This is a genomic window from Streptomyces sp. NPDC004126 (assembly GCF_050275515.1).
In the GTDB taxonomy this organism is placed as follows: Bacteria; Actinomycetota; Actinomycetes; order Streptomycetales; family Streptomycetaceae; genus Streptomyces.
Genome location: NZ_JBNNPF010000001.1, coordinates 111,640 through 153,736 on the forward strand (window position 1 = coordinate 111,640; position 42,097 = coordinate 153,736).

Sequence of the window (42,097 nt, forward strand, 5' to 3'; positions counted from 1 at the left end):
GAGGGCGCGGGCGGCGGCCTCGCGGACCAGGCCGGCGAGGGAGACGTCGTGGCGGGCGGCGACGTGCTTGGTCTGGCCGATCCCGACGACGGCCACGGGCTCCTTGCCCGGCGTCCCCGGTGTGCCGGTGGTGCTCATGAGGGGTCCCCTTCCAGGACGGCGACCAGGTTCTGCTGGAGGCAGGGGCCGGAGGTGGCGTGCGCGACGGCCCTGCGGGACTCGCCGCGGTGGATGCGGGCGGCCGCCTCGCCGATCCGGATCAGGCCGGCGGCCATCATCGGGTTGGCGGCGAGCGCCCCGCCCGAGGGGTTGACGGCCACCGCGTCGCCGAGTCCGAGGGCCTTGCGGAGCACGACCTCCTGGGAGGTGAACGGCGCGTGCAGCTCCGCCGTGTCGACGGGGGCGTCGAAGAGTCCGGCGTGCTCGGCGGCGGTCCGGGTGGACGGGGAGTCGGTGAGGTCGCGCAGGCCCAGGCCGTGCGCCTCGATGCGGTGGTCGATGCCGGTGATCCAGGCGGGCCGTTCGCACAGCCGCCGCGCGGTGTCGCCGGCGGCCAGGACGACGGCGGCCGCGCCGTCGCCGATGGGCGGGCAGTCTCCCGTGCGCAGCGGCCGGACCTGGTAGCCGCCGTGTGGGACGGGGCCGCGGAGCTGGGCGTGCGGGTTGGCCGCGGCGGAGGCCCGGCTGCGGGCGCCGATGGCGGCGAGCGCCTGCTCGTCGGTCTCCCCCGCGTCGATCAGCGCCTGCGCCTGGAGGGCGGCCAGGGCCACCGAGTCGGGCCACAGGGGGGCGAGGTAGTAGGGGTCGAGCTGCCGGGTGAGGACGTCGCGCACCGACCCGGGCGAGGACTTGCCGTACGAGTAGACGAGCGCGGTGTCGGCCTCGCCGGTCTGGATCTTGACCCAGGCCTCGTAGAGCGCCCAGGCGCCGTCCATCTCGACGTGCGACTCGGAGATCGGCGGCCAGGCGCCGACCCCGTCGAGGGTCATGGTGAAGGAGAAGGCCCGGCCGGCGAGGTAGTCGCTGGAGCCGGAGCAGGTGAAGCCGATCTCGCCCGCCTTGAGGCCGGTGGCGGCCAGCACCTGGTGCAGGACGGGCATCACCATCTCGACTTCGCTGAGTTCGTCGGTGCGGCGCAGGTGGTCGCTCTGCGCGAAGGCGACGACGGCCACCTCGCGGGCGTATCGGGTCGTCACAGCAGCTCCTTGTACGCGTCGTAGTCCGCGTCCGGCTCGCCGGTGGGGCGGTAGTGGTCGGGGTAGCGGCCGCCGTCGGTCCACACCGGTTCGACGCGCAGGCCCATGCGGACCTGGTCGTAGGGGATGCCGCCGATCCGGCCGTGGAGGGCGAGGCCGGCGCCGTCGAGGGCGATGTGGGCGTAGACGTAGGGGACTTCGATGTCCAGGTTCCTGGCCTTGATGTTGACGATGCAGTAGGTGGTGACGGTCCCGGCCGGGCCGACCTCGACGCGGTCGGTGGTGGCCACCCCGCAGGTGGGGCAGGCGCCGCGCGGGGGGACGTACACCTTCTGGCAGGAGGGGCAGCGTTCGCCGACGGTGCGCCGTTCGGAGAGGGCGTTGATGTAGGCGGTCTGGGCGCGGCCGGGGCTGTAGGTGTAGTCGAGGCGGGCCTCGGCGATGATGCCGGTGACGGGCTCGGCGAACACCCCGTCGTGCGGGGCGGCTGCGCCGTTCGGCTCCCCCTCGTGGGGCTCGAAGCAGGCGATGTCGGTGATGGCCCCGGTGCGCTCGGCGGCCCAGCGGACGCGTACCCGCATCCCGGTGGACACGGCCTCCGGGCCGGGGGCGTCGAGGGCGTGCAGGATCGCGGTGTCGGCGCCGTCGAGCCGTACGAGCACCCAGGCGAAGGGGGTGCCGAGGGGCTGCTGGGGGCGGGGTTCGCCGTTCCAGGCCCAGGTGGTGACGGTCCCGGTGGGGGCGACCTCGACGAGCTCCCGGATCTCCTCGGCGGTGACCGGGTCGTACTCGGCGGGCGGCACCATGACCCGCCCGTCGGAGGTCCTGACGCCGAGGACGACGCCCTCCCGGAGCCCGGTCAGGAAGGCGCTCTGCACGGGCCCGAGGGACCGGGTGAAGGGGAACTCGACGACGAGGGGCGCACGCAGCACCTCGGGCGGGGACGCGGCTGTCATGGCTGTCTCTCCGATTCTCGGAAGGGGTGTGGACGCAGTACGAAACCTCTGCCGCCGACGGCCCGCCCCCGCGCAGGGCCGGTGGGGGCTCGGGGGTGGCCCGAGGGGGTTCGGTGCATGCGCGGCCGGCGCCTAGGCTCGGCGGTAGACCGGCGGCCGCTTCTCCGCGAAGGCCCGAGCCCCCTCCTTCGCGTCGGCCGTGTCGAAGACCGGCCAGCCGCGGACCAGTTCGGCCGCCAGCCCCTCCGTCTCCGTCAGCTCGGCGGCCTCGTACACCGAGGCCTTCACCGCCTCGACCGCCAGCGGCCCGCACGCGTTGATCAGCTCCGCCGTCTCCAGCGCGGCCTCCAGCGCCGTCCCGTCCGGCACCACCCTCCCGACGAGCCCGATCCGCGCCGCCTCCTCCGCCGAGTACGGACGCCCCGTCAGCAGCATCTCCAGCGCGTGCGTGCGCGGGACCTGCCGGGGCAGGCGGACCGTGGAGCCGCCGATCGGGAACAGCCCCCGCCTGACCTCGAACAGCCCGAACGTGGCCCCCGCCCCCGCGACCCGGATGTCCGTGCCCTGGAGGATCTCGGTGCCGCCCGCCACGCAGTAGCCCTCGACCGCCGCGATCACCGGCTTGCGCGGCCGGTGGTGACGGAGCATCGCCTTCCAGTGCAGGTCGGGGTCGGCCTTGAGGCGGTCCCGGTACTGGTCGCCCGCCATGCCCCGGCCGGCCAGCGCCTTGAGGTCCATGCCGGCGCAGAAGTCGCCGCCCGCGCCCGTCAGGACCACCGAGCGGACGGTGTCGTCCGCGTCCGCCTCCAGCCAGCCGTCGTACAGGCCCACCAGCAGGGGAAGCGAGAGCGCGTTCTTCGCCTCCGGCCTGTTCATGGTGAGCACCAGCGTCGCGCCCCGGCGCTCCACGGTCAGGTGTTCCGTCCCACCCATTGCCGTCCTCCCGTCTCAAGACCTAGAACAGGTTGCAGGAGGGCCGGGTGCAGTTCAATAGTTTTCTGACACCCAGTCAGATTTCTTGGCGTGCACCCTTCCCACTTGGACCGGGCGGTGCTCTGATGACCGCCGAGCAGCCCAGCCGTGAGCACTTTCGGGTCAGGAGGAACGGTGGAGTACAACCTTGCCGACCTGTTCGAATCGGTCGTGGACGTGGTCCCGGACCGCGAGGCGCTGGTGTACGTCGACCACCCCGGGACCGGCGCCGAGCGCCGCCTGACGTACGCGGAACTGGACGCGGCGGCGAACCGCGTCGGGCACCACCTGCTGGACAGCGGGCTGCGGCCCGGCGAGCACGTGGGGCTGCACCTCTACAACGGGATCGAGTACCTGCAGACCGTACTGGCCTGCCTCAAGGCCCGCCTGGTGCCGGTGAACGTCAACTACCGGTACGTGGAGGAGGAGCTGGTCTACCTCTACAACGACGCCGACCTCGCGGCGCTCGTCTTCGAGGGCGAGTTCACGGAGCGGGTGGCCGCCGCGCTGCCCCAGACGACGAAGCTGCGCCACCTCGTCCGGGTCGGGCGGGCGCCCGCCGGCGCGCCGGAGCCGGCGGTGGCGCCGGTCGCGTACGAGGACGCCGAGGCGGCCGGGTCCCCGGAGCGCGGCTTCCCGGAGCGCAGCCCCGACGACCTGTTCATCATCTACACCGGCGGCACGACCGGGATGCCCAAGGGCGTCATGTGGCGGGCCGAGGACCTGTTCTTCGCCGGGCTGTTCGGCGGGGAGCCCTCGGGCGAGCCGGTGAAGCGGCCGGAGGAGCTGGCCGAGCGGGTCGCGGCGCGCGGCGCCGGGCTCACCTTCTTCCCCGCTCCCCCGCTGATGCACGGCACGTCGACGCTCACCTCGTTCATCGCCTTCAACTACGGCCAGCGGGTGGTCATCCACCGCAAGTACGCGCCCGAGGAGGTGCTGCGCACCATAGAGAAGGAGAAGGTGTCGAGCGTCTCGCTCGTCGGCGACGCGATGCTGCGTCCGCTGATCGACGCCCTGAACGGACCGCTCAAGGGGACGGACCTGTCCTCGCTGTTCAGCGTCTCCTCCTCGGGGGCGATCATGTCGGAGACCGTCCGCGCCGAGTTCCAGCGCCTGGTGCCGAACGTCGTGCTGCTGAACAACTTCGGCTCGTCCGAGTCCGGTTCCAACGGGCGGGCGACGGACGACTCGGGCCCGGAGAAGGGCTTCCGGCTCCAGGTCAACGACCGTACGCAGGTGGTGGACCCGGTCACGCACGAGCCGGTGGCGGTCGGCGTCCCGGGCCGTCTGGCGCAGCGCGGGCACGTGCCGCTCGGCTACTACAACGACCCCGCGAAGACCGCGGAGACCTTCTTCCGGAAGGGCGCCGAGCGCTGGGTGCTGCTCGGCGACATGGCGACGGTCGACGAGGAGGGCATCGTCACCGTGCTGGGGCGCGGCTCGCAGTGCATCAACACCGGCGGGGAGAAGGTCTACCCGGAGGAGGTCGAGCAGGCGCTGAAGTCGCACCCGGACGTGTACGACGCCCTGGTGGCCGGCGTCCCGGACGCGACGTGGGGCAACCACGTGGCCGCGGTGGTGCAGCTGCGGGAGGGCGCGCCGGAGCCGACGCTGGAGGAGATCCAGCGCCACTGCCGGACCCGGCTGGCCGGCTACAAGATCCCGCGCCAGCTGGTGGTCACACCGGCGGTGCAGCGCTCCCCGAGCGGGAAGGCGGACTACCGCTGGGCGAAGGCGGTGGCGACGGAGGCCGACGCGGGGGCGTGACCGCCCCCTGGGTCCGCGGACCGGTACCGGGGCCGCGGACTCAGGCCGCCCTCCAGCGCGGAGCCTCGTCGTCCGGAGTGTCGGGACTCGCGAAGTGGAACGGTACGCCGAGGCGGGCCGCCAGGGCCCCTCCGGCGCGTTCGGCGGCCACCGCCGACGGGTGCCTCGGACCCGGGTCCGTCCCTTCCCCCAGGAACCGTTCGGCCGCACCCCAGGGGATGGTGGCCAGCGAACGCTCGGAGTCGGGGTCCTCGGTGATGGCCAGCAGGACGACGAACCAGTCGTGGACGGTGTCCCCGTCCCAGACCGCCTCGATCGCCACGACGCGGCCGCCGATGCCCTCGGCACGGAGGGCCAGCGACTCCGGATCGAGGGGGCTGTCCGGCTCGCGGGCGACCCTGTCGCCGTAGTGGGCGTACCGGTCGCCGACGATGAGCTGGGCCGTGCCCACCCCGACACCGTCGCGGACGAAGCCGACGTCCACGAGGACACGGACCGCCCCGAGCAGGGAGTCCTGGAGGACGTAGCCGTCGACCTGATCGCGGATCCCGGCCGGCAGCGACTCCCACCAGGCCGTGCGGGCTTCCTTGCGCTTCCCTACCGGCTCGCTCGTCATACGGCCCCCGCCCACGTCCCGCGCGGCCCGCACCTCGGGCCCCGCGGGTCACTGTACGACCCACGCGTCCGCGGCCGCACGGGGATCGGGCGGGCCCCCGGTCCGCGGCGCGTCGTCAGGCCCCGGTGGCCAGGAAGCGTTCCACGCGGGCCGCGAACCAGTCGGCGTCGTCCAGCCAGGGGAAGTGCGCGGCGCCGCGCTGGACGTCGGAGGTTCCGCGCGGCAGGAGGCCGGCGAGTGCGGCGGCGACGGCGACGGTGGGGTAGCCGTCCAGTTCCCCCGCCAGGACCAGCGCCCCGCCGTCGAAGCGGCGGAGCGCCGCGCGCGTGGCGGGCGGGTCGAACGCCCCGGGGCCGGCGAAGGCGAGGGCGGCGGCCTGGTTGCGCTCCCGGTCGCCCGCGGCGACGTGGGCGCGCGCCCGGTCGTCCCAGCGGCCGTAGGCGAGGACCATCGCCCGGCGCCGGTCCTCCGGGGAGGGGTCGGCGCCGGCCGCCCACAGCCGTTCGTAGGCGGCGATGGCCGCGTCGTAGGGCTCCCGGCCGGCCCGGGACCGGACCACTTCCAGGCTCTGCTCGGGGGTCGGCCCGAGGTCCACGGCCCAGGCGGTCGGGGTCACGAGGACCAGGCGGCGGACCCGCTCGGGGTGCGCGGCGGCGTACAGCAGGGCGAGGTTGCCGGCGGCGGAGTGGGCCAGGACGTCCATGCGTTCCAGGCCCAGGTGCAGGCGGAGCGCCTCGACGTCGGCGACCTGGTGGTCGACGCGGTACGTGGACTCGTCGGCCGGTGCCGCGGAGTCGCCGGTGCCGCGCAGGTCGAGGAGGATGAGCCGGCGGCCGGCGGAGAGCCCGCCGAGGTCTCCCAGGTAGCGGGAGGCCCGCATGGCGCCGCCGGGGAGGCAGACGAGCGGTTCGCCCTCGCCCTGTACGTGGTAGGCGAGTTCGGTTCCGTCATAGGTGGTGAATACAGGCATGCGGGCCATCAGATCAGACGATCACTCGTTCGAGTCATTGATTTACCCGGCAGGGTCCGGCAATCTACCGAATGAACGTTCGGTTGGCCTGTGGCGGTACGACTCTCGACGGCGATGACGACGGCGATGACGACGATGGCGATGAGGTGACGGCAATGACGGCGCGTACAGGTCTCGACGACCTCGACGATCTCCAGGACGAAGGCGAGCGGCTCAGCCCCGACGAGCTGGCGGCGCTCCAGCTGAAGCGGCTGCGGGCGACCCTGCACCGGGCCTACGACCGCGTGGCCTTCTACCGGCAGGCGTTCGACAAGGCGGGGGTCCATCCCGACGACTGCCGTTCCCTGGCCGACCTGTCCCTCTTCCCGCTCACCACCAAGGCGGACCTGCGGGACCAGTACCCCTTCGGGATGTTCGCCGTGCCGCGCGCGGACGTGCGCCGCATCCACGCCTCCAGCGGCACCACGGGCCGCCCCACGGTGGTGGGCTACACCGACGGGGACCTGGCCACCTGGGCCGACGTCGTGGCCCGGTCGCTGCGCGCGGCCGGCGCCCGGCCGGGGCAGATCGTGCACGTCGCGTACGGGTACGGCCTGTTCACCGGGGGCCTGGGCGCCCACTACGGGGCGGAGCGGCTGGGGTGCACGGTGGTCCCCGCCTCGGGCGGGATGACGGACCGGCAGGTGCGGCTGATCCAGGACTTCCGCCCCGAGGTCATCATGGTGACCCCCTCCTACATGCTCACCCTGCTGGACGAGATGGAGCGCCAGGGCATCGCCCCGCGCCGGACCTCGCTGCGCACCGGGATCTTCGGCGCCGAGCCCTGGACCGAGGAGATGCGCCGCGAGATCGAGGACCGGCTGGGCATCGACGCCGTGGACATATACGGCCTGTCCGAGGTGATCGGACCGGGCGTGGCGCAGGAGTTCGCCTCCCACAAGGACGGCCTGCACATCTGGGAGGACCACTTCTACCCGGAGGTCGTCGATCCGCTGACCGGGGCGGTGCTGCCGGACGGGGAGCCCGGGGAGCTGGTGTTCACCTCCCTCACCAAGGAGGCCATGCCGGTGATCCGCTACCGCACCCGGGACCTGACGCGGCTGCTGCCGGGGACGGCCCGGCCGGCCTTCCGCCGGATGGAGAAGGTGACCGGCCGCAGCGACGACATGATCATCCTGCGCGGGGTGAACCTCTACCCGACCCAGATCGAGGAGATACTCCTGCGCATCGAGGGCCTCGCCCCGCACTTCCAGCTGCGGCTGACCCGGGAGGGCCGCCTCGACGCGCTCACCGTGCGGGTGGAGGCGCGCCGGGAGGCCGGCGGCGAGAGGCGGCGGGCGGCGGCAGCGGAGCTGGTGCGGGCGGTCAAGGAGTCCGTGGGGGTGTCCGTCGCCGTCGAGGTGGTGGAGCCGGAGAGCCTGGAGCGCTCGGTCGGCAAGATCAAGCGGGTTCGGGACCTCCGGGAGCCGCACTCCTCCTGAGCCGGCCGGTCCACACCGGCGGGCGGTCCAAACCCCCCGTTCGGGCCCATTCAGGGGCCGCTTCCGGGAGCGTCCGGGCCCGTCCGGGTAGGGGATCAGGTGTGACCTCGACCCTCCGGCGCCTCCGCGCCCGGCTCCTGGGCTCCCCGGCCGGCCTGGCCTGGAGCCGCGGCCGGGAGATCGAGCTGATGCACCGGGCGATGGGCTTCGCCGCCCTGGGCTTCCTCACCCTGGTGCCGTTGCTGGTGGTCGTGGCGGCGGCCGCGCCGGGCAGCGGTTCCAACTTCGGCCGCTGGCTGGGCCAGGCCCTCGGGGTGTCGGCGTCCTCGCGGGCCCGGGTCGAGATGCTGTTCGGGGCGGCGGACCTGGCGCTGGAGCGGACCACCGCCTTCGGCCTGGCGGCCCTCGCGGTGTTCGGTCTGACCTTCGGCTCCGCCGTGCAGACCGGCTACGAGAAGGTGTGGGACCTGCCCACCGCCCGCTGGCACACCATGTGGCGGCACGTCGTGTGGCTGGCGCTGCTGGTCTGCTACCTCGGGCTGCTGGTGGGGATCCCCGCCCCGTCCGACAGCGTGGCGGGCACCGTGGTGGGGACCTTCAGCGACACCGTCGGGACCTGCCTGTTCTTCTGGAGCTCCGGGCGGCTCCTGCTGGGCGGCCGGGTCCGCTGGCGGGCGCTGCTGCCCGGCGCGGTGGCGACGAGCCTCGGACTGCTGGGCCTGCGCGTCTTCTCCCAGCTGGTGTTCTCCCCGCTGATCGCCTCGAACGCCGTCACCTACGGCCCGTTCGGGACGCTGCTGGTGGTGCAGTCCTGGCTCGTCGGCGTCGGCTTCGTGGTCTACGGCGGGGCCATGGTCGGCCGCCTCGTGCACGAGCACCTGACCCTGCGCCGGCTGCGCGCCGACGGGGTCCTGCCGCCCCCGGACGGGCACGGGCACGGTCCTGGACACGACTGACCGGGCGGGAGTGCCTCAGCCGGTGCCGAAGCGGTCGCGGAGTTCGCGCTTGAGGATCTTCCCGCTGGCGTTGCGCGGGAGGGCGTCCACGAACAGCACCCGCTTGGGCGCCTTGAAGTGCGCCAGCCGCTCCCGGGCGTAGGCCACCAGCTCCGCCTCGGTGACCTCCCCCCGGGGCACGACCACCGCCGTGACGGCCTCGATCCACCTCTCGTCGGGCAGCCCGACCACCGCCGCCTCGGCCACCCCGGGGTGGGTGTAGAGCACGTCCTCCACCTGCCGGGACGCCACCAGCACCCCGCCCGAGTTGATGACGTCCTTCACCCGGTCGACGACGGTGAAGTACCCGTCGGCGTCCCGTACCGCCAGGTCGCCGGAGCGGAACCAGCCGTCGCGGAAGGCCTTCCGGGTGGCCCCGGGGTCGTTCCAGTAGCCCAGGCAGAGCTGCGGGGACCGGTAGACGACCTCCCCCGCCGTGCCGTCGGGGACGTCCGCGCCCTCCTCGTCCACGACCCGGGCCTCCACGTGCCGCACGGGGCGCCCGCACGACTCCATCCGCCCCTCGTGCTCCCCGGGCCCCAGGACGGTGGCCAGCGGCCCTATCTCTCCCCCAGACTCCGTCCGGGAGGTGCCCCCAGCCCGAAGCAGTTGTAGAAGCCCAGCCCGGGCAGCCGGGCCCGGAGCCGTTCCAGGACCGGGACCGGCATGACCGAGGCCCCGTAGTAGGCCTTGCGCAGGGCGCCGAGCTCCCGCTGCCCGAACTGCGGGTGGTTGGCCAGCGCGATCCACACCGTCGGCGGCGCGAAGAGGCTGTCCGCCCGGCCGGCCTCCACCAGGTCGAAGACCTCCTCGGCGACCGGCGCGTCCAGGATCGTGTTCCGCGCGCCGACCGCCAGGTAGGGCAGCAGGAAGACGTGCATCTGCGCCGAGTGGTACAGCGGCAGCGAGTGGACGGGCCGGTCGGCCTCCCCCAGGTCCAGGGCCTCGATCGCGCTCTCGTACTCGTGGGCCAGCGCCCGGTGGGTCATCATCGCGCCCTTGGGCAGGGCCGTGGTGCCCGAGGTGTAGAGGAGCTGCACGACGGCGTCCGGTCCGCCGGCGCTCTCGTACGCAGGCGGCCCGGCCGGCGCGGACAGCTCGGACAGGAAGGACCCCGGCGCGTCGCGCAGCGCCCGTACGGGGTGCCCGGCGGGGACCCGCGCCGTCAGGTCCGGGTCGGCGAGGACCAGGGCGCTCGCGCAGTCGCCGAGGATGTGCGCGAGGTCCTCGCCGGTGAGGTTCTGGTTGACGGGCACGTGGGTGAGACCGGCCCGGGCGCAGGCGAGGAACGCGATCAGGTAGGCGTCGGAGTTGTGGGCGAAGGCCGCGACCCGGTCCCCCGCGGCCAGCCCGTACCGCTGCCTCAGCACGGCCGCGCCGGTGGAGACGGCCGCGTCGAGTTCCGCGTACGTCCAGCTCCGCTCCCGGTAGCGGATGGCGACCCGGTCGGGGACGCGCCGGGCGCTGTCCCGTACGAGCCCGTCGACCGTCTGGTGCCGCACTGCCGTCATGAGCGCGATCCTCGCCCCGCCGCGCTCCGCGGTCAATATCACCGCACCCGCTACGGGCTGACGGCGAGGAAGAGGTAGGCGGCGAGCAGGACGAGGTGGACGCCGCCCTGCAGCAGGGTGGCGCGGCCCGGGACGATCGTCAGGGCGCCGACCACCACGGTCAGGGCGAGCAGCACCATGTGGAGCGGCGCGAGGCCCAGCACCAGCGGCCCGGTCAGCCAGACGGAGGCGAGGGCGATGGCGGGGATGGTCAGGCCGATGCTGGCGATGGCGGAGCCGTAGGCCAGGTTGAGGCTGGTCTGGACGCGGTTGCGGCGGGCGGCCCGGACGGCGGCGAGGGTCTCGGGGAGCAGCACGAGCAGGGCGATGATCACGCCGACGACGGCCTGGGGCAGTCCGGCGTCGGAGACGGCCTTCTCGATGGTCGGGGAGACGGCCTTGGCGTTGCCGACGACCGCGACGAGGGCGACGAAGAGCAGGCCGAGGCTGATGAGGGCGGCTCGGGCGGTGGGCGGCTCGGCGTGGTCGTCGTCGCCGTTGCCGGAGCCGGGGCCGGTGCTCCCGGTGTCCACGGGCAGGAAGTAGTCGCGGTGGCGGACCGTCTGGACGGCGATGAACAGCCCGTAGAGGGCGAGGGAGGCGACGGCGGCGAAGGTCAGCTGGGGGGAGGAGAACTCGGGGCCGGGCTTGCTGGTGGTGAAGGTCGGCAGCACCAGGCTCAGCACGGCGAGGGTCGCGACGGTCGCCAGGGCGGCTCCGGAGCCCTCGGCGTTGAAGACGGCCACCCGGTTGCGCAGGGCGCCCACGAGCAGGGACAGGCCGACGATGCCGTTGCAGGTGATCATCACGGCGGCGAAGACGGTGTCCCGGGCGAGGGAGGAGGTCTTGTCGCCGCCATCGGCCATCAGGGTGACGATCAGGGCCACTTCGATGACGGTGACGGCGACGGCGAGGACCAGCGAGCCGAAGGGTTCGCCGACCCGGTGGGCGACGACCTCGGCGTGGTGCACGGCCGCGAGGACCGCCCCCGCGAGGCAGAGGGCGACCAGGCCCACGGCGAGGCCGGGCAGGTCTCGCCCCCAGCTGAACACGAGCGCGACGAGCGCCGCCACGGGGACCAGGAGGGTCCAGTCGGTCAGGGGGGATCTGCGCGTTGCCGTACTCATGCCAGCCAAGTTGCCAGAACCGGCGCCGGGGTGCGCCGTGAGGCGCCCATCCGGAGCCGTGGAGTGGTACTTCTCACGAAATATGGGCGTGTTGCGGACGAGGAGGGCGCGGCGGCGGCCGGCCGTCCGGCCCCGGTGGCGGCGGGCCGCCGGGGCCGGACCGGGCCGTCACACGGCGCGCTCGCGGCCCTCCCAGTAGGGGTCGCGCAGCCTGCGCTTGTAGAGCTTGCCGTTGGGGTCGCGGGGCATGGTCTCGATGAAGTCGACGGACTTGGGCCGCTTGTAGCCGGCGAGCCGCCGTTCGCAGTGGTGCAGGATCTCGGCGGCCAGCGCGTCGCCCGCCTCGAAGCCGTCGGCGGGTTCGATGACGGCCTTGACCTCCTCGCCCCAGGAGTCGTGGGGGATGCCGAAGGCGGCGGCGTCGGCGACGGCCGGGTGGGTGAGCAGGGCGGACTCGATCTCGGCCGGGTAGATGTTCACCCCGCCCGAGATGATCATGTCGATCTTGCGGTCGCGGAGGAAGAGGTACCCCTCCTCGTCGAGCAGGCCGAGGTCGCCGACGGTGAAGAAGTCCCCGATGCGGTTCCCCCGGGTCTTGCCCTCGTCCTTGTGGTAGCTGAAGCCGCCGGTGTTCATCTTGATGTAGACGGTGCCCAGTTCCCCGGCGGCCAGCCGGTTGCCGTCGTCGTCGAAGACCGCGAGCTCGCTGATGGGCCAGGCCCTGCCGACCGTGCCGGGCTTCTTCAGCCAGTCCTCGGCGGTGGCGAAGGCCCCGCCGCCCTCGCTGGCCGCGTAGTACTCCTCCACGCACCGGCCCCACCAGTCGATCATCGCCCGTTTGACGTGGTCGGGGCAGGGGGCGGCGCCGTGGATGGCGTGCCGCATCGAGGAGACGTCGTAGGCGTCCTTCGTCTCCTGCGGGAGCGCGAGGAGGCGGTGGAACTGGGTGGGGACCATGTGCGTGTGGGTGCAGGCGTGGCGGTCGATCAGGCGCAGCATCTCCTCCGGGCCCCACTTGTCCATCAGCACCAGCGGGTGCCCGATGTGCAGGGACGCGCCGGCGAACTGGAGCACGGCCGTGTGGTAGAGCGGCGAGCAGACGAGGTGGACGTTGCCGTCGGCGGGGCGGATGCCGAAGATGCCGAGGAAGCCGCCGAGGTACGTCTCCTCCGGGAGCTTGCCGGGCAGCGGGCGGCGGATGCCGCGGGGGCGTCCGGTGGTGCCGGAGGTGTAGTTCATGACCCAGCCGAGGGTGCGGCCGGCGGGCGGTTCGCCGCTCTGCCCGGCGAGGAGTTCGGCGTACGGGCGGAAGCCGGGGACCGCTCCGACGGCGTAGCGGCGGCCGGGGTCGAGCCCGGCCTCCTCGGCGGCGGCGGTGGCGGCGTCGGCGAAGCGCTCGTGGGCGATGAGGACCTTGGCGCCGGAGTCGGAGACGATCCAGGCGATCTCGGGGCCGACGAGGTGGTGGTTGACGGGGACCAGGTAGAAGCCGGCCTGGGAGGCGGCGAGGTAGGCGGTGAAGAACTCGACGCCGTTGGGCAGGACGACGGCGAAGGCGTCCCCCTCCTCCAGTCCGGCGGCGCGCAGGCCGTGGACGAGGCGGTTGACGTCGGCGTGCAGCCGGCCGGCGGACCACTCCTCGCCCTCGGGGGTGACGAGGACGGTGCGGGCGGGGTCGGCGGCGGCCTGGGCCCAAAAGCCGTTGGGGAGCTGGTCACTCATGCGGGTCACACCTCTCGGGACCGGCCGGCGATACGGGTGATGCGGTCGATGGCGCGCTCGAAGCCGGCGGTGAGCTCGTCGAACACGGCCTGGACGCTGCGCTCGGTGTTCATCCGGCCGACGATCTGGCCCACGGGGGTGCCGAGCAGCGGCTGGACCTCGTACTTCTGGATCCGGGAGACGGCCTCGGCGACGAGCAGGCCCTGGAGCGGCATGGGGAGGGCGCCGGGCCCCTCCGGGTCGTCCCAGGCGTCGGTCCACTCGGTGCGCAGCTGGCGGGCGGGTTTGCCGGTGAGGGCGCGGGAGCGGACGGTGTCGCCGGAGCCGGCGGCGAGGAGCTTCTCGGTGAGGGCGCGGGAGTGCAGGTCGGCCTCGGTGGTGGTGAGCCAGAGGGAGCCGAGCCAGACGCCCTGGGCGCCGAGGGCGAGTCCGGCGGCGATCTGCTCGCCGCTGCCGATGCCTCCGGCGGCGAGGACGGGGAGCGGGGCGACGGCCTCGGCGATCTCGGGGACCAGGACCATGGTGGCGATGTCGCCGGTGTGGCCGCCGGCCTCGTAGCCCTGGGCGACGACGACGTCGATGCCGGCTTCGGCGTGGCGGCGGGCGTGTTTGGCGCTGCCTGCGAGGGCGGCGACGAGGACCCCGTGGTCGTGGGCGCGGGCGATGACGTCGGCGGGCGGGGAACCGAGGGCGTTCGCCAGGAGTTTGACGGGGTAGTCGAAGGCGACGTCGAGCTGGTCGCGGGCGACCTGCTCCATCCAGCCGGTGATCCGCCAGCCGGAGGCCTCGCCCTCCGGGAGTTCGGGTACGTGGTGCTTGGCGAGGGTGTCGCGGACGAAGTCCCGGTGTGCGGCGGGGATCATCGCCTCGATGTCGGCCTCGCTGACGCCGTCGACGGCCTTCTTGGCGGGCATGACGACGTCGAGGCCGTAGGGCTTGCCGCCGGTGTGCTCCTGGATCCAGTCGAGGTCGCGCCGGAGGTCGTCGGGAGCGGTGTAGCGGACGGCGCCGAGCACGCCGAATCCGCCCGCGCGGGTGATGGCCGCGGCGACCGCCGGGAAGGGCGTGAAGCCGAAGATGGCGTGCTCGACTCCCAGTTTCTTGCTCAGCTCCGTCTCCATGGGCGTGAGGATGCCGCAGGGCGGCGGCCGAGGGAAGAGATTTTCTGATGCAGTGTCAGATTCTTGCGGGCGGGCCGGTGCGGAGGGTCCCCGGCGGGCGGGCAGATACCCAGTAGCGTTCGGGTCGGACAGGAGGGCCGGTCATGGTGGGAGCGACGGGGGCGGAGACAGGGGCGGACGGGCACGGGCCGCGGACAGGGGGCCTGGCCGGTGACGCGGACCGGGCCGGGGGCGGGGGGCCCAGTCGGCGGCGGGTCGGGGCGCGGCTGCTGGCGTTGGGCGGGGTGCTCGTGCTGCACGCGGCGCTGCCGGGGCCGGGCGCCGGGGCGGCCGAGCGGCGGGCGCTGCAGGGACTGCGGCTGCGGTACGGGTCGGCGCGCCAGGCCGGGCTGCTGGAACGGCACCTGGAGGGGGTCGCGGAGGAGGCCCGGCGCTTCCTCGGGCCCTCCCCCGAACACCCTTACTACGCCGGGGCCGTGGTGCTGGCGGGGCGCGGCCGGACCGTCGCCCTGCACCGGGCGATGGGGGACGCGGTGCGGTACGCGGACTACGACGGCCGCGCCGACCGTCCGGCGGAGTTCCCGGCGGCCGAGCGGATCGCGATGGCCGAGGACACCGTCTTCGACCTGGCCTCCCTCAGCAAGCTGTTCACGTCCATCCTGGCGGTGCAGCAGATGGAGCGGGGCCGGCTGGAGCTGGAGGCGCCGGTGGACCGGTACCTGCCGGAGTTCACCGGGGGCGGCAAGGAACACGTGACGGTCCGCCAGCTGCTCACGCACACCTCGGGGCTGCGCTCGTGGGCGCCGTTCTACCAGGAGTCCACCCGGGAGGGGCAGCTGCGGCTGCTGTGGTCGGTGCGACCGCAGGACACGCCCGGGACGGTGTACCGCTACTCGGACCTGAACCTGATCGCGCTCCAGCTGCTCCTGGAACGGATCACCGGCCGCACTCTGGACGTCCTGCTCCGCGACGAGATCACCGCTCCGCTCGGGATGCACCGCACCCGCTACAACCCCCCGCTCTCCTGGCGCCGGATCACCGCCGCCACCGAGGTGCAGCGCCCGCCCTGGTCGGGCCTGGACCGGGGGCTGGTGTGGGGCGCGGTCCACGACGAGAACGCGTACGCCCTCGGCGGGGTCGCGGGCCACGCGGGCGTGTTCGGCACCGCCTGGGACCTCGCGGTCCTCTCCCGCGCCCTGCTCGACGGCGGGGCCTACGCGGGCCGGCGCATCCTGCGCCCCGCCTCCGTCGAGCTGCTCTTCACCGACTACAACACCGCCTTCCCCGGCGACGACCACGGCCTCGGCTTCGAGCTCTACCAGCACTGGTACATGGGCGCCATGGCCACCCCGCACTCCGCCGGGCACACCGGCTTCACCGGCACCTCCCTGGTGCTGGACCCCTCCACCGACTCGTTCCTGGTCCTGCTCGGCAACTCCGTCCACCCCGTGCGGACCTGGCGGGCCGGCAGCGCGCCCCGGGTCGCGACCGGCAACCGCTTCGCCCGGGCCGTGCCGGTGCGCACGAAGCACGGCGGCGCGGCCTGGTTCTCCGGCATGGAGACCGGCGGTTCGGGCACCCTCGCCCTGCCCCCGCTGACCCCCGCGACGGCCCGCGCCCGGCTGCGCTGCGCGGTGTGGTGGGACACGGTGCCCGGCGCGGGGGCCTTCCACCTGGAGGCCTCCGCGGACGGGACCGCCTGGGAGCCCGTCCCGTTCAGCACGGTGCGCAGCACCGGCGGCGCCCCGGAGGAGTGGCCGGCGGGCTCGGCCGGCGGCTGGTCGGGCCGCACGTGGCACCTGCTCGAAGCCCCGTTGCCCGCCTGGTCGCAGGGGCGCGAGGTCCGGCTCCGCTTCCGCCACGCCTCGACCGGCCGCTACGTGGGGCGCGGGGTGTACGTGGACGTGCTGCGGGTCGCCGAGCCGGCCCGGCTGCTGTTCTCGGAGGACCGTCCGGCGGACGCGTCCCGGATCGAGGCGGCGGGCTGGACCCGCTCGGCTGACTGACCGGCCCCGGGGTCAGGCGGCGCGCCCCTCCAGCCGGTCCCGCAGCTCGTCCGGGCCGGTGAGGAACCAGGTCTGGCGGCCGCGGTTGCACTCGCGGACGAAGTCCCGCAGGGCCTCGCTGCCGTCGGTGTGGCGGGAGATGTCGCCGAGGACGACGAGGCCCACGCGGTAGGTGACGAACTTCTGGACGATGTCCCCGGCGATCCGGGTGCGCAGCCGGAAGAAGTCCTCGGTGAAGCGTCCGGCCGGCACGACCACCCACTGGGCGCCCTGCCAGGCGGCGTTGCCCACCAGGTCCAGGACGTCCCGTTCGCCCCCGATCGGTTCGCCGTCGGGGTCGCACATCAGAACGGGTACGTCGTGGATGGTCTGCAGGATGCTCATGCGGACCGACGTTAGGTCCTGACGCGGCCCGGGACGACCCGTTTTCGGACGACCCGGTGCCTACGCCCCGGCGCGGCGGTCCCGGTAGAGGTCCCGGTCCCGGTAGAGGTCCCGGTCCCGGTAGAGGTCGCGGAGCAGGGCGATCTCGGCGCCGTGGTGGAGGACCTCCTGGTTGACCCACCAGGCGATCTCGACGAACGGCTCCTCCGCGTCGCTGCCGTGCGGGTAGGTGCAGTACCCCACGGTGTCGAGTGCGGCCTCGTCGACGCCCAGCAGCGCGCCCCTCCAGGCGTCGGCGGCCTTCGCGAAGGCCGCCACGGCTCCGTCGGCGTCGCCGGTGACGGGGTGGTCGTCGCGGGTGAGGCTGCGGGTGCCGGCCGTGTGGTCGGCACGCAGGTTCAGCATTTCGGTGAGGTGGCTCAGGCGCCAGGCGAGGGTGGTGAAGGGCGGCGGCCAGGGGTGCGGGTAGGAGGCGGCGTCGCGGCCCCACGCGCCGTCGCGGGCCCCGGCCAGGAGCGTCGCGCGGGCCCCCGGGCCTCGGGTGCGGAGCCGGACCGACCAGCAGTCCGCCACCGGCTCCCAGAGGTACTCCTCGTCGGTCAGGGGCACCACCCGGGTGTCCGTGCCGTCGCCGCTGTCCATCACGGGACCCGCCAGCCGGCCGGACAGCCGGGCGGCCGCGAAGTCGAACTGCCGTATCAGCGGGTCGAGTCGGGGCGCTCCGCTCACTGCCCCTCCCGGATCAGGCAGAACGGGTGGCCCGCCGGGTCGGCGTAGACGCGCCAGCCCTCGGCGTCGCGGGTGTCGTCGAGCAGGGCGGCGCCGAGTGCGAGCACCTGTTCCTGGGCGCGGCCGAGGTCGGCGACGGCGAGGTCCAGGTGGGCCTGCTGGGGGTGGGCGGGGTCGGGCCACTTCGGCGGGCGGTGGTCGGTGACCTGCTGGAAGCAGAGGACGGCCCCGGAGGGGGTGTGGAGCGTGGCCCAGTGGGCGTCCAGGGTCCAGCGCCGGTCGGGCCGGTTGACCTCGCCGCCGAGCAACTGCCCGTAGAACTCGGCGAGCTTGAGCGGTTCGGGGCAGTCGAGGACCGTGCACTGCAGTTCGGCGATCATGCCGGGATCCTAGGCGGGGGCGAGTGCGGCGTCGAGCATCCGGCGGGCGGCGGAGGCCAGTTCGGCCGGGTCCGGGGCGGGGCGGGAGTGGGCGAGGGCGCCCGCCAGGCGGTCGTAGAGCAGGCCGTCGGTCCAGGCGGCCAGGAGTTCGGCGGACTCGGCGGGCCGGGGTGCGCCGAGGGCTGCGAGGACGGCGGCCGCGCGGGCGCGGGCGGCGAGGCCGGCCTGCCGGAGCGCCGACTCCAGTTCCGGGTTGCGGGCGGCCTCCAGGCTGAGTTCGAAGCGGGCCAGCTGCCGTTCGCGCCCCCGCGTCAGCCACTCGTGCAGCAGCGCCCCGAGCATCCGCGCGGCGGCGTCCCGGTCCGCCGGCGCCGGCGGCGGGGCGGCGGACCCGTCGCCGTCGAGGTCGGCGAGGTCGAGCTCGGCCAGCCGCCGGTAGCAGGCGCCGATGAGTGCGGTCCGGGTGCGGAAGTAGTACGAGGTGCTGCCGGCCGGGAGCGCGGCGGCGGCGTCGACGGCCCGGTGGGTGAGGCCCCGCAGGCCGCCGGCGGCGACGAGGGCGATGGCCGTGTCCGCGATGAGCGTGCGGCGGTCGGCGGCGGGGGGCGGGGTTTCCGGGGTGGACATGCCCCCACTCTACAGCTGTAGAGTGCAGAGCGAACGGTCCTCTACAGCTGTAGAGGACCCTTGAAACGGCAGGAGGCCGTGCCATGCCCGAAACCCAGCGCCACGCCGTCGTCGCCGGTGCCGGGATCGGCGGTCTGACCGCCGCCCTGGCCCTGCACCGCCAGGGGTGGCGGGTCACCGTGTGCGAGCGGGCGGCCGCCCCGACCGCCGTCGGCGCGGGCATCGTCCTCGCCCCCAACGCCCTGCGCGCGTTCGACGCGATCGGCTTCGACGCCACCCGCGCGGCGGGCCGCGCCGTCCCCGCGTCGATGGGCGTGCGCCGCCCCGGCGGCACCCGGCTGGCCCGCGCCGACACCGCCGCGCTCGCCGCCCGCTACGGCCGGCCCCCGCTCGCCGTCCACCGCGCCGACCTCACCGCCGCACTGGCGGCGGCGCTGCCCGAGGGCGCCCTGCTGTACGGGGCCGAGGTCACCGCCGTCGAGGAGGACGGCGGGCGCGCGGTGGCCCGTACCGCCGCCGGGGACCTCGACGCCGACGCCGTCGTGGCCGCAGACGGCATCCACAGCCCGCTGCGCCGCCGCCGCTTCCCGGACCACCCGGGCCTGCACTACAGCGGGGAGACCGCCTGGCGGACCGTGCTCCCGTCGGGCCCGGCCACCGAAGCGGCCGAGACCTGGGGCCGGGGCGAGCGCTTCGGGACGGTCCCGCTCGCCGACGGGCGGGTCTACCTGTACGCCACCGCCGTCGTCCCCGAGGGGTACCGGCCCGCGGACGTCCGCGCCGAGCTGCTGCGGCGGTTCGGCACCTGGCACGAGCCGGTCCCCGCCCTGCTGGACCGGATCGACCCGGGGGCCGTGCTCCAGCACGACCTGTACGACCTGGCCGCGCCGCTCCCCCGGCTGCACGACGGCCGCACCGCGTGGATCGGGGACGCCGCGCACGCCATGACGCCCAACCTCGGCCAGGGCGGCTGCCAGGCCGTCGAGGACGCCGTCGTGCTGGCGCACCTGCTCCGCGGCGCGGACGTACCGGCCGCCCTCGCCGCCTACACCCGGGCCAGGCTCGCCCGGACCGACGCCATCCGGATCCGGGCCCGCCGGATGGGCCGGGTGGCCGCCCTCACCCACCCCCTGGCCGTGGCCGCCCGCGACCTCGCCTTCCGGGCCACCCCCGCGAGCGCCACGCGGCGCGCGCTCGACGACCTCTTCGACGGATTCACCCTTCCGGGCGAGCCGGCCGGGAATGCGTCCCGCGGCCCGGGGCGTTGAGCCGGATCATCGAGGTGGTTGACCGCTACCCACGAAGGCAGGCCGAGATGACGACCGACATCGACTGGGAGAACCCCGCCGACCCGAAGCCGGGGACCTGGCAGCGGGACCACGTCAGGCTGTACGTGGAGTCAGGGGGCGCCGAGGGCCGGTTCTGGCGCGGCACCCAGACCCTGCTGCTGACCACGGTGGGCCGGGTCTCCGGCAACCCGGTGCGCACGCCCCTGATCTACGGCGAGGCCGAGGGCCGCTACCTCGTCGTCGCCTCCAAGGGCGGCGACGCCGAGCACCCGCTCTGGTACCGGAACCTGAGCGCGCGCCCCGACGTCCGCATCCAGGTCGGCCCGGAGATCATCCAGGGCACCGCCCGCACCGCGACCGCCGAGGAGCGGGAGGCGTACTGGCCGGTGATGGTGGGGCACTGGCCGGCGTACGACGAGTACCAGGCCAAGACCGACCGCGAGATCCCGGTCGTCGTCATCGAGCCCGCCTGACGGGTCCGCGGCCCGGCACCGGGGCGCGGCCCGGCGCCGCGGAACGGCTCAGCGCCGCGGAACGGCTCAGCGCCGTTCCAGGACCGCCATCGCCGCGTTGTGCCCCGGGATGCCGCTGACCCCGCCGCCGCGGACCGCCCCCGCACCGCACAGCAGGACGTTGCGGTGGGCGGTCTCCACGCCCCAGCGCCCCGCCTCCTGCCCGTCCGCGTAGGGCCAGGACAGGTCGCGGTGGAAGATGTGCCCGCCGGGCAGCCGCAGTTCGCGCTCCAGGTCCGGCGGGGTCTTGGCCTCGATGCAGGGGCGGCCGTCCCCGTCGAAGGCCAGGCAGTCGGTGAGCGGCTCGGCCAGGTGGGCGTCCAGCTGTGCCAGGGTGGCGGTCAGCAGCACCTCGCGGGCCTGCCGGTTGTCCTTCTCGAACAGCCGGGCCGGGGTGTGCAGCCCGAAGAGGGTGAGCGTCTGGTAGCCCTGGCCGGCGAGTTCGGGCCCGAGGATCGAGGGGTCGGCCAGGGAGTGGCAGTAGATCTCCGAGGGCGGGACGGACGGCAGTTCCCCGGCGGCCGCCTCGCCGTGGGCGCGCCTGAGCTGCTCGTACCCCTCGGCGATGTGGAAGGTGCCGCCGAAGGCCTCCCGGGGGTCGACGGAGGTGTCGCGCAGCCGGGGCAGCCGGCTCAGCAGCATGTTGACCTTGAACTGGGCGCCCTCCGGGGCGGGGCCGCCCTCGCCCGGGTCCTCGCCGAGGAGTTCGGCCAGGGCCCGCGGGGAGGCGTTGACCAGGACGTCGCGCCCGGCGACGGCGCCCTCGCCCGTCGCCGTCCGGAAGGTGACCTCGGCGGGGGCGGTGCCGTCGGTGTGGATGCGCAGGGCCTCGTGGCCGGTGGCGATCTCCGCGCCGGCCGCCCGGGCGGCGTCGGCGAGGGCGTCGGTCAGGGCTCCCATGCCGCCGACGGGCACGTCCCAGTCGCCGGTGCCGCCGCCGATGACGTGGTAGAGGAAGCAGCGGTTCTGGAGGAGCGAGGGGTCGTCGGCGTCGGCGAAGGTGCCGATCAGTCCGTCGGTGAGGACCACGCCCCGGACCAGGTCGTCGGCGAAGCGCTCCTCCACCGCCCGGCCGAGCGGCTCCTCGAACAGCATCCGCCAGGCGGCCTCGTCGTCGATCCGGGCCCGTAGTTCCGCACGGGTGGGCAGCGGTTCGGTGAGGGTGGGGAAGACCTTGCGGGCGAGCCGGCCGGTGGTCCCGTAGAAGGCCCGCCAGGCCTCGTACTCCCGGTCGGAGCCGGTCAGTTCCGCGAAGGACCGCCGGGTGCGGTCCTCGCCACCGCCGACGAGGAGCCCGCCGGGGCGGCCCTCGCGCTCGTAGGGGGTGTACGAGGAGACCGTGCGCCGGCGCACCTCGAACCGCAGCCCCAGGTCGCGGACGATCTTCGAGGGGAGCAGCGAGACGAGGTAGGAGTAGCGCGAGAGGCGGGCGTCGACGCCCGCGAAGGGCCGGGTGGAGACGGCGGCGCCGCCGGTGTGGCCGAGCCGTTCGAGGACCAGTACCGAGCAGCCCGCTCTGGCCAGGTAGGCGGCGGCGACGAGGCCGTTGTGGCCGCCTCCCACGATCACCGCGTCGTACACGTCCTGCGCGAAGCCCCGGGAGCCTGAGTTGGCGGTCATGGCTCTTGGTAGCACACCTGGCCGAGCCGCTCCAGACAGTGCGCCTCGTCGGCGTGGGCGAGGACCGTGTCCGGGTGCTCGTCGCCGAGGGAGCGTTCGCGGATGCCTGACAGGTCCCGGTATATGGGCAGCGCATCGTCCCAGCGGCCGAGCCGGCCGAGGCCGACGGCGAGTTCCCGGCGGCTGACCAGCGTGTCGGGGTGTTCGGCGCCCAGGGCCTTGGCGCGGAGCCGGCCGACCTCGCGGGCCTCGGCGACGGCCTCCTCCCAGCGTTCGAGGCGGCCCAGGTTGACGCCGACGACGTGCCGGGCGCGCAGGGTCTCCGGGTCGCAGGCGCCGTAGGCCCGGGTGCGGTCGCGGACCAGGGACCGGAACAGGTCGAGGGCCTCGGCGGCGCGGCCGGTGCGGCCGAGGGCGATGCCGGTCTCGTAGCGGGCGGCGAGGGCGTCGGGGTGGTCGCGGCCGAGTACCCGGTCCCGTGCGGCGGCGACCCGGCGGAAGCCGGCCAGCGCCTCCTGCCAGCGGCCGAGCCGGCCCAGGGAGTACGCGGCCTCGTAGCGGCTGTGCAGGGTGTCGGCGTGCTCGGCCCCGAGGACGGCGGCGCGGTCGGCGGCCACCTCGGCGGCGGTGGCGTGGGCCTCGGCGTGCCGGCCGAGCGAGCTCAGGGCGCAGGCGAGGCTGTGGCGGCAGCGCAGCGTGTCGGGGTGGAGCGGGCCGGTGGTGCGGACCCGGGCGGCGAGGACGGCGCGGTACATCTCGTACGCCTCCCCGTGCCGGCCGAGGCGGCCCAGTTCGTACGCCTCCTCCTGGCGGGCGGCGAGGGTCTCGGCGTGGTCGGGGCCGAGCACCCGGGCCCGGCCCTGGGCGACGGCCACGTACACGGCGAGGGCCTCCTCGGGCCGGCCGGCGCGGCTGAGGGCGAACGCGCGGGTGTGCCCGGCGGCGAGCGCGTCGGGCTCCCCCACGGCCGGGGTGCGCGGCGCGAGCCCGTAGGCGGCGGTGAGCCGGGGGTCCTCGGCGGGGGCCGGCCGGGTGATGCGGTGTTCGCCGGAGGCGGGGACGGAACCGCCGGCCGGGGCCGGGCGGGCCGCGGTCCAGGAGCCGGTGAGCAGCGCCCACTCCCCGCTGGCGGGGCGGGCGTCCACGCCGGCCTTGCGCCCGGCGGTCATCCCCTCGGCCCAGGCGGGCAGCGGCGGCTGCGCGGCGGGCCGCCCGCCGGGGCCGAAGCGGGCCTCGACCAGCCGGCGGTGCAGGTGGCGGGCGTCGCCGGGGCGGTCCTCGGGGCGCTTGGCCAGCAGGTCCAGCACGAGCTGCTCGAAGTAGCCGGGAAGCTCGGGCCGGTGCTCGCGCAGCGGCACGGGCGCGGTGTCGCGGTGGCCGACCAGCACGGACCAGGAGTCGCCGAGGTCGAAGGGCGGGGCACCGGTGGCGATCTCGTAGAGGACGCAGCCGAGGGAGTAGAGGTCGCTGCGGTGGTCGACCTCGCCGCCTGCGATCTGCTCGGGCGACATGTAGTGCGGGGTGCCCATGGCCATGCCGCCGCCGGTCAGCTTGGCGGTGAAGCCGATGTCGTGGGCCAGGCGGGCGATGCCGAAGTCGCAGATCTTCACCGTGCCGTCGGTGAGCCGCATGATGTTGGCGGGCTTGAGGTCCCGGTGGACGACGCCCTGGTCGTGGGTGTAGCCGAGGGCGGCGGCCATCTGTTCGGCGATGTCGAGGACAACGTCGACGGGCAGCGGGCGCGCCTCGTTCTCCTCCATGAGCTGGCTGAGGTTGCGGCCCTCCAGGAGTTCCATGACGAGGTAGAGGGGGCCGCCGGAGGCGCTGTCGTCGCCGAAGTCGTGCACGACGGTGACGCCCCGGTGCTGGAGCGAGGCGGCGACCCGCGCCTCGCGCCGGAAGCGCTCGCGCAGGACCTGGGTGAAGTGGGCGTCCTGTTCGGCGCCGACCGGCTTGAGGCACTTCACCGCGACCTGCCGGCCCAGCGACTCGTCGCGGGCGCGCCACACCTCGCCCATGCCGCCGCGCCCGATCAGATCGAGTGACCGGTACCGGCCCTGGATCAGTCTGGACTCCGCCATGTCTTAAAGCCGCCCCCGTCGTCGTGCCGCGCCCTCCCCGGCCGGTCCAGTATGGCCGCTGATGTTCGCAGTGTGTACGCGGAGGGGCGGCTGCCGGGGCCCAGTCGGCGCATCGCTTTCAAGATGTGACCTGGAGGCAGCTGCCAGCGTAGACCTGCGGGAATGGTGCGCAGCACGCGACCCGTGAGACGCAGGCGGCGGGTGACCGCGCGCGGGGGCGGTGCGGGGCGTCCGTACAGCTGGTGCGCCCAGCCCGGCAGGGTTGCGTAGGCGAGCCCAACGAGGGGTCTCCACAGCAGGTTTCGGCCAGGGAGCAGGTACGGGGGGACGGGCGGGGAGCGCAGGAAGTCGTCGACGGTGCGGGCGTCGGGCCCGGCCGCGAGACCGGGGCGGACCTCGTCGAAGTACGCGGCGAGGGCGCCGGCGGTGGCGGGCACGGTCTCCGGGTCGAGGCCGACGAGGCGGGCGTTGGTCCGGTTCTCGTCCACGTACCGGTCGGCCTGGGCGGGGGTGAGGGGGACGCCCGATCGGCGTAGTACGTGCAGGAAACTGTCGATCTGGGCGCAGTGCACCCACAGCAGCAGGGCGGGGTCGTCGACGGGGAAGGCCTCCCCGGTGTCCGGGTCGGTGGCGGACAGCGCGCGGTGGACGGCGCGGACCCGGGCCCCGGCCCGTTCGGCGGCCTCGGCCGTGCCGTAGGTGAGGGTGCCGACGAAGTCGGCGGTGCGCAGCAGGCGGCCCCAGGCGTCGCCGCGGCCGCGCTCGCCGTCGAAGGCGGTGGAGTTCTGCAGGACGGCGCGGACGGCGCGCGGGTGCAGGGCCTGGAGGTAGAGCGCGCGGACCCCGGCGATCCACATGACCGGGTCGCCGTGGCACTGCCAGGTGACGGACCCGGGGCCGTAGAGCCCGGGGTCGGCGTCCTCGTCGCTCATCGGTGCCTCCCGCCGGGGTTCCTACCCCGGCGGGCGTCAGCTCAGCCGTGAGACGTGGTACTGGCGGATGCGCCAGCCGGTTCCGGTGTGCTGGGCGATGAGCGAGAGGCGGACGGGCAGCGGGGTCCCGGCGGGGTCCTCCGCGGTGGGTGTCCGGAAGGTGACGTCGGCGAAGCCGGCGAGGGCCTCGGCGGCGAGGGGACGGGAGTGCAGGACCCGCACGGCGGCGGTGGTGCCGGGCGGGACGTTCTCGTAGTAGGCGCGTATCTCCGCGCGGCCGTTCAGCAGCCGGGGGGACAGGCCCTGGAAGAGGGCGTCCTCGGCGAAGAGGGCGACGACGTCGTCCACGCGGCGTCCGTCGAAGGCGGCCCGCCACTCCTCCAGGATGTCCGCCAGTACCCCGTATCCGTTCGACATGCGCCCGTTACCTCCGGTTCCATGGTCAATACCTTGTTAAGACACCATGTTGGCAGCCTACGTACCAATACCGGCTACTTTTCCAAGTGCATAATTAGGTCATGCAGGATCATGCAAGGCAGTACCCGGGGGAATGTTGTGAACGTGACGACTCTGCAGAAAAGGGGGGCGGCGTATGCGGTGACGGCCTGACCGTCTACCGCCAGGCCGTGGTGAAGGGGTGTACGCCCAGGGAGGGCGCACCCGCCTGTCTGCTGCGGATGGGGCTGCTCGTCGCCCCGCCGGACGACCCGACCGTCCTCGTGCCCGTGGCACCGGAGGTCGCCAAGGCCGAACTGGTCCGGCCCATCGAGGAGTCGCTGGAGCGGCAGCGGCTGGACGCGCACGCCATCGCCGGCAGCTTCGTGCCGGTGGCGGCCATCTACACCGCCGCCAAGCGCGAACACACCGGCTGGGCCACCGCGATCGACGGGGAGAAGGTCGTCCACTCCACACTGGCGCACGCGGTCCGCGAGTGCCGGGAGGAGCTGATGACGGTGCAGCCCGGCGGCGCGCGCGTCTCCTACGACCTCGACGAGCTCGACCACGTCCGCGGCACCGCCCGGCACCGCACCCTCTACCCGCACGCGGCGCGGACCCACGCGGCCACGCTGCGCCACATCGAGCGGCTCACCGAGGCCGGCTGCGAGGTCCGCACCCTGGACCACGTCTTCGACCGGCTCATCGTCATCGACCGTGCCGTCGCCTACGTCCCGGGCCCCGGGGAGGCCCGGACCTCGGTCCTGGAGATCAGGCAGCCGTCCATCGTCTCCTTCCTCGTGCAGGTCTTCGAGGAGGCCTGGGAACGGGGTTCGACCATCGACCCCGGTGCCTCGCGCACGGTGGAGCCCGACATCGCCGACGAGATCCAGCGGGCCGTGATGCGCCTGCTGGTGGCCGGGTACACGGACGAGGCCATCGCCCGCCGCCTCGGCACCAGCCGGCGGACCGTCGCCGCCCACGTCAGCCGGATCGCCGCCCTCCTGCAGAGCCGCAGCCGGGCCCAGCTCGGCTACCTCATCGCCACCAGCGGGCTGCTGCCCCTGGACGAGCCCGCCGAGACGGACTGCACCCCGCTCTCGGCCTGACCACCGCCCCTTCCAGCACCGCACGCCCGGCCGGGAACCTCCCCGGCCGGGCCTGATCCGAAGGACACGGCCTAGCCGTTCAGGGCGCGGGGACCCGGTCCCGGCGCGTGCGCAGCGCCCGTACGCCGGCCGCCGCCAGCAGCACCAGGACCAGCAGGGTCGACCAGCCGAGCTGGCCGCGCGCCTCCGGGTCGAGGGCCATCAGCACCAGCACGGCCACGATGCCGGCCGCCGCCAGCCACGACAGGTAGGGGAAGCCGCGCATCCGCACCACCAGCAGGTGCGGGGACTCCCGCTCCAGCCGGCGGCGCAGCACCAGATGGGCGGCCGCGACGGTCAGCCACATGTACAGCATGGAACCGCCCATGGCCTTCGCCAGGAACGGCAGGATCCGCTCCGGCCAGCGGTGGTCGAGGGCGATCGCGACGAAGCCGAAGGCCGCCGACGCCGCGACGGCCAGGCGCGGCGCACCCCGCGCGGAGGTGCGCAGCAGGGCCTTCGGGGCCTCGCCGCGCGCGGCGAGCGAGTGGGCCATGCGGGAGGCGCCGTACAGGTTGGCGTTCATCGCGGACAGCAGGGCGATGAGCACGACGACCTCGATCAGCCGGCCCGCGCCCGGAATCCCGAGCCGGTCGAGGACGGCGACGTAGGGGCTGCGGCCGGGGGTGGCCGCGTCCCAGGGCAGCAGCGTGACGATGACCGCCATGGAGCCGAGGTAGAAGAGGCTGATCCGCCAGATCGCGCTGCCGACCGCCTTGGTGACGGAGCGGGCGGGGTCGCCGGACTCCGCGGCGGCCATGGTGACGACCTCCATGCCGCCGAAGGCGAAGACCACCGTCAGCAGCCCGGCGACGACGCTGTCCCAGCCCTGCGGGAGGAAGCCGCCGCGGCCGGTCAGGTTGTCCATCCCGGGCGGCTCGACCCCGGGCACGGCCCCGCAGACGGCGGCGACGCCGAGGGCGAGGAAGGCGATGATCGCGGCGACCTTGATGCCCGCGAACCAGAACTCGGCCTCCCCGAACGAGGAGACCGAGAGCATGTTGGACTGGGTGAAGACGGCCAGTGCCACGAAGGCGATCGCCCACTGCGGCACGGCCGGCATCCACTGGTGCAGGATCGTCGCGGCGGCGATCAGCTCGATGGCGATCGCGATGACGGTCACCGCCCAGTACAGCCAGCCCGCGGTGAAGCCGGCCCAGCGGCCGAGGGCCCGGTCGGCGTAGACGGAGAACGAGCCGCTGGCGGGCATGGCGGCGGCCATCTCGCCGAGCATCCGCATGACCAGCAGGGCGAGGGCGGCGGCGAGGGCGTACGACAGGATGATGGCCGGGCCGGCGATGCGCAGGCCGGTGCCGGAGCCGACGAACAGCCCGGCTCCGATGACGCCGCCGAGGGCCAGCATGGTCAGGTGGCGGGGGCGCAGGGCGCCGGCGAGTTCCCCGTCGGCCGGGGCGGGCGCCGTGGGCGTTCGTGGTGCCTGGCGTGGTGTCTGGGTGAGTGGAGCGGGCATGTGCGGTTCCCCCGTGGGCAGAGGCGGGCGGGGCCGGCGTCCGTGGCGCCGGCCCCGCGTCACCGTGCGGGTCAAGAAGAGACGCGCTGGAGCGTCGCGGTGTGCAGCTCGCCGGCGCGGCCGCCGTCGGGGGTGGCGTACGTCCAGTAGACGCTGACGGTGCCGCGGCCGAGGTCCATGACGTGGCTGACGGTCATGCCGGAGGCCTCGACCCAGTTGACGAAGTAGAGGCCCTCGCCGACGGCGCGGACGGAGAGCTTCTCCCGGCCGCTGTGGCCGGCCATGGGGCCTTCCAGGGCGGTCCAGTCGAGGGTGGTGCCGTCGGCGGAGTAGGAGTTGCGCAGGACGGCGCCGTTGTCGAGCGTCAGGACGTACGTGTGTCCGGCGAAGGCGGGGACGGTGGCGGCGACCGACGTCGCGGCCGGGGCGGGAGCCGGGGCCGGGGCCGCCGCCTGGGCGGAGGGGGCGGCGGCGAGGGCGATGAGGGCGGCGGCGGCGAGGGCCGGGACGGTGGTGCGCAGGCGCATGGCGGTTCCTTCTCTGTGGTGGTGACGGGGTGTGGGCAGCGGGCGCGCGGGGCGCGTCACTGCGCGTACTGGTAGAAGCGGGTGTGGTCGAGCAGCTCCGAGGGCCGCACCTGCCACGGGGACATCGGCTCGTCGAGGCTGATGACGCGGCCGTGCTGGGGGTCGGAGGCGGGCAGGGGCCGGCGCGGCTCGTAGACCGAGCCGGGGTGGCGGGCCTGCCAGCGGGCCCAGACGAGGTCGATGAAGGTGTGGTGGAGCCAGAAGACCGGGTCGTTGGGCGAGGTCCCGCCGGTCATCTGGCCGCCGACCCACAGGTGGACCCGGTTGTGGTTGTGCCAGCCCTCCTTCTCCCCGACCGTCCAGCCCTCCATCTTGTTGCGGAAGCCCGCGGTGGTGGAGGTGGAGTCCCAGGGGGCGGAGTCGTACACCGGGTCGTCCACGGCCCGGGCCAGTTCGGCGGGCGTGGGGAGGGCGACCGGGTCGGCGGGGCGGCCGAAGTCGCGCATGAGGTACTTCTCCTCGGTGACGCCCACGTCGACCGGCCAGCCGCCCCGGTCGAAGGCGAACGGTCCGGTCATCACCCGGTGGTCGCCGGGGCGGCCGTTGCCGCCGAGGAGGTCGTCGGTCCAGGGGTCGGCGGTCGGCGACTGGTCGGTGGTCCAGTCCCAGTAGGGCAGGGTCACCTTCGGGTCGACCTGCTGGAGGGCCCGTTCGAACTCCAGCAGGTACTGGCGGTGCCAGGGGAAGAAGGAGGGGGACATGTGGCCCACCCGCTGCCCTCCCTCGCCGTCGGAGACGAAGTACTGGCCGTGCAGCCGGACGAACTCGTCGTAGACGCCGCGTCGTTTGACCTCCAGGAGGGCCTTGACGAACCTCGCGCGCTCGTCGGCGTCCAGGTCCTTCTGGTTCTTGCGCGTGTACACGTGTGCTTGTTCCTCGATCTGTCGGAGCCCTGCGGGAGGTCAGTGGTGGTGGAGCCGGGCCGTCGAGAGCTGCGCGGTGCCGATCTCGTCCACCGCCGCCCGTGCCACCTCCAGCGGCGTGGGGAAGGACTGGTAGTGGTTGACCAGGCTCAGGTAGCTGCCGTCGGCGCGGCGCATGACGTGCAGCGGACGGCCGTCGATGCTGATCTCGATGCCGGGCCCGGAGGCCGGGGCGGCGGCGCCCCGGGCGGAGGCGTAGCGCACGGCCACGGGGCCTCCCTGGATGCGCCGGCCCCGGTAGACCTCGTCGAAGCCGCCCGGGAGCGGGCCCTGCCCGGCGGGGGCGGTGCCGGTCCCGGCGGGGGCGTCGGGGCGGGCGGGGTCGGCCAGGACGATCGGGGCGACGGCGGCGCTGGTGCCGACCACGACGGCCGTGGTCAGCGCGGCCCGCATCATGTCCCGGCGGGTGATCGTGTTCACGCGTACTGCTCCTGAGGGGTGGTGATGTCCTGGACGACCGCACGGACGATGTCGTCGGCCCGTTCGAGGACGGAGGGCATGCCGGAGGTGAAGAAGAGCGTCCCGGCGCCCATGTCGCCGATCGCGTGCATCCGGCGGTGGGCCCGGCCGCCGTCGCCCACGGCCCGGCTGGTGGACGGTTCGATGTGCAGGCCGCCGTAGGGGTGGTACTCGCCGATGCCGTCCTCGACGAGGGAGTCGACGAACGGGCGGGCCTGGGCGGGGACCCGGTGGGAGGGTGCGCTGACGGCGTTGACGACGACGTCGCTCTCGTACTCGCCGCCGTCGGCCGCGACGTGGAAGCCGGTGCCGGCCAGCGGTTTGACGTTCCACAGGCCGCGCAGGACGCGCAGCCGGCCGCTCTCGTGCAGCTCCAGCAGCTTGCGGGCGTTGGCCGGGGGCATCGGGCAGCACAGGCTCATCACGGCCCGGTAGTGGTGCTCCCGGATGAAGTCCTGGTCGGCGGTGCGCAGCAGGGTCCAGGCGTCGGGGCCGCTCTCGGGGACGGCGTGCTGCATGACGCGCATGCCGGTGTCGGGCTCGTCGATGCGGTCGTACTGGCGGCGCAGCCGCTCCAGGGGGGATTCTCCGCCCAGGGAGGTCAGTTCGGCGACCACGGCGGAGGGGTCGGCGCCGTGTTCGGCCAGTTCCCGTTCCAGCAGCTCCAGTACGTCGTCCAGGCCGAGCCGGCCGTCGTGGCCGGCGGCGGCGCGGGCGTGCAGGGCGGCGGGGGTGAAGTGCCGGATCTCGGGGAAGACGGGCCGCTGCCGCACGGCCGGGAGGGCGCCGTTGCGGGAGGCCATGGTGATCGGGCCGCGGTGGCCGCGGGCGGCGAGGGTGACCACGGTGTCCACCGCCGCGAGGCCGGTGCCGAGGACGGTGACGCCGGCGTCGGCGGGGATCCGGGCGACCGTGTCGCGCAGCGGGTAGGGGTCGCCGAAGTAGCCCGCGTTCCCGCTGAGTTCGTAGTGGTCGGCGGGGCGGCCGGCGCCGACCGCGCAGATGACGTAGTCGAAGGTGTGCGTACGGCCGTCGCGGGTGGTGAGCACCACCTCCTCCCCCGCCTCGCGGGCGGCGACGACGGCGTCGCGGACGATGCCGACGGGCCAGCCGCCGAGGGAGAGCTCGCCGACGGCGTTCTCGGCGGTGCGTTCCAGGTAGCCGCCGAACACGTGGCGGGGCGGGAAGTAGCCGTCGGCGGCGTAGTCGCCCTGGCCGTAGGGGAGTCCGGAGGAGCTCAGCCAGTCGAGGAAGTCGTCGGGGGCGCCGGTGCGGGCGCTCATCTCGGCCGGGATGATGTTGGCGAGGACGGCGTCGGCGTCGTGCTGGTAGGCGCGGCCGCGCCACAGGCTGCCCGAGGGTTCGAAGACGGTGACCGAGCCCCGGCCGCGGCCCTGGGTGCGGGAGAGCCGGTCCAGCAGGCAGACGGCCGCGGCCCCTCCGCCGACCAGGCCGATGCGCGTCGGCGGGCGGTCGTTCGTGTCGGTGGTCATGGTCGGCCTTTCGTGGAGAGGAGTCGGCGGGAGGGGCACCGCGGGGCGTCAGTGCGCGGCGGCGGGCTGCGGCTCGGCCGCGGCGGCTGCAGCCGCGGGGGCGGCGGCGGGACGGCGGCGGGAGCTCGCGTAGAGCAGGCCGAGGCCGATCAGCGCCCAGACGGCGAGGACCAGGACCGGGCCGGCCGCGCCGGCGCCGTCGAAGGGGCCCGAGGTGCGCAGCAGGGTCGCGGCGGCTCCGGCGGGGAGGAACTGGCCGATGGCGCCCAGCGGCTGGGGCAGCATCTCGGGGGCCGAGGCCAGTCCGGAGAGCGGGTTGCCGACGACGAACATCAGGACGGCGCCGACGGCTATGCCGGGCGGGCCGACCAGCGAGCCGAGGCCGGTGATGACGGAGACCATGGCCAGCTCCAGCAGGGCCACGATCCCGGCGTTGACGAAGTAGTTGCCGGGGGCCACCCCGCTGAGGTGCGTCAGCATGAGGGAGCTGAGGAGTCCGGAGGCGACGGCGAAGCCGATGACGCCGAGGAACTTGGCTCCGGCGGCGCGCACCTTGAGGACGAAGAGCAGGGCGGCGATCACGGCGGTGATCAGCAGGGGCAGGAAGCCCATGGCCAGGCCCGCGCCGTGCGGGTCGTCGCCGTCGGCGGGCACCACGTCGGTGACGAGGACCGGGCCGCCCGCGAGCTCCTGGGCCTGTCCGGTCAGCGTCTGGGCGACGGTGGGCGAGGCGGCGGAGGCCAGGCGCAGTTCGAGTCCGCCGGCGGTGGGCAGCAGGGCCCCGTACGCCTTGCGGTCGCGCAGTGCGGCGTCGGCCTCGTCCACGCCCGCGGCGGTCTCGACCGCGTACGCGCCGGGGGCCGCCTCGCGCAGCCGGTCGGCGAGCTGTTCGGCGCTCTGTGCGGCGCCGGGTGCGGAGACGACGAGCACGGGCAGGTCCCGGGGCGCGGCGTGGGACGCCGTCCAGGAGAACCAGCCGCCGATCACGAACTGCACGATCGCGACGATGATGAGGATGGTGCGCGCTTCCGCGCGCGGTGAGGCAGTTGAGCTCATGATTGCTTCCTGGGATCCGGTGCGGCCGGGGGCGTGGGGGCGCGGGCGGCCCTACTCGTCGAGCAGGTCCGGCTGTTCGGCCGTGATCTCGTCCCACATGATCTGGAAGCTGTAGCGGCCGAGCTGTTCGTCGCCGAAGCCGTCCCGGGCCAGCAGGGCCTGCTCGTGGGACATCGGGACGGGCCGTCCGGCGGAGAGGGCCAGCAGCTGGACCTGGGCGCAGCTCTCGTAGGTGAAGAACCAGTGGACGGCCTCCTCCAGGGAGCCGCCCACGGTGATCAGGCCGTGGTGGCGCAGCAGCATGGCGCGCTTGGCGCCGAGGCGGTCGGCGATGTCCTGGCCGTGCTCGATCTTGATGGCCGGGCCGTCGTAGTCCCCGTACAGCACCTGGTCCTGGTAGAAGGCGGCGGATTCCTGGTCGTAGGGCTCCAGGAGGCGTTCCAGGGCGCCGAGGGCGCGGGCGTGGACGGTGTGGCCGTGCGCGATGGCGTTGGCCTCGGGGCGCTCGTGGATCTTGGAGTGGATGGTGAAGGCGCTCGGGTTGACCTTGCCGGTGCCGTCGACGACGCGGCCGGCGGCGTCGACGCGGATCAGGTCGGCCACGCGGACGCGGTTGAAGGAGACGCCGAACGGGTTGACCCAGAAGGTGTCCAGGTCCTCGGGGTCGCGGACCGATATGTGGCCGGAGATCCCCTCGGCGTAGCCGGCCTTGCCGAACAGCCGCATGGCGGCGGCCAGTCGCTGCTTGCGGTGGCGGCGCTCGTCGTCGGCGGAGGCGAACACCGGGTCGGCCGGGATGGGCAGGCCGGTGTGGGTGTCGGCGAGGAAGGCCTCGGGTGCGGCGGCTTCGGGTGCGGTCGCTTCGGGTGCGGTGGCTTCGGGTGCGGCGGTGGACACGTCGGGTCTCCTGGAGGGTCGGATTCGGGCCCGCCCGTCCCCTTCTCCCCCACCCGCGCCAGGGCAGCGCGAAGCCCGCTGCGGGTAGGGGGAATTGCGCCGAAACCCCTGGTCAGTCGGGGTGTTGCGGCGGGGAGGGCATCAGCTCCTGCACCTGAATCCTGTCCCACGGAGGGGTGGTTTTTCGGCCTCCAGCGGCTCCGGGCGGCTTCATAACCGTGCGTTTCACCTTTGCGCAGCGGGCCGGATTACGGGCATAGCGCCACAGACCACCCCGCGGCGGTCCGTGCCGGGCGCCGAGCAGGGGTCAGGCCGCTCCGTCGGGTCCGGTCCAGTCGAAGGTGATGTGCTTGCTGGACTGGCCTTCCCTGCTCCAGTGGAAGCCGAAGGCGTCGGCCCGGTCGGCCGTGGCGCGGCCCCAGGTGGCGACCTGCCCCGGGCCGGTCTCGCAGCCGGGCAGGTTCGTCGACTGGACCCGTGCGCCCTCCGGGGTCGTGGGGCCGGTGAGGGCCACCGCGGCGGCCTCGACCCGGCCGGGGATGGCGGCCCGCCAGCCTCCGAGGTCCTCGTCGACCTCGATGTGGACGGGGGCGAAGTCCATGCCCCGCATCTCCGCGTTCATCATGGCGACCATCTCGGCCGGCCAGCTGCCCGCCTGGCCCCCGAAGATCATCGCGAGCGCCTGGCGCTGGGCGTCGTCGGCGCGCTCGTCGAGGAAGACCGCCGCGTAGGTGTCGCTGTGCTCCGCCCACACGTTCCCGACGAAGGAACCGAGCATCAGGACGTTCAGGCCGTCCAGCACCACTTCGCCGTAGTTGCCCTCGCGGATGTGCCAGGCGAGGACGCCGTCGCACTCGCCGTAGGTGGGCCGCTGGGCGAAGGAGCAGGGGCAGGGGACATCGCACCTGCACGTGTCGAACCAGTCCCCGGCCGCGTGCCAGGCCGGGACGGTGGTGGCTGTGGTCTCGGACATCTCATCGCCTCCACGTGACCCCGCGCCGCGCGGCGGGACGCACATGGCCGGCGGTTTCCCGGCGGGCATCGCCGGGGGCGTTCGGCGGCGCGGGCCATCAGCTCGATTCTCCTCCCCCGGCCGCCCCGGCGAAAGCGCTCACCCCGCCGGACCCGCGCCCCCCACCGGGTCCACGTACACACCCACACCCATGTCCATGTCCCCCATCGGCGCGTCCTGCAGGCCCGGGAGCAGCCAGTCCTGGAAGGGGGCGAGCACCGCGAGGACGAGGAAGGCGACGCCGACGGCCCGGGCCAGCCAGGGGCCCCGCCGCCAGAGCTTCTCCAGGAAGATCACCACGGCCACGGCCGCCATCGCGGCCACGTTCATCACCCCGAGCGGGATCAGCACGATCATCAGGCCCCAGCAGCAGCCGACGCAGTACAGGCCGTGGTGCGCGCCGACCCGCAGGTCCTTCGCCCACCGCCGGTAGCGCGCGTACCGGGCGAGCTGGAACATCGGGTTGCGGCAGTGCCGCAGGCAGATCCGCTTCAGCGGCCCGAACTGCTGGAGGCCCGCGAGGAGGAAGGCCCCGGCGCCGATCCAGCGCGCCGCGGCGGGACCGTCCCCGACCAGCCGCCCGGTCACCGCCAGCACCGCGTAGACCAGCAGCCCGAAGGCGGTCCAGGCCAGCAGGTACCCGCTCACGAACCCGGTGATGCGCAGCACCCGGGCGGGACCGGCCGAGTGGCGGCCGATGGAGCGGACCCAGGTGATGGCCACGGGCGCCACCGAGGGCAGCATCATCGCCGCCATCATGACCACCCACAGCGCCAGGAAGAGCGGCGGCGCCATGCCCATGGTGCCGGGCTCCATCGCCGTCCGCCGGGACTGGGCGACGGTGACCGCCCAGGCGAGTACGGCGATCAGTACCATCAGCGTCCAGCCGACCGTCAGCTCTCGCCGGGGCAGCAGGACGCCGGGCCGGGCCGGCGCGGCTGCGCCGGGGCGGAGGTGCGGCATGGTGCGCCTCCCTGGGGCGCGTGTGCCCGAGGACCCCTCCAGCTCAGCACAGAACCGGCGGCCCGGCGATCCCGGACCGGCCCGTTCGCACACTCTTCCGGTCGGCGCGGCCACCTCGGCTAACATGTTCGGACCAACACTGACCGGTTGAAATATGAACATCGGCTGAAAATTGATATCTGAGGAACCACGAGCGCTTCCGCGCGAGAACAGCGCCACCGCGTCCGGGAACCTGCGCCGGCCACGCGCCCTCCTGTGGGCCGCGGTGGGCCTGACGGGCCTCGGGTTCCTCGTCGCCCTGGAGATCGCCGCGCGCCATTACGGCGTGCCGGGTCCGATCGTCAGCCAGGCGCGGGAGGCCGTGTACGCCCCCCGGTCGGGCACGGTGCTGTACGCGAGCATGGCGCTGATGATGGTCGTGCTCACCTGGCGCCAGCGCTTCGTCGCGCTCGGCGCCGCGATCGGCATCGACCTGGTCTTCTGGCTCGTCCGGTCGGCGCTCGGCGCCGAGAACATGTTCGGCAGCGGCGCCCTGTGGGTGACCCTGGGCTGCGCCGTCTTCGCCCTCGTGCGCCGCACCGGAGCGGAGCGCGCCCTGCTGCTGAAGGGCGTCGGCCTGGCCCTGCTGCTGGTCGCCGGCCGCAAGACCGGCTACACCTGGCTGCTGATCACCTCGAAGACCCGGCCGATGGTGCTCGACCAGTACGTGGCGGCCGCCGACCACGCCCTGGGCAACCCCTCGTGGGTGGCGGGCCGGATCGTGGAGGCCACCGGGCCGATCGGCCACCACGTCCTCGACTGGGTCTACATCCAGCTCGCGGTGGGCGCGGTCCTCGTCGCCCTGTACCAGCTGCGCGGCGTGGCGTCCGAGCGCCGCTTCCCGGCCCACCACCTGGTGCGCACGTTCCTGGTCGTCGGCCTGCTCGGGCCGGGCATCTACATGGTCTTCCCGGTGGTCGGGCCGATCCTCGCCTACGGCGTCGACGGCGGGCAGTGGGCGGTGGCCAACCTGTGGCCGCACACCTCGCCGCCCCTCGGCATCCCGCAGCCGATGCTCTTCGACGAGGTCACCCCGCGCAACTGCATGCCCAGCCTGCACACCGCCTGGGCCACCGCGATCTTCATCCACTCCCGCAAGGGGCCCCGGGCCCTGCGCTTCCTCGGCGCGTTCTGGCTGGTCGCCACGCTCGGCGCGACGCTCGGCTTCGGCTACCACTACGGGGCGGACATCATCTCCGGCGTGGTGTTCACCCTCACGATCGAGGCGGCCCTGCGCGCGCTCGCCCGCGGCTGGGACCGGCGGGCCACCGTGCTCGTCGTCCACGGCACCGCGGTCTTCACCGCGCTCCTGGTGTCGTACCGCTTCCTGTCGGTGGAGATGGCCGGCCACCCGTGGGTGTTCGGGCCCCTGCTCATCCTGGCCACGGCCTCGGTGGTCTTCGGCTACGTGCGCACCACGAGGCTGTGGGACCGGCAGCCGGGGCCGGCCCCGGTGCCGGCCCAGCGCCGCGAGCCGGCGCCCGAGCTGGTCTGACGGGGGCCGGCTGCCGCCGCGCACCGGCGGCGGACGCGGGATGCTCAGGCGGCGGCGAGCGAGATCTCGGTGGACTTGATCAGCGCGACCACCGGGCTGCCGGCGGCGAGACCGAGCGCGTCGACGGCGTCCTTGGTGATGGCGGCGGTGAGTTCGCCGCCGTCCACGGTGACCTTGACGGAGCCCATGGCACCGCCGGTCGCGACCTCCGTGACGGTGCCCGCCAGCTGGTTGCGGATCGAGATGTTCTCCACCGGGCCGGTGGCGAGGGCCACCTCGGTGGCCTTCACGAGCGCCTTCACCGCGGAGCCCTCGGCGAGGCCGAGGTCCTTCACGGCGTCGGCGGTGATCGCGGCGGTGATGTCCTGACCGCCCGCCAGGCGGACCCGCACCGTCGCCATCGCCTCACCGGTGACGACGGCCGTGACGGTGCCGGGGATCTGGTTGCGGATGCTCATGCTCATGGAAAACGCCTCACAAGAAGACTGGTTCTGGCCCCGTGTACCTGCTGTGACCTGGGCTTTCTCCGACCCTAAGGCACACCGTCCACCCCCTTGCGCAGGCACATCGCATCCGCGGGCCGAGTAGGCCCGTTCGGGTAGCGGATCCGAACCGCGCCGCGCGTTCCGCCGGGCTGGTCTCACCCATTGGTACGCACCTCGCATATGCGCCACGGAAGCGGGCATCCTTGCGTGGATGCCATGCGTTTTCACCGATGTGGCTCGATTCCGAGGAGTTGCCCGTGCCCGTAGCCGTCCTTGAGTACGCACCCCAGGGCGACCTGGCATCGGCCATCGACGGCGCCGTCACCCCGGCCGGGCTGAGCACGCGCACGGTCCGGCTGTGGGCCGACGAGCCCCCGCCCGCGGACCTCACGGGCATCGAGGGCCTGATCGTCCTCGGAGGCGCCGGCGCCCGCGGGACCGCTGCCGCCCTGCTCCGGGACGCCCTCGCCGCCGGGGTGCCCGTACTGGCGGCGGGTCCCGGGGCGCGCGTGCTGGCCGAAGCGGCCGGTTCCGCGGAGCGGAGCGAGCACGACGGCCCGGGCGGACGCGGGCGGACCGGGCTCACCCCGGCCGCCGGCGGCGACCCCCTGCTGACGGAGGCCGCCCCGCCGGCCTGCGGACCCGGGCCCGGCGCCGGCTTCCGCGAACTGCCCTCCGAGGCGGTGGCCCTGGTCTCCTGCGACCTGCACACCGCACACGCCTTCCGCATCGGCGGCAGCGCCTGGGGCGTGGACCTCCGCCTCGGCGACGGCGCGGACGGCGCCGGGGCCGGCCTCGCGCCCTGGTGGCGGCGGGCGATCGGGAGGTTCTCCGCGCTGGCGGCCGTCCGCGCCGAGCACACCGCGACCCGCGCCTTCTTCACCCACCGGGCGGACGCCTGGGAGGAGCTCTTCGCCTACCAGACCCCGGCCTACGCGTCCGCCGTCGCCCGGATGGGGCTGGAGCCGGGCGGCCGTGCCGTCGACCTCGGCTGCGGCACCGGCCGGGCCATGCCCGCACTGCGCGCGCACGTCGGGGAGACCGGCAGCGTCCTCGGCGTCGACGTCACCCCGGCCATGCTCGGGGCCGCCGCCCGGCACGGCCGCACCCGCCACGGGAGCCTGCTCGCCGCCGACTGCACCAGGCTCCCGCTGCCCGACGGCTGCCTGGACGGCATCTTCAGCGCGGGACTCCTCGACCACCTGCCGGACCCGCGGACCGCCCTGCGGGAATGGGCCCGCGTCAGCGCCCCGGGCGCCACCCTGCTGCTCTTCCACCCCTCGGGCCGGGCCGAACGGGCGGCCCGGCACGGCCGCCCCCTCGACTCCGGCGACCTCCTGGCCGAACCCAACCTGAAGGCCGCCCTCCGGGCCACCGGCTGGGAACTCGCCGAGTACGAGGACGCCCCCGGCCACTTCCTGGCCCGGGCCGTCAGCGGCGGACCCTCGGCATGCCCAGGCCGATCCAGGAGATGATCTCGCGCTGGATCTCGTTGTTGCCGCCGCCGAAGGTGAAGATCACGGCGCTGCGGTAGCCGCGCTCCAGTTCGCCGTGCAGGACCGCGCCCGCCGAGCCGTCCTTGAGGGAGCCGGCCGCGGCGACCACCTCCATCAGCCAGGCGTACGCGTCCCTGCGCGCCTCCGAGCCGTACACCTTGACGGCGGAGGCGTCCTGCGGGGTGAGGGTGCCCGACTGGACGGCGTTCACCATCTGCCAGTTGAGCAGCTTCATCGCGTCGAGGCGGGCGTGGGTGCGGGCGAGGCGGCCGCGCACCCAGGACAGGTCGATCACGCGGCGCCCGTCGGCGAGCTTCGTCGCGGCGGCCCAGCGCTGCACGTCGTGCAGGGCCCGGATGGCCATGGTGCCGTGGGCGGCGAGGGTGACCCGCTCGTGGTTGAGCTGGTTGGTGATCAGGCGCCAGCCCTTGTTCTCCTGCCCCACGCGGCGGCTCGCGGGGACGCGGATGTCCTCGTAGTAGCTGGCGGTGGTGTCGTGCGAGGCCAGGGTGTTGATCAGGGTGCAGGAGTAGCCGGGGTCGGAGGTGGGGACCAGGAGCATGGTGATGCCCTTGTGGGCGGGGGCCTGCGGGTCGGTGCGGACGGCCAGCCAGACCCAGTCCGCGGTGTCGCCGTTGGTGGTCCAGATCTTCTGGCCGTTGACCACGTAGGTGCCGGTCTCCTCGTCGCCCTCGCGGACGGCCTTGCACTTGAGGGCGGCCAGGTCGGTGCCGGCGTCGGGCTCGCTGTAGCCGATGGCGAAGTCGATCTCCCCGGAGAGGATCCGGGGGAGGAAGTACGCCTTCTGCTCGTCGGTGCCGAACTGCATGATGGTCGGGCCGACCGTGTTCAGTGCCATCAGCGGCAGCGGGACGACGGCCTGCGCCGCCTCGTCGAAGAAGATGAACTGGTCCATGGCCGACATGCCGCGGCCGCCGTACTCCTTCGGCCAGCCCACGCCGAGCCAGCCGTCCGCGCCGAGGCGGCGGATGGTCTCCCGGTAGAAGCGCTTCTGGGCGGCGGGGTCCTCGTAGCGGGCGTAGACGTCCTCGGGCACGAGCTCGGCGAAGTAGGCGCGCAGTTCGGCGCGCAACTGCTGCTGCTCAGGCGTGTATTCGAGGTGCACGGCCCCTCCGGAGGTCTGGCGGCACTGCCGGTCGCTGTGGTGGCGGCGGTCAGAGTAGAACCCGTTACAGGAATAGGGAAGGGCCGGGAGTTCCGTGGGGAACTCCCGGCCCTCGGGGTGCCGTCGGGTCAGGACCGGCGGCACTGTCCGGTACGGGGGCCGGTGCCGGCGGTGCCGGCCACGAGGGGTTCGGGACTGTTCCCCTCGCAGCGCAGCGGGCCGTTGACCGTGTTGGCGGAGGCCTCGACGCCGCCGGTGTTGGCGTCCAGCGCCACCGGGCCCTGGAAGGTGCCGCCGGCGCAGGACGCCTCGGGGCGGGCGGAGCCGAGGAGCACCGGGCCGGTGCTCCGGCCGACGGTGAACGGGCCGGTGAGGGAGGACCGGCAGACGGTGACGGCGAGCGCGCCGTCGGCGGAGACCGGGCCGGTGAGGGTGGCGTCCGTGACGGCCAGCGCCCCGCCGGGCCGGACGGTGACCGGGCCGGTCTGGCTGCCGCCCGCGGCGATGCACCGGGCCTCGCCGGCGGCCACGGTCAGCGGGCCGGTGCGCGGCCCGGTCAGGCAGGGTTCGGTGAAGGCGACGGTGACCGGAGTGGGTTCGGCCGTCGTGCCCGGGGTGAAGGCGGTGTCACCGCCGTAGCGCGCGGTGACGGGGTGGCCGGTGGTGGGCTGGAGGACGCCGGTGCGGGCGGTGGCGCGGCCGGCCAGGAGCGGGACGGTGGCCAGCGGGACGGCCCCGTCGAAGAAGGTGACCTCGCCGGTCGGGGTGCCCGCCTCGGGGTTGGCCGGGGCGACCGTGGCGGTCAGGGTCACGTCCCGCCCGAACAGCGGGGTGGTGGTGTCGGCGGCGACGGTGACCGATGCGCCGTGGCGGAAGGAGACCACGGCCTTGCCGTTGCCCCGGTTGACGCCCTTGAGGAGGGAGGCTCCGGTGGCCGTCGGGGCCGCGTAACTGCTGCCGCCGCCCCCGCCGGCCGCGGGGAGGTTGTCTGCGGCACCGGGGCCGGACCGGCCGCCTCCGGATCCGCCGCCACCGGCGAAGTACCCGCCGCCGCCACCACCTGCACCGGAACCGCCGGCACCGCCGTTGCCGCCGGAGCCGCCGCTTCCGGGGTTGGGCTGGCTGCCGTACTGATCGATGTCGCTGCCCGCTCCTCCGGGAGCACCGACGGTGTTGTTGCGGGGGCCGCCCGCGCCGTGGGCGGACTGGGTGCCGCCGCCGCCCGCGAGGCCGGACCCCGCCGGGCCGCCGCCCTGGCCGCCGGGATCGGCTTCGAGGCCGCCGCCGTCGCCGCCGCGCAGCAGCGGTCCGCCGTTGCCCGCGCCACCGCCACCGCCGGCCACGAGGACCCGGTCGGTCCCGCCGAAGGCGCCCGTACGCAGGTCGCTGGCGCCGCCGCCCGAACCGCCCCCGCCGTGGGCGCCGCCGCCTCCGGAGCCGTGGCCGCGCCCGCCGGGCCGGGCGTACTCGCCCTTGCGGGAGGTGCCCGAGCTGCCGACCCCGCCGACGGTGAGCTGGAGGGTCTGGCCCGGGGTGACGGCCAGGTCCGCGCGGGTCTCGCCGCCCAAGCCGCCGGGCGCACCGTCGTTCGGGGGGCTGGGGAGGACGAAGCCGGCCGCGCTGCCGCCCTCGGCGCCGAAGAGGTCGACGGTCACGGAGGTGACCCCGGCCGGGACGGTGAAGGTGTCCGTGCCGACGGCGGTGTAGGTGCAGGTGGGGGTGGAGGCGGTGAAGACGCCGCCCGTGCCGCAGGGGTTGGCGGTGGCGGGGTCGGCCGTCGCGGGAAGGGGTGTCATCGCGGCGGCCACGAGACCGGCCGCGCCGGCCGCCTTCAGGATCTTCGATCGGTACATGCTCAAGGGGTTTCCAAACGACGGTACGTGCGGGGTGGGGCGTGCGGGCCGCGGCCGGCCGCCGAAGAGCCTCCCGACCTGCGGAAAGGCCGGTGGTCATGCCCCTAATCAGCGGTCTGTCGATGC

38 protein-coding genes and 1 pseudogene (1 of these 39 cut by a window edge) are annotated in these 42,097 nt (G+C 74.3%); 9 read left to right on the forward strand and 30 right to left on the reverse strand.

What is annotated here, in order from left to right; genetic code table 11:
• The 4 genes from ACQKM2_RS00495 to ACQKM2_RS00510 form a co-directional block, all read right to left on the reverse strand.
• Positions 1-138, reverse strand: partial view of a thiolase domain-containing protein gene (locus tag ACQKM2_RS00495; RefSeq protein WP_427704765.1) — the 5' portion only. The gene continues 1,056 nt to the left of window position 1, outside the view; the window shows 138 of its 1,194 coding nt (coding positions 1-138); it begins with the start codon at positions 136-138; its stop codon lies beyond the left edge, outside the window.
• A complete protein-coding gene (locus ACQKM2_RS00500) occupies positions 135-1,196 on the reverse strand; it encodes a thiolase domain-containing protein (RefSeq protein ID WP_427704768.1) in 1,062 nt (353 codons plus the stop codon). The genes ACQKM2_RS00495 and ACQKM2_RS00500 overlap by 4 nt, the downstream gene beginning before the upstream one ends.
• Positions 1,193-2,152, reverse strand: a complete 960-nt coding sequence (locus ACQKM2_RS00505; RefSeq protein WP_427704770.1) for a Zn-ribbon domain-containing OB-fold protein — start codon at positions 2,150-2,152, stop codon at positions 1,193-1,195. The genes ACQKM2_RS00500 and ACQKM2_RS00505 overlap by 4 nt, the downstream gene beginning before the upstream one ends.
• 132 nt (positions 2,153-2,284) lie before the next feature.
• Positions 2,285-3,085: a crotonase/enoyl-CoA hydratase family protein gene (locus ACQKM2_RS00510; protein ID WP_362467336.1), complete on the reverse strand. Its 801-nt coding sequence runs from the start codon at positions 3,083-3,085 to the stop codon at positions 2,285-2,287.
• Between the two features lie 174 nt (positions 3,086-3,259).
• On the opposite strand from ACQKM2_RS00510, the gene ACQKM2_RS00515 reads away from it, so the two are divergent.
• Entirely contained in the window at positions 3,260-4,891 is a 1,632-nt protein-coding gene (locus ACQKM2_RS00515; RefSeq protein ID WP_427704772.1) for an acyl-CoA synthetase, read from the forward strand.
• Positions 4,892-4,931: 40 nt separating this feature from the next.
• Here ACQKM2_RS00515 and ACQKM2_RS00520 read toward each other — a convergent pair whose 3' ends face one another.
• Both ACQKM2_RS00520 and ACQKM2_RS00525 read right to left on the reverse strand, forming a co-directional pair.
• A complete protein-coding gene (locus tag ACQKM2_RS00520) occupies positions 4,932-5,507 on the reverse strand; it encodes a hypothetical protein (protein WP_427704775.1) in 576 nt (191 codons plus the stop codon).
• Between the two features lie 115 nt (positions 5,508-5,622).
• Positions 5,623-6,477, reverse strand: coding sequence for an alpha/beta fold hydrolase (locus ACQKM2_RS00525; RefSeq protein WP_427704778.1), 855 nt, complete (start codon positions 6,475-6,477; stop codon positions 5,623-5,625).
• Positions 6,478-6,632: 155 nt separating this feature from the next.
• On the opposite strand from ACQKM2_RS00525, the gene paaK reads away from it, so the two are divergent.
• Both paaK and ACQKM2_RS00535 read left to right on the forward strand, forming a co-directional pair.
• A complete protein-coding gene (gene paaK / locus ACQKM2_RS00530; protein ID WP_427704780.1) occupies positions 6,633-7,958 on the forward strand; it encodes a phenylacetate--CoA ligase PaaK in 1,326 nt (441 codons plus the stop codon).
• 101 nt (positions 7,959-8,059) lie between these two features.
• Positions 8,060-8,914, forward strand: coding sequence for a YhjD/YihY/BrkB family envelope integrity protein (locus ACQKM2_RS00535; RefSeq protein ID WP_427704783.1), 855 nt, complete (start codon positions 8,060-8,062; stop codon positions 8,912-8,914).
• Between the two features lie 15 nt (positions 8,915-8,929).
• Here ACQKM2_RS00535 and ACQKM2_RS00540 read toward each other — a convergent pair.
• The 4 genes and pseudogenes from ACQKM2_RS00540 to ACQKM2_RS00555 form a co-directional block, all read right to left on the reverse strand.
• A pseudogene (locus ACQKM2_RS00540) lies at positions 8,930-10,464 on the reverse strand (fatty acyl-CoA synthetase).
• 50 nt (positions 10,465-10,514) lie between these two features.
• Complete coding sequence (locus ACQKM2_RS00545) at positions 10,515-11,630, reverse strand: calcium:proton antiporter (RefSeq protein ID WP_427704785.1); 1,116 nt, start codon at positions 11,628-11,630, stop codon at positions 10,515-10,517.
• A 168-nt stretch (positions 11,631-11,798) separates the two neighbouring features.
• Complete coding sequence (locus ACQKM2_RS00550) at positions 11,799-13,352, reverse strand: acyl-CoA synthetase (protein WP_427704787.1); 1,554 nt, start codon at positions 13,350-13,352, stop codon at positions 11,799-11,801.
• A gap of 5 nt (positions 13,353-13,357) precedes the next feature.
• Positions 13,358-14,473, reverse strand: a complete 1,116-nt coding sequence (locus tag ACQKM2_RS00555) for an NAD(P)H-dependent flavin oxidoreductase (RefSeq protein ID WP_427704789.1) — start codon at positions 14,471-14,473, stop codon at positions 13,358-13,360.
• Positions 14,474-14,616: 143 nt separating this feature from the next.
• Here ACQKM2_RS00555 and ACQKM2_RS00560 point away from each other — a divergent pair, with 143 nt between their 5' ends.
• Positions 14,617-16,479 carry a serine hydrolase gene (locus ACQKM2_RS00560; protein WP_427704791.1) on the forward strand — a complete coding sequence of 621 codons (1,863 nt, stop codon included), beginning with the start codon at positions 14,617-14,619 and terminating at the stop codon, positions 16,477-16,479.
• Positions 16,480-16,491: 12 nt separating this feature from the next.
• Here the strand turns inward: ACQKM2_RS00560 and ACQKM2_RS00565 are convergent, their stop codons facing one another.
• From ACQKM2_RS00565 to ACQKM2_RS00580, 4 genes are read right to left on the reverse strand one after another with little or no spacing between them, the layout of a single operon-like run.
• Positions 16,492-16,863: a DUF4180 domain-containing protein gene (locus ACQKM2_RS00565; RefSeq protein WP_427704794.1), complete on the reverse strand. Its 372-nt coding sequence runs from the start codon at positions 16,861-16,863 to the stop codon at positions 16,492-16,494.
• A gap of 60 nt (positions 16,864-16,923) precedes the next feature.
• Positions 16,924-17,592 carry a DinB family protein gene (locus tag ACQKM2_RS00570; protein ID WP_427704797.1) on the reverse strand — a complete coding sequence of 223 codons (669 nt, stop codon included), beginning with the start codon at positions 17,590-17,592 and terminating at the stop codon, positions 16,924-16,926.
• Positions 17,589-17,972: a VOC family protein gene (locus ACQKM2_RS00575; RefSeq protein ID WP_427704799.1), complete on the reverse strand. Its 384-nt coding sequence runs from the start codon at positions 17,970-17,972 to the stop codon at positions 17,589-17,591. The genes ACQKM2_RS00570 and ACQKM2_RS00575 overlap by 4 nt, the downstream gene beginning before the upstream one ends.
• Before the next feature lie 9 nt (positions 17,973-17,981).
• Positions 17,982-18,599 (reverse strand): TetR/AcrR family transcriptional regulator, encoded by a 618-nt coding sequence (locus ACQKM2_RS00580; RefSeq protein WP_427704802.1) that lies wholly within the window; start codon positions 18,597-18,599, stop codon positions 17,982-17,984.
• Positions 18,600-18,682: 83 nt separating this feature from the next.
• Between ACQKM2_RS00580 and ACQKM2_RS00585 the strand changes: the two genes are divergently transcribed.
• Together ACQKM2_RS00585 and ACQKM2_RS00590 are read left to right on the forward strand one after the other, a co-directional pair.
• Entirely contained in the window at positions 18,683-19,867 is a 1,185-nt protein-coding gene (locus tag ACQKM2_RS00585; RefSeq protein ID WP_427704805.1) for an FAD-dependent monooxygenase, read from the forward strand.
• 47 nt (positions 19,868-19,914) lie between these two features.
• On the forward strand, positions 19,915-20,361 hold the full coding sequence (locus ACQKM2_RS00590) for a nitroreductase family deazaflavin-dependent oxidoreductase (protein ID WP_427704807.1): 447 nt from the start codon (positions 19,915-19,917) through the stop codon (positions 20,359-20,361).
• A gap of 66 nt (positions 20,362-20,427) precedes the next feature.
• On the opposite strand, the gene ACQKM2_RS00595 is transcribed toward ACQKM2_RS00590, so the two are convergent.
• From ACQKM2_RS00595 to ACQKM2_RS00610, 4 genes are read right to left on the reverse strand one after another with little or no spacing between them, the layout of a single operon-like run.
• Positions 20,428-22,020, reverse strand: coding sequence for a phytoene desaturase family protein (locus tag ACQKM2_RS00595; protein ID WP_427704810.1), 1,593 nt, complete (start codon positions 22,018-22,020; stop codon positions 20,428-20,430).
• Positions 22,017-24,101 (reverse strand): protein kinase domain-containing protein, encoded by a 2,085-nt coding sequence (locus tag ACQKM2_RS00600; RefSeq protein ID WP_427704812.1) that lies wholly within the window; start codon positions 24,099-24,101, stop codon positions 22,017-22,019. The genes ACQKM2_RS00595 and ACQKM2_RS00600 overlap by 4 nt, the downstream gene beginning before the upstream one ends.
• Positions 24,083-25,033, reverse strand: coding sequence for an oxygenase MpaB family protein (locus tag ACQKM2_RS00605; protein ID WP_427704815.1), 951 nt, complete (start codon positions 25,031-25,033; stop codon positions 24,083-24,085). The genes ACQKM2_RS00600 and ACQKM2_RS00605 overlap by 19 nt, the downstream gene beginning before the upstream one ends.
• A gap of 36 nt (positions 25,034-25,069) precedes the next feature.
• Positions 25,070-25,450, reverse strand: a complete 381-nt coding sequence (locus tag ACQKM2_RS00610) for a nuclear transport factor 2 family protein (RefSeq protein WP_427704818.1) — start codon at positions 25,448-25,450, stop codon at positions 25,070-25,072.
• A 209-nt stretch (positions 25,451-25,659) separates the two neighbouring features.
• Here ACQKM2_RS00610 and ACQKM2_RS00615 point away from each other — a divergent pair, with 209 nt between their 5' ends.
• The gene (locus ACQKM2_RS00615; protein ID WP_427704820.1) at positions 25,660-26,577 is read left to right on the forward strand and encodes a LuxR C-terminal-related transcriptional regulator; all 918 of its coding nucleotides are present in this window, start codon (positions 25,660-25,662) and stop codon (positions 26,575-26,577) included.
• 79 nt (positions 26,578-26,656) lie between these two features.
• On the opposite strand, the gene ACQKM2_RS00620 is transcribed toward ACQKM2_RS00615, so the two are convergent.
• From ACQKM2_RS00620 to ACQKM2_RS00660, 9 genes are all read right to left on the reverse strand, one after another.
• Positions 26,657-28,087 carry an amino acid permease gene (locus ACQKM2_RS00620; protein WP_427704823.1) on the reverse strand — a complete coding sequence of 477 codons (1,431 nt, stop codon included), beginning with the start codon at positions 28,085-28,087 and terminating at the stop codon, positions 26,657-26,659.
• Positions 28,088-28,158: 71 nt separating this feature from the next.
• Positions 28,159-28,614 (reverse strand): MoaF-related domain-containing protein, encoded by a 456-nt coding sequence (locus tag ACQKM2_RS00625; protein ID WP_427704825.1) that lies wholly within the window; start codon positions 28,612-28,614, stop codon positions 28,159-28,161.
• Positions 28,615-28,670: 56 nt separating this feature from the next.
• Positions 28,671-29,537: a tyrosinase family protein gene (locus tag ACQKM2_RS00630; RefSeq protein ID WP_427704828.1), complete on the reverse strand. Its 867-nt coding sequence runs from the start codon at positions 29,535-29,537 to the stop codon at positions 28,671-28,673.
• Positions 29,538-29,576: 39 nt separating this feature from the next.
• Positions 29,577-30,017 carry a tyrosinase family oxidase copper chaperone gene (locus ACQKM2_RS00635; protein ID WP_427704830.1) on the reverse strand — a complete coding sequence of 147 codons (441 nt, stop codon included), beginning with the start codon at positions 30,015-30,017 and terminating at the stop codon, positions 29,577-29,579.
• Positions 30,014-31,549 (reverse strand): FAD/NAD(P)-binding protein, encoded by a 1,536-nt coding sequence (locus tag ACQKM2_RS00640; RefSeq protein WP_427704833.1) that lies wholly within the window; start codon positions 31,547-31,549, stop codon positions 30,014-30,016. The genes ACQKM2_RS00635 and ACQKM2_RS00640 overlap by 4 nt, the downstream gene beginning before the upstream one ends.
• A 48-nt stretch (positions 31,550-31,597) precedes the next feature.
• Entirely contained in the window at positions 31,598-32,605 is a 1,008-nt protein-coding gene (locus ACQKM2_RS00645) for an ABC transporter permease (RefSeq protein WP_427704835.1), read from the reverse strand.
• A gap of 51 nt (positions 32,606-32,656) precedes the next feature.
• Positions 32,657-33,502, reverse strand: a complete 846-nt coding sequence (locus tag ACQKM2_RS00650) for a class II aldolase/adducin family protein (protein WP_427704837.1) — start codon at positions 33,500-33,502, stop codon at positions 32,657-32,659.
• Between the two features lie 307 nt (positions 33,503-33,809).
• Complete coding sequence (locus ACQKM2_RS00655) at positions 33,810-34,475, reverse strand: DUF1326 domain-containing protein (protein WP_427704839.1); 666 nt, start codon at positions 34,473-34,475, stop codon at positions 33,810-33,812.
• 138 nt (positions 34,476-34,613) lie between these two features.
• Complete coding sequence (locus tag ACQKM2_RS00660) at positions 34,614-35,477, reverse strand: DUF2182 domain-containing protein (protein WP_427704842.1); 864 nt, start codon at positions 35,475-35,477, stop codon at positions 34,614-34,616.
• Positions 35,478-35,649: 172 nt separating this feature from the next.
• Here ACQKM2_RS00660 and ACQKM2_RS00665 point away from each other — a divergent pair, with 172 nt between their 5' ends.
• Positions 35,650-37,011, forward strand: a complete 1,362-nt coding sequence (locus tag ACQKM2_RS00665) for a phosphatase PAP2 family protein (protein ID WP_427704845.1) — start codon at positions 35,650-35,652, stop codon at positions 37,009-37,011.
• Positions 37,012-37,055: 44 nt separating this feature from the next.
• Here the strand turns inward: ACQKM2_RS00665 and ACQKM2_RS00670 are convergent, their stop codons facing one another.
• Positions 37,056-37,475, reverse strand: a complete 420-nt coding sequence (locus ACQKM2_RS00670) for a TOBE domain-containing protein (protein WP_427704847.1) — start codon at positions 37,473-37,475, stop codon at positions 37,056-37,058.
• A 278-nt stretch (positions 37,476-37,753) separates the two neighbouring features.
• Between ACQKM2_RS00670 and ACQKM2_RS00675 the strand changes: the two genes are divergently transcribed.
• Positions 37,754-38,971 (forward strand): class I SAM-dependent methyltransferase, encoded by a 1,218-nt coding sequence (locus ACQKM2_RS00675; protein WP_427704849.1) that lies wholly within the window; start codon positions 37,754-37,756, stop codon positions 38,969-38,971.
• On the opposite strand, the gene ACQKM2_RS00680 is transcribed toward ACQKM2_RS00675, so the two are convergent.
• Together ACQKM2_RS00680 and ACQKM2_RS00685 are read right to left on the reverse strand one after the other, a co-directional pair.
• Entirely contained in the window at positions 38,928-40,118 is a 1,191-nt protein-coding gene (locus ACQKM2_RS00680) for an acyl-CoA dehydrogenase family protein (RefSeq protein ID WP_427704852.1), read from the reverse strand. The genes ACQKM2_RS00675 and ACQKM2_RS00680 overlap by 44 nt on opposite strands.
• Before the next feature lie 128 nt (positions 40,119-40,246).
• Complete coding sequence (locus ACQKM2_RS00685; protein ID WP_427705696.1) at positions 40,247-41,971, reverse strand: Ig-like domain-containing protein; 1,725 nt, start codon at positions 41,969-41,971, stop codon at positions 40,247-40,249.
• Positions 41,972-42,097 lie beyond the last annotated feature (126 nt).

What these genes read in the sequence shown, in the direction of transcription:
- ACQKM2_RS00595 (WP_427704810.1), bottom strand. Translation starts at nt 22,020, where the DNA reads ATGACCGCCAACTCAGGCTCCCGGGGCTTCGCGCAGGACGTGTACGAC.
- ACQKM2_RS00565 (WP_427704794.1), bottom strand. Translation starts at nt 16,863, where the DNA reads ATGAGCATCCTGCAGACCATCCACGACGTACCCGTTCTGATGTGCGAC.
- ACQKM2_RS00585 (WP_427704805.1), top strand. Translation starts at nt 18,683, where the DNA reads ATGCCCGAAACCCAGCGCCACGCCGTCGTCGCCGGTGCCGGGATCGGC.
- ACQKM2_RS00550 (WP_427704787.1), bottom strand. Translation starts at nt 13,352, where the DNA reads ATGAGTGACCAGCTCCCCAACGGCTTTTGGGCCCAGGCCGCCGCCGAC.
- ACQKM2_RS00670 (WP_427704847.1), bottom strand. Translation starts at nt 37,475, where the DNA reads ATGAGCATGAGCATCCGCAACCAGATCCCCGGCACCGTCACGGCCGTC.
- ACQKM2_RS00640 (WP_427704833.1), bottom strand. Translation starts at nt 31,549, where the DNA reads ATGACCACCGACACGAACGACCGCCCGCCGACGCGCATCGGCCTGGTC.
- ACQKM2_RS00600 (WP_427704812.1), bottom strand. Translation starts at nt 24,101, where the DNA reads ATGGCGGAGTCCAGACTGATCCAGGGCCGGTACCGGTCACTCGATCTG.
- ACQKM2_RS00655 (WP_427704839.1), bottom strand. Translation starts at nt 34,475, where the DNA reads ATGTCCGAGACCACAGCCACCACCGTCCCGGCCTGGCACGCGGCCGGG.
- ACQKM2_RS00610 (WP_427704818.1), bottom strand. Translation starts at nt 25,450, where the DNA reads ATGTCGAACGGATACGGGGTACTGGCGGACATCCTGGAGGAGTGGCGG.
- ACQKM2_RS00685 (WP_427705696.1), bottom strand. Translation starts at nt 41,971, where the DNA reads ATGTACCGATCGAAGATCCTGAAGGCGGCCGGCGCGGCCGGTCTCGTG.
- ACQKM2_RS00620 (WP_427704823.1), bottom strand. Translation starts at nt 28,087, where the DNA reads ATGCCCGCTCCACTCACCCAGACACCACGCCAGGCACCACGAACGCCC.
- ACQKM2_RS00525 (WP_427704778.1), bottom strand. Translation starts at nt 6,477, where the DNA reads ATGCCTGTATTCACCACCTATGACGGAACCGAACTCGCCTACCACGTA.
- ACQKM2_RS00510 (WP_362467336.1), bottom strand. Translation starts at nt 3,085, where the DNA reads ATGGGTGGGACGGAACACCTGACCGTGGAGCGCCGGGGCGCGACGCTG.
- ACQKM2_RS00660 (WP_427704842.1), bottom strand. Translation starts at nt 35,477, where the DNA reads ATGCCGCACCTCCGCCCCGGCGCAGCCGCGCCGGCCCGGCCCGGCGTC.
- ACQKM2_RS00625 (WP_427704825.1), bottom strand. Translation starts at nt 28,614, where the DNA reads ATGCGCCTGCGCACCACCGTCCCGGCCCTCGCCGCCGCCGCCCTCATC.
- ACQKM2_RS00555 (WP_427704789.1), bottom strand. Translation starts at nt 14,473, where the DNA reads ATGGAGACGGAGCTGAGCAAGAAACTGGGAGTCGAGCACGCCATCTTC.
- ACQKM2_RS00560 (WP_427704791.1), top strand. Translation starts at nt 14,617, where the DNA reads ATGGTGGGAGCGACGGGGGCGGAGACAGGGGCGGACGGGCACGGGCCG.
- ACQKM2_RS00590 (WP_427704807.1), top strand. Translation starts at nt 19,915, where the DNA reads ATGACGACCGACATCGACTGGGAGAACCCCGCCGACCCGAAGCCGGGG.
- ACQKM2_RS00605 (WP_427704815.1), bottom strand. Translation starts at nt 25,033, where the DNA reads ATGAGCGACGAGGACGCCGACCCCGGGCTCTACGGCCCCGGGTCCGTC.
- ACQKM2_RS00545 (WP_427704785.1), bottom strand. Translation starts at nt 11,630, where the DNA reads ATGAGTACGGCAACGCGCAGATCCCCCCTGACCGACTGGACCCTCCTG.
- ACQKM2_RS00645 (WP_427704835.1), bottom strand. Translation starts at nt 32,605, where the DNA reads ATGAGCTCAACTGCCTCACCGCGCGCGGAAGCGCGCACCATCCTCATC.
- ACQKM2_RS00520 (WP_427704775.1), bottom strand. Translation starts at nt 5,507, where the DNA reads ATGACGAGCGAGCCGGTAGGGAAGCGCAAGGAAGCCCGCACGGCCTGG.
- paaK (WP_427704780.1), top strand. Translation starts at nt 6,633, where the DNA reads ATGACGGCGCGTACAGGTCTCGACGACCTCGACGATCTCCAGGACGAA.
- ACQKM2_RS00580 (WP_427704802.1), bottom strand. Translation starts at nt 18,599, where the DNA reads ATGTCCACCCCGGAAACCCCGCCCCCCGCCGCCGACCGCCGCACGCTC.
- ACQKM2_RS00505 (WP_427704770.1), bottom strand. Translation starts at nt 2,152, where the DNA reads ATGACAGCCGCGTCCCCGCCCGAGGTGCTGCGTGCGCCCCTCGTCGTC.
- ACQKM2_RS00575 (WP_427704799.1), bottom strand. Translation starts at nt 17,972, where the DNA reads ATGATCGCCGAACTGCAGTGCACGGTCCTCGACTGCCCCGAACCGCTC.